General features: G+C 60.9%; 46 protein-coding genes (2 of these 46 cut by a window edge). 20 read left to right on the top strand and 26 right to left on the bottom strand.

All coding sequences use genetic code 11. The annotated features are described in order from the left end of the window. Nucleotides 1-266, top strand: the end of a protein-coding gene (locus tag J3P96_RS27650) for a DUF3142 domain-containing protein (RefSeq protein WP_434654482.1). It extends 928 nt beyond the left edge of the window; the window shows 266 of its 1,194 coding nt (coding positions 929-1,194); its start codon lies beyond the left edge, outside the window; the stop codon is at nt 264-266. Next, the gene (locus J3P96_RS27645; RefSeq protein WP_434654479.1) at nt 253-2,403 is read left to right on the top strand and encodes a hypothetical protein; all 2,151 of its coding nucleotides are present in this window, start codon (nt 253-255) and stop codon (nt 2,401-2,403) included. Before J3P96_RS27650 ends, J3P96_RS27645 begins: the two co-directional genes overlap by 14 nt. A gap of 65 nt (nt 2,404-2,468) precedes the next feature. Here J3P96_RS27645 and lpdA read toward each other — a convergent pair whose 3' ends face one another. Continuing rightward, nucleotides 2,469-3,869: a dihydrolipoyl dehydrogenase gene (gene lpdA / locus J3P96_RS27640; protein ID WP_434654477.1), complete on the bottom strand. Its 1,401-nt coding sequence runs from the start codon at nt 3,867-3,869 to the stop codon at nt 2,469-2,471. Between the two features lie 222 nt (nt 3,870-4,091). Between lpdA and hflK (J3P96_RS27635) the strand changes: the two genes are divergently transcribed. The 5 genes from hflK (J3P96_RS27635) to cfaB all read left to right on the top strand — a co-directional run bounded on the left by hflK (J3P96_RS27635) (nt 4,092) and on the right by cfaB (nt 11,421). Beyond that, on the top strand, nt 4,092-6,050 hold the full coding sequence (gene hflK, locus J3P96_RS27635; RefSeq protein ID WP_434654474.1) for a protease modulator HflK: 1,959 nt from the start codon (nt 4,092-4,094) through the stop codon (nt 6,048-6,050). Beyond that, nucleotides 6,047-7,084 (top strand): protease modulator HflC, encoded by a 1,038-nt coding sequence (gene hflC, locus J3P96_RS27630; RefSeq protein ID WP_434654472.1) that lies wholly within the window; start codon nt 6,047-6,049, stop codon nt 7,082-7,084. Before hflK (J3P96_RS27635) ends, hflC begins: the two co-directional genes overlap by 4 nt. Continuing rightward, entirely contained in the window at nt 7,081-8,133 is a 1,053-nt protein-coding gene (gene hflK / locus J3P96_RS27625; RefSeq protein ID WP_434654469.1) for a protease modulator HflK, read from the top strand. Before hflC ends, hflK (J3P96_RS27625) begins: the two co-directional genes overlap by 4 nt. Next, the gene (locus J3P96_RS27620; protein ID WP_434654466.1) at nt 8,130-10,040 is read left to right on the top strand and encodes a heavy metal translocating P-type ATPase; all 1,911 of its coding nucleotides are present in this window, start codon (nt 8,130-8,132) and stop codon (nt 10,038-10,040) included. Before hflK (J3P96_RS27625) ends, J3P96_RS27620 begins: the two co-directional genes overlap by 4 nt. A 193-nt stretch (nt 10,041-10,233) precedes the next feature. Beyond that, nucleotides 10,234-11,421 (top strand): C17 cyclopropane fatty acid synthase CfaB, encoded by a 1,188-nt coding sequence (cfaB, locus tag J3P96_RS27615; protein ID WP_434654464.1) that lies wholly within the window; start codon nt 10,234-10,236, stop codon nt 11,419-11,421. On the opposite strand, the gene cls is transcribed toward cfaB, so the two are convergent. Further along, nucleotides 11,418-12,857 (bottom strand): cardiolipin synthase, encoded by a 1,440-nt coding sequence (cls, locus tag J3P96_RS27610; protein WP_434654462.1) that lies wholly within the window; start codon nt 12,855-12,857, stop codon nt 11,418-11,420. The genes cfaB and cls overlap by 4 nt on opposite strands. Nucleotides 12,858-12,998: 141 nt before the next feature. Between cls and J3P96_RS27605 the strand changes: the two genes are divergently transcribed. Next, entirely contained in the window at nt 12,999-13,520 is a 522-nt protein-coding gene (locus J3P96_RS27605) for a DUF3617 domain-containing protein (RefSeq protein ID WP_434570647.1), read from the top strand. Between the two features lie 14 nt (nt 13,521-13,534). Here the strand turns inward: J3P96_RS27605 and J3P96_RS27600 are convergent, their stop codons facing one another. The 5 genes from J3P96_RS27600 to J3P96_RS27580 form a co-directional block, all read right to left on the bottom strand. Beyond that, nucleotides 13,535-14,410: a metal ABC transporter substrate-binding protein gene (locus J3P96_RS27600; protein WP_434654459.1), complete on the bottom strand. Its 876-nt coding sequence runs from the start codon at nt 14,408-14,410 to the stop codon at nt 13,535-13,537. A gap of 11 nt (nt 14,411-14,421) precedes the next feature. Next, nucleotides 14,422-15,288 (bottom strand): metal ABC transporter permease, encoded by an 867-nt coding sequence (locus J3P96_RS27595; RefSeq protein ID WP_434654456.1) that lies wholly within the window; start codon nt 15,286-15,288, stop codon nt 14,422-14,424. Next, entirely contained in the window at nt 15,288-15,956 is a 669-nt protein-coding gene (locus tag J3P96_RS27590) for a metal ABC transporter ATP-binding protein (protein ID WP_434654454.1), read from the bottom strand. The genes J3P96_RS27595 and J3P96_RS27590 overlap by 1 nt, the downstream gene beginning before the upstream one ends. Continuing rightward, nucleotides 15,953-16,849 carry a GTP cyclohydrolase FolE2 gene (folE2, locus tag J3P96_RS27585; protein ID WP_434654451.1) on the bottom strand — a complete coding sequence of 299 codons (897 nt, stop codon included), beginning with the start codon at nt 16,847-16,849 and terminating at the stop codon, nt 15,953-15,955. Before folE2 ends, J3P96_RS27590 begins: the two co-directional genes overlap by 4 nt. A 107-nt stretch (nt 16,850-16,956) precedes the next feature. After that, the gene (locus tag J3P96_RS27580; RefSeq protein WP_434654449.1) at nt 16,957-17,349 is read right to left on the bottom strand and encodes a glutamine synthetase; all 393 of its coding nucleotides are present in this window, start codon (nt 17,347-17,349) and stop codon (nt 16,957-16,959) included. A 135-nt stretch (nt 17,350-17,484) separates the two neighbouring features. Here J3P96_RS27580 and zigA point away from each other — a divergent pair, with 135 nt between their 5' ends. Continuing rightward, complete coding sequence (gene zigA, locus J3P96_RS27575; RefSeq protein ID WP_434654447.1) at nt 17,485-18,693, top strand: zinc metallochaperone GTPase ZigA; 1,209 nt, start codon at nt 17,485-17,487, stop codon at nt 18,691-18,693. Beyond that, nucleotides 18,693-19,334 (top strand): DUF1826 domain-containing protein, encoded by a 642-nt coding sequence (locus J3P96_RS27570; protein WP_434654445.1) that lies wholly within the window; start codon nt 18,693-18,695, stop codon nt 19,332-19,334. Before zigA ends, J3P96_RS27570 begins: the two co-directional genes overlap by 1 nt. On the opposite strand, the gene J3P96_RS27565 is transcribed toward J3P96_RS27570, so the two are convergent. Next, nucleotides 19,331-19,684, bottom strand: coding sequence for an NADH:ubiquinone oxidoreductase (locus tag J3P96_RS27565; protein WP_434654443.1), 354 nt, complete (start codon nt 19,682-19,684; stop codon nt 19,331-19,333). The genes J3P96_RS27570 and J3P96_RS27565 overlap by 4 nt on opposite strands. Before the next feature lie 27 nt (nt 19,685-19,711). Between J3P96_RS27565 and J3P96_RS27560 the strand changes: the two genes are divergently transcribed. Continuing rightward, nucleotides 19,712-20,692 carry a CobW family GTP-binding protein gene (locus tag J3P96_RS27560; protein ID WP_434654440.1) on the top strand — a complete coding sequence of 327 codons (981 nt, stop codon included), beginning with the start codon at nt 19,712-19,714 and terminating at the stop codon, nt 20,690-20,692. Between the two features lie 12 nt (nt 20,693-20,704). Here the strand turns inward: J3P96_RS27560 and J3P96_RS27555 are convergent, their stop codons facing one another. Beyond that, complete coding sequence (locus J3P96_RS27555; protein ID WP_434654437.1) at nt 20,705-21,127, bottom strand: DUF3301 domain-containing protein; 423 nt, start codon at nt 21,125-21,127, stop codon at nt 20,705-20,707. Nucleotides 21,128-21,246: 119 nt separating this feature from the next. On the opposite strand from J3P96_RS27555, the gene pdxY reads away from it, so the two are divergent. After that, a complete protein-coding gene (gene pdxY / locus J3P96_RS27550; RefSeq protein WP_434570629.1) occupies nt 21,247-22,119 on the top strand; it encodes a pyridoxal kinase PdxY in 873 nt (290 codons plus the stop codon). Nucleotides 22,120-22,370: 251 nt separating this feature from the next. On the opposite strand, the gene J3P96_RS27545 is transcribed toward pdxY, so the two are convergent. Then, on the bottom strand, nt 22,371-22,856 hold the full coding sequence (locus tag J3P96_RS27545; protein WP_305497705.1) for an acyl-CoA thioesterase: 486 nt from the start codon (nt 22,854-22,856) through the stop codon (nt 22,371-22,373). A 268-nt stretch (nt 22,857-23,124) separates the two neighbouring features. On the opposite strand from J3P96_RS27545, the gene J3P96_RS27540 reads away from it, so the two are divergent. Then, nucleotides 23,125-24,888, top strand: a complete 1,764-nt coding sequence (locus J3P96_RS27540; RefSeq protein WP_434654436.1) for a cation:proton antiporter — start codon at nt 23,125-23,127, stop codon at nt 24,886-24,888. Between the two features lie 21 nt (nt 24,889-24,909). On the opposite strand, the gene J3P96_RS27535 is transcribed toward J3P96_RS27540, so the two are convergent. The 3 genes from J3P96_RS27535 to uvrD all read right to left on the bottom strand — a co-directional run bounded on the left by J3P96_RS27535 (nt 24,910) and on the right by uvrD (nt 28,797). Further along, nucleotides 24,910-25,317, bottom strand: coding sequence for an SMI1/KNR4 family protein (locus J3P96_RS27535; RefSeq protein WP_003187120.1), 408 nt, complete (start codon nt 25,315-25,317; stop codon nt 24,910-24,912). A 138-nt stretch (nt 25,318-25,455) separates the two neighbouring features. Next, nucleotides 25,456-26,331, bottom strand: coding sequence for a Tim44 domain-containing protein (locus J3P96_RS27530; RefSeq protein ID WP_434570624.1), 876 nt, complete (start codon nt 26,329-26,331; stop codon nt 25,456-25,458). A gap of 285 nt (nt 26,332-26,616) precedes the next feature. Further along, complete coding sequence (gene uvrD / locus J3P96_RS27525; protein WP_434654433.1) at nt 26,617-28,797, bottom strand: DNA helicase II; 2,181 nt, start codon at nt 28,795-28,797, stop codon at nt 26,617-26,619. 261 nt (nt 28,798-29,058) lie between these two features. On the opposite strand from uvrD, the gene J3P96_RS27520 reads away from it, so the two are divergent. The 3 genes from J3P96_RS27520 to J3P96_RS27510 all read left to right on the top strand — a co-directional run bounded on the left by J3P96_RS27520 (nt 29,059) and on the right by J3P96_RS27510 (nt 33,332). Then, nucleotides 29,059-31,935, top strand: coding sequence for an EAL domain-containing protein (locus tag J3P96_RS27520; protein WP_434654430.1), 2,877 nt, complete (start codon nt 29,059-29,061; stop codon nt 31,933-31,935). A 182-nt stretch (nt 31,936-32,117) separates the two neighbouring features. Beyond that, on the top strand, nt 32,118-32,984 hold the full coding sequence (gene hexR, locus J3P96_RS27515) for a transcriptional regulator HexR (RefSeq protein WP_003187110.1): 867 nt from the start codon (nt 32,118-32,120) through the stop codon (nt 32,982-32,984). Between the two features lie 138 nt (nt 32,985-33,122). Then, nucleotides 33,123-33,332 (top strand): PA3496 family putative envelope integrity protein, encoded by a 210-nt coding sequence (locus tag J3P96_RS27510; RefSeq protein WP_305497700.1) that lies wholly within the window; start codon nt 33,123-33,125, stop codon nt 33,330-33,332. Here the strand turns inward: J3P96_RS27510 and J3P96_RS27505 are convergent. Further along, on the bottom strand, nt 33,274-34,236 hold the full coding sequence (locus J3P96_RS27505) for a LysR family transcriptional regulator (RefSeq protein WP_336072855.1): 963 nt from the start codon (nt 34,234-34,236) through the stop codon (nt 33,274-33,276). The genes J3P96_RS27510 and J3P96_RS27505 overlap by 59 nt on opposite strands. 188 nt (nt 34,237-34,424) lie before the next feature. Between J3P96_RS27505 and J3P96_RS27500 the strand changes: the two genes are divergently transcribed. After that, on the top strand, nt 34,425-35,840 hold the full coding sequence (locus tag J3P96_RS27500; RefSeq protein ID WP_003206982.1) for an acetyl-CoA carboxylase biotin carboxylase subunit: 1,416 nt from the start codon (nt 34,425-34,427) through the stop codon (nt 35,838-35,840). A 12-nt stretch (nt 35,841-35,852) separates the two neighbouring features. Next, on the top strand, nt 35,853-37,661 hold the full coding sequence (gene oadA / locus J3P96_RS27495) for a sodium-extruding oxaloacetate decarboxylase subunit alpha (protein WP_434570619.1): 1,809 nt from the start codon (nt 35,853-35,855) through the stop codon (nt 37,659-37,661). Between the two features lie 62 nt (nt 37,662-37,723). Here oadA and J3P96_RS27490 read toward each other — a convergent pair whose 3' ends face one another. The 3 genes from J3P96_RS27490 to J3P96_RS27480 all read right to left on the bottom strand — a co-directional run bounded on the left by J3P96_RS27490 (nt 37,724) and on the right by J3P96_RS27480 (nt 42,266). Beyond that, on the bottom strand, nt 37,724-39,925 hold the full coding sequence (locus J3P96_RS27490) for an autotransporter domain-containing protein (protein WP_434654426.1): 2,202 nt from the start codon (nt 39,923-39,925) through the stop codon (nt 37,724-37,726). A gap of 686 nt (nt 39,926-40,611) precedes the next feature. After that, nucleotides 40,612-41,448, bottom strand: coding sequence for an amino acid ABC transporter permease (locus tag J3P96_RS27485; protein WP_434654423.1), 837 nt, complete (start codon nt 41,446-41,448; stop codon nt 40,612-40,614). Beyond that, on the bottom strand, nt 41,445-42,266 hold the full coding sequence (locus J3P96_RS27480; protein ID WP_434654420.1) for an ABC transporter substrate-binding protein: 822 nt from the start codon (nt 42,264-42,266) through the stop codon (nt 41,445-41,447). Before J3P96_RS27480 ends, J3P96_RS27485 begins: the two co-directional genes overlap by 4 nt. A gap of 113 nt (nt 42,267-42,379) precedes the next feature. Here J3P96_RS27480 and J3P96_RS27475 point away from each other — a divergent pair, with 113 nt between their 5' ends. After that, nucleotides 42,380-43,279, top strand: a complete 900-nt coding sequence (locus J3P96_RS27475) for a homocysteine S-methyltransferase family protein (RefSeq protein WP_434654417.1) — start codon at nt 42,380-42,382, stop codon at nt 43,277-43,279. Nucleotides 43,280-43,351: 72 nt separating this feature from the next. Here J3P96_RS27475 and J3P96_RS27470 read toward each other — a convergent pair whose 3' ends face one another. From J3P96_RS27470 to J3P96_RS27460, 3 genes are read right to left on the bottom strand one after another with little or no spacing between them, the layout of a single operon-like run. Then, nucleotides 43,352-44,023, bottom strand: coding sequence for a GNAT family N-acetyltransferase (locus tag J3P96_RS27470; RefSeq protein ID WP_434654415.1), 672 nt, complete (start codon nt 44,021-44,023; stop codon nt 43,352-43,354). Nucleotides 44,024-44,033: 10 nt separating this feature from the next. Next, nucleotides 44,034-44,480, bottom strand: a complete 447-nt coding sequence (locus tag J3P96_RS27465; protein WP_434654412.1) for a GNAT family N-acetyltransferase — start codon at nt 44,478-44,480, stop codon at nt 44,034-44,036. 2 nt (nt 44,481-44,482) lie between these two features. Next, nucleotides 44,483-45,124: an FMN-binding negative transcriptional regulator gene (locus tag J3P96_RS27460; protein WP_434654409.1), complete on the bottom strand. Its 642-nt coding sequence runs from the start codon at nt 45,122-45,124 to the stop codon at nt 44,483-44,485. 101 nt (nt 45,125-45,225) lie between these two features. On the opposite strand from J3P96_RS27460, the gene J3P96_RS27455 reads away from it, so the two are divergent. Beyond that, nucleotides 45,226-46,776, top strand: coding sequence for a PLP-dependent aminotransferase family protein (locus J3P96_RS27455; RefSeq protein ID WP_434654406.1), 1,551 nt, complete (start codon nt 45,226-45,228; stop codon nt 46,774-46,776). Nucleotides 46,777-46,813: 37 nt separating this feature from the next. On the opposite strand, the gene J3P96_RS27450 is transcribed toward J3P96_RS27455, so the two are convergent. The 6 genes from J3P96_RS27450 to J3P96_RS27425 form a co-directional block, all read right to left on the bottom strand. Continuing rightward, nucleotides 46,814-51,421 (bottom strand): dermonecrotic toxin domain-containing protein, encoded by a 4,608-nt coding sequence (locus J3P96_RS27450; RefSeq protein ID WP_434654403.1) that lies wholly within the window; start codon nt 51,419-51,421, stop codon nt 46,814-46,816. A 149-nt stretch (nt 51,422-51,570) separates the two neighbouring features. After that, entirely contained in the window at nt 51,571-52,671 is a 1,101-nt protein-coding gene (locus J3P96_RS27445) for a polyamine ABC transporter substrate-binding protein (protein WP_434654401.1), read from the bottom strand. A gap of 11 nt (nt 52,672-52,682) precedes the next feature. Continuing rightward, entirely contained in the window at nt 52,683-53,714 is a 1,032-nt protein-coding gene (locus J3P96_RS27440; protein ID WP_434654399.1) for a histone deacetylase family protein, read from the bottom strand. Nucleotides 53,715-54,040: 326 nt separating this feature from the next. Beyond that, a complete protein-coding gene (locus J3P96_RS27435) occupies nt 54,041-55,033 on the bottom strand; it encodes an AraC family transcriptional regulator (RefSeq protein WP_434654396.1) in 993 nt (330 codons plus the stop codon). A 168-nt stretch (nt 55,034-55,201) separates the two neighbouring features. Then, complete coding sequence (locus J3P96_RS27430) at nt 55,202-56,206, bottom strand: asparaginase (protein ID WP_434654394.1); 1,005 nt, start codon at nt 56,204-56,206, stop codon at nt 55,202-55,204. A gap of 131 nt (nt 56,207-56,337) precedes the next feature. Continuing rightward, nucleotides 56,338-57,671 carry the 3' portion of an alanine/glycine:cation symporter family protein gene (locus J3P96_RS27425; RefSeq protein WP_434654391.1) on the bottom strand. The gene runs 118 nt beyond the window's last position, so only the last 1,334 of its 1,452 coding nucleotides appear in the window; its start codon lies off the right edge, out of view — the gene reads right to left on this strand; its stop codon occupies nt 56,338-56,340.

Below are 57,671 nucleotides of genomic sequence, written 5' to 3'. Positions count from 1 at the left end.
TGCGCCTGCAAGAGCAGGGCGGACTCTATGACATCCGGCTGGTGAACCAGGGCAATCTCGACAGCCCCTGGCCGCAGCGGCTGACACTCGCCGTGGGCGGGTGTGATGGCGTCGATGCCTTGGCCGGTTATACGTTGCAACAAACTCCCGGACTGCTTACCTTCACCCGCATCCAGGAAGGCCGCTTGGCTGCCGGTGCCCAACGGGCAATCGGCTGGGCTCGCTGTACAAAAATCGACCAAGGAGGAATGAATGTCTACCCGTAAGTGGCCTCGTCGCCTGCTGTGCCTGAGCCTCGGTTTACCGCTGTGCCAGGCATTGGCCTGCGGGCCGGATTTTCCGATGCGCCTGCTGGATAACCGGGCCCAATCGCTGGCAGAGCTGCCCGAGGGCAGCTTTCGCTTCGAGGTCAGTCGTCTCGGTCAGGCCATCGCCGGATTGAAGCCGGCTACGGAGGCGACACGCAACCCTGACTACAGCTACGACGATGTGTCTTCCTACGTGGACCAACGCAACAAGGCCGAACAGCTTGGCCTGACCCCACCGCAGCAAGCCGTTGTGGAGCGCTTGCGGGCAATCAGCGATATCGAGCAGGTCGCCGCCGAAGCGGCCAACCTGCCCGCCGAGCTGCGGCTCTACGCAATCGGCGCGGCAGCGTTCAACGCTGGCGATCATCCGCGCGCAGCCGAATCGTTCCAGCAACTGCTGGCGCTGCCGGCCGACGAGCGTCGGTTGCGCAGTACCTGGGCGGCGTACTCCCTGGGGCGGGCGCTGTTCGCCATGAGCACCGAGGCTGGCCGTGGCGAACCGGCTGCCTTGCGGGATCAGGCACGGCAGGCGTTCCGCCAGGCTCGGGAATTGACTATCGCCGGCTTCAGCGACCCCTTGGAGCTGGGCGTCGCCAGTCTGGGCGAAGAAGCCAGGGTGGCCTACACCGCCGATGACTGGGACAGCGCCATCGGACTGTATGCGACCCAGAATCTCCAAGGCTCCCCGGTTGGCTACAGTTCGCTGCTGCAGTTGGCGGGCGGCCTCAGCGTCGAGTCGGAGGAGCGCCTGGGCGAATTGCTCAAGGCCAAGGCCGTGCAGCGCCTGGTGACTGCTTATCTGCTCAGCCGCGTCGGCTGGTGGGACGGCGAAGAGCCCTCCGGCGAGAAAACCCTCCTCAAGCTGTTGCAAGCCCGCGCCCAGGGCAACCTCGATGATGCCGACCGCTTGGCGGCAGTGAGTTATCAACATGCTGACTACGACAGCGCGAAAGCATTTGCACAAAAGGCCGGCGACAGCGGACTGGCGTGGTGGGTAAGGGCCAAGCTCGCGCTGCGCGAAGGCGACAAATCCGCTGCGGCCGCCGCCTATGCCAAAGCCGCCCAGGCGTTTCCGAAGGACGAATCCTGGGGCGACCGCCGTACGCCGGATTGGGATTACGAGACGGTACAACCCAAGTGCCGGATCGAAGGCGAAAGTGCGATCCTGGCCTTGCAGAGAGGCGACTACCTGCAGGCTTTCGACCAGCTATATCGCGGCCAGAACAACTATTGGTACGACGCCGCAACGGTCGCCGAGCGTGTGCTGACCGTCGAGGAGCTCAAGCAGTACGTCGACGCCCAGGTCCCGGCACCGCCGCCGTTGAGCCAGGAAGATCGAGACAATTACGTACAGTTGTCGGTGGCGGCGAACCTGCGCAACCTGCTGGGGCGTCGTTTGCTGCGCGAAGGACGCTACGACGAGGCGCCGGCTTATTTCGACAACCCCGAGCTGCAGGACAAGGCCCGCACCTATGGGCAGTTGCGCCAGGATGCGGAGTCCAAATGGTGGCCGACCAGCCGGGCCGAGGCGTATTTCAAGGCGTCGGTGATCGCGCGCAGATCAGGAATGCAGTTGCTGGGCTACGAAATGGCGCCGGATTACGCCAGCCTGGACGGCAACTACAGTTTTGAGCCGGTGGAGCTGAAGGTCGGACCGCTGGTGGCCGACGGCGAGGTCCAGCGCCAGCAGGCCAGTGCCGCCCAACCGGACATGCGTTATCACTACCGTTTTGTCGCCACGGCGCTGGCCAGCCAGGCCGCCGATCATCTGCCGCACACCAGCCAGGCGTTTGCGGCGGTGCTGTGCAGGGCGGTGGGGTACAACTCAAGCCTCGAAGAACAAAGCGCGCTGTATCAGCGTTATGTGAAGGACGGCCCCTACGTGGAATGGGCCTGGGACTTCGGCCGTCAGTGCGAGGAACCGGCATTCGACCAGGCGGACAAGCGCTACGTCACTCAGGCCCTGACGCCGATTCGCTCGGCGCTGCGGCCGTTCAAGACATGGTTGGAAGTGGGTGGCGCGGTGCTGGTGGTGGCCGTGGTGCTGGCGCTGATCAGTCGGCGCAAGCGCAAGGCTCGCATGGCAGCGAGCTGACAACGGATCTGAATGTGGCGAGGGAGCTTGATCCCTCGCCACAGGTGTTCCATTCAGCCGGGTGACTACATCTGCGTCGCCATCCCCTCCACGTTCATCGCTGCTTGGCGCAACGCCTCCGAGCGAGTGGGGTGAGGGTGGCAGATCAGAGCGATGTCCTCGGCCGAGGCACCGAATTCCATCGCTACGCAGTACTCTCCGATCATCTCGCTGACGCTCGGGCCTACCAGGTGCACGCCGAGAATTTCGTCGGTGCGCTCGTCGGCCAATACCTTGGCGAACCCCTCGGTTTCATGATTGATCTTCGCCCGGCTGTTGGCGGTGAACGGAAATTTCCCGACCTTGTAGGCGCGGCCTTCGGCCTTGAGCTGCTCTTCGGTCCTGCCGACGCTGGCCAGTTCAGGACGGGTATAGATGACGTTGGGGATCAATTCGTAATTGACTTCGCCGGCCTTGCCAACAATCTGTTCGATGCAGGCCATGGCCTCGTCTTCGGCCTTGTGCGCAAGCATCGGCCCGGACGTCACGTCGCCGATCACCCAGAAGCCGGGCGCTTCGGTGCGGTGGCGCTGGTTGGCGAGCATGCCGCGTTGGTCGGTCGCCAATCCTGCATTTTCCAGCCCCAGGCCTTGGGTATAAGGCCGACGGCCGATGGCAACCAGTACGTAGTCGGCGTCCAGGGTTTGCGCCTCGCCTCCGGCCGCGGGTTCAATTTGCAGTTGCACGCCGCTCGCCGAGGAAACGGCGCGGGTCACCTTGGCGCTCAGCTTGAACTGGATGCCCTGCTTGGCCAGGGCCCGCTGCAGGGTCTTGCCGGCTTCGCCGTCGACGCCTGGACAAATGCGATCGAGGTATTCCACGACGGTGACTTCGGCACCCAGGCGCCGCCAGACTGAACCGAGTTCAAGGCCGATGACGCCAGCGCCGATCACCACCAGGTGCCGAGGCACTTCGCTCAGGGACAACGCACCGGTGGAATCGAGAATGCGCCGGTTATCGATGTCGACCCCCGCCAGTGGCGTCGGCTCGGAGCCGGTGGCGATGACGATGTCCTTGGCACTCAGTTCGGTCTTGCCACCGTCCTCACCGGTGACGGTGACTTTGCCGGGGCCGTCGATATGGCCCCAGCCCTTGATCCAGTCAACCTTGTTTTTGCGAAACAGAAACTCGATGCCCTTGGTCAGGCCCGCGACGCTTTCATCCTTTTGTTTCATCATTTGCGCGAGATCGAGGGTAGGGGTGACGTTGATGCCCAGCTGGGCGAACTCCGCGCCCTTGGCTACTGCGTACAGTTCGGAGGCGTGCAGCAACGCCTTGGAAGGCATGCAACCGACGTTCAGGCAAGTGCCGCCGAGGGTGGCACGGCCTTCCACGCAGGCCGCCTTCAACCCCAACTGTCCGGCCCGGATCGCTGCGTTATAACCGCCGGGGCCGCCGCCCAGAATGATCACGTCGTAATTGCTCATTACCGGTTTCCTCATGTCTGGCGAAAAATTATGACCGTAATATGAGGGTTTTCGCGGATAACGGTCAAGGCTTAAGTCAAGCGTTCGCCGCAGGGTTTGCCATGAAGAATTCAAAACGGAAATTTCACAGCGTTGGTTATAAGGTAACGACATGTAACGGAGCGATGCGGTGACGTAGGCCTCGCGTGTCCGGTTCTCGAATGCCACAAGCACTGGAGTGACATGCAAGTCGATCTGGAAATAGACGGGGCACACGTGGCCGACTGGCCGCGCTTCCAGCGCGCCGCATTCCAAGGGCTGCGCTTGAAGCGGACCGCGCTCGTACTGGGCGGCCTCGCGGGGCTGGGGCTGGTGTCGGCGTTTTTCATCGGGCTTTTTTCGCCACAATCGATATGGCCGGCGTTGCTGGTGAGCCAAGGCGCGGCTTTATCGGTGCTGGTGGCCGGATTGCAATCGGCCTGGTGGATCACGCAATGGCGCAGCAAGGCCCTGCTGCCGGTGGTGGATATCCTGCCGGTCGCAGACGAGCCTGTTGATAACTCGGGTTGGTACGAGCGCCTGCTTGAGCGAATCAGCGCGCGCTGGATCGGTCTGCTGCAGCAAATCGGCGGACCGCTTCTGTGGCTTGCCGGCTGGGCGCTGCTGTCGTTGCTGGTTCTGGAGCAAACCTGGGACTTGGCGTTGCCTGCCGCTTCGCTTGGCGTGGCGGCCAGCGTCGGCGCGGTGCTTTCGTTAGTGCTGGCGTTCGGGTTGCTGGTGTTCGAGCGCCAGCTGGCTCAACAGTCGCCGATCGAATGGCCCGAAGCGGCGCCGCTGGCGCAACTGACACGGGTGCCGATCATCGTGCTGGTACTGGCTGCCGTGTGTCTGCTCTTCGCCGGGGAGGCGTCCCTCTGGCCGGTACGCCTGGCGGTGTTGATCGGATTGTTGCCGGGTCTGGTGGCGGTGGAGTTGATGCTACGCGCGCTGCTGGCGTTATTCAGCCCGCGCCGGAACACCTTGGAACCGGCGCTTTTGGGACGCAGTGTGGTCGCCGATCTGCTGCGCTGGCCGCCGCGACCGCTGTTGGCCTTGCAGCATGAGTTGCACAATCGTTTTGGCATCGACCTGCGCCAGATCTGGGCGTTCAGCTACATGCGCCGGGCGTTTTTTCCGGTGCTGGCATTGGTAGCGCTGATGGGGTGGCTGCTGACCGGCGTGCATGAGGTGCCGCTGCAAGGGCGCGGCATCTATGAACGTTTCGGCAAGCCGGTACAGGTCTTTGGTCCGGGCCTCCACGCGGGTTTGCCATGGCCATGGGGCAGGGTATTGAGCGTCGAGAACGGTGTCGTCCACGAGTTGGCTACCAGCGGCGACGGCAAGACGGCCTCGGTCGCGGAACCGGCAGAGGGACCGGCTCCGGCTATCGCCAATCGGTTGTGGGATGCCAGCCACGTGAATGACAAATCCCAGGTTATCGCCAGCCGTCGCGCGGATCAGCAGAGCTTCCAGATCGTCAACATGGACGTACGCTTCGTCTATCGCATCGGCCTGACGGATGCAGCGGCGCTGGCGGCGACTTACCACAGTGCGGATGTGCCGACGCTGATTCGCAGCACGGCCAGCCGCGTCCTGGTGCATGAATTTGCCTCGCGCACGCTGGATGGCTTGCTGGGCGCGGACCGTGTCAGCCTGGCGGAGGAAATCGGTCGCGCTGTACAGGCCGATCTGCAATCGCTCGACAGTGGCGTAGAGATTCTTGCGACAGTGGTCGAGGCGATCCATCCGCCGGCCGGCGCAGCCAATGCCTACCACGGTGTGCAAGCGGCGCAGATCGGCGCCCAGGCGTTAATCGCCCGCGAGCGTGGCGCCGCTGCGCAGCAGGTCAACCAGGCGCAACTGCAAGCCAGCACCGCCAACGACCAGGCCCAAGCCACGGCGCGAGAAATCAACGCCACTGCCCAAGCCGCCGACCTGCGCTTTCGCGCCGAACGCCAAGCCTACGCGACGGCTGGTCATGCCTTCGTGCTGGAGCAATACCTCGGTCAACTGAGCCAGGGCCTCGGCAGCGCCAGCTTGCTGATCCTTGACCATCGCCTGGGCGGCAACGGCAACGCGCCGACCATTGACCTGCGCACTTTCACGCTGCCGGCGGATCCTGCATCGCCAAACCAACCTGTCCAGCCAGGAGCTGCCCATTGAGCCAGTCCTCTTCCCATGGTCATCACGACCATGCCGGTCACGATCACGGTCATGCCGGGCATCATCATGGACATCACCACCATCATGGCGATCCGCAGCACGCCGGCCCGTTTCCATGGCGGCGGATGTGCTGGGCCGCGCTGCTGGTGGCGTTTGCCGTTGCGGCCGCCAGCCTGGTACAGGTGCGTTCGGGGGAGGCCACTGTCATTACCCGTTTCGGCAACCCGGCGCGGGTACTTTTGCAACCCGGCCTGGGCTGGCGCTGGCCGGCACCTTTCGAGGCTGCGATCCCGGTAGACCTGAGGCTGCGCACCACCTCCAGCGGATTGCAGGACGTCGGTACGCGCGACGGTCTGCGGATCATCGTCCAGGCCTATGTGGCGTGGCAGGTCCAAGGTGACCCGGACCATGTGCAGCGCTTCATGCGCGCCGTGCAGAACCAGCCGGACGAAGCCGCGCGGCAGATTCGCACCTTCGTCGGCTCGGCGCTGGAAACAACGGCCGCCAGTTTTGATTTGGCAAACCTAGTCAATACCGACGCCAGTCAGGTGCATATCGCCGATTTCGAAGCCCAGTTGCGTCAGCAGATCGAGCAACAATTGCTCGCCACTTATGGCGTGCGGGTTTTGCAGGTGGGTATCGAACGCCTGACGCTGCCCTCGGTGACGCTCACCGCGACCGTGGATCGGATGCGGGCTGAGCGTGAAACCATCGCCACGGAGCGCACAGCCATCGGCAAACGCGAAGCGGCGCAGATTCGCTCGGCGGCCGAACGCGATGCGCGAATCATTCAGGCTGATGCCACGGTTAAAGCAGCCAGTATCGAAGCGCAGTCCCGCGTCGAAGCAGCTGAAATCTACGGTAAGGCCTATGCCGGTTCGCCGCAGCTTTATAATTTGCTGCGCTCGCTGGACACCTTGAACACCATTGTCGGCCCCGGCACCAAACTGATCTTGCGCACTGATGCGGCACCGTTTCGCGTTCTGGTGGATGGTCCACCCGCCCTGGAGCCTAAAGGTGGAACACAACCATGAGCTTGGTTCCACGTGGAACAAATGAGTTATCCAGCCCGTGGATTCAGGCCGGGCGTCTGGCGTTCCTCGCGCTCTATGCTGTGACTGTGCTGGCGGCGTTGGCCTGGGCATTTTCCAATGTGCGGCAAATTGATCCGCAGAGCCGGGCGGTGGTTTTGCACTTTGGTGCGTTGGACCGAATCCAGAAACCCGGTCTGTTATTGGCGTGGCCGCGTCCCGTGGAACAAGTGATTTTGCTGCCGGCGGCAGACCGGGTGCTGGAGCGCCGGGTGGAAAGTCTGCTGCGTTCAGATGCGGCCTTGCAGGCTGATCGCGTCGCCAGTTTCGCCACGCCGGTCAGCGACGAACTCGCGGGCTCCGGTTATCTGTTGACCGGCGATGCGGGCGTGGTGCAACTGGATGTGCGGCTCTTTTACAAGGTCATCGAGCCTTATGCGTTTGTCCTCCAAGGCGAACATGTATTGCCAGCGTTGGACCGGTTGGCGACGAGAAGTGCCGTGGCGCTTGCCGCGGCGCGAGACCTGGACACCATTCTGGTGGCCCGCCCCGAACTGATGGGTAGCGATACCCAGGCCGCGGAGCGCCGTGAACGCTTGCGTGGCGACCTGGTGCAGGGCATCAATCGGCGCCTGGCTGACCTGACCGCGACAGGGCAGGGCTTGGGGATCGAAGTGGTGCGGGTCGACGTGCAATCGAGCCTGCCGGGGCCGGCGGTGAGCGCATTCAATGCGGTGCTGACGGCCAGCCAGCAGGCCGACAAAGCGGTCGCCAACGCCCGAACCGAGGCGGAGAAACAGGCCCAGGCTGCCCGCGAGGAAGCCGACCGTGCGTTACAAGTCGCCCATGCCCAGGCCAGCGAACGACTTGCCAAGGCGTCGACCGACACAGCCTCGGTGTCGGGCCTGGCGAAAACCCAGGACAGCGATCCGCAGATGCTGCTGCGTCTGTACCGCGAACGCATGCCCGGGATTCTTGGTCGGGCTGGTTCCGTCACCACGGTCGACCCGAAAGACGATTCTCGTCTGATCATCCAGGGAGGCGGGCAATGACCGCGCAGAGTATCAACATGCCGATGCTGTCCACTGCCGAGCAACGCGCGGCCGCTCGGCAACTGACCCTGGCGATGCTCGCCCTCGGCTTGCTTGCCCTGGGCCTGGCCTGGCGCGTCTGGTTGCCGGAGCAGGGTACCGTCAGCCAACTGCTGTTGGGGTTTGCCTCGCTGTTGGTGGCGGTGCCGGTGATGCGCTCGGCCTGGTACAGCCTGCGTTATCCAAGCCTGCATGGGATTACCGATCAGTTGATCGCCCTGGCGATGCTGGGGGCCTGGGCTACCGGCGACCTGCTGACGGCGGCGCTGTTGCCGATCATCATGATTTTCGGCCATGTGCTGGAAGAGCGCAGCGTCATCGGGTCCCAGGAAGCGATCGATGCCCTTGGCCAATTGACGCGCAGCCAGGGCCGCAAAGTGCAGGCCGATGGCTCGGTCATCGAAGTGGATAACGCTACGTTGCGACCCGGCGATGTAGTGGAGGTCCGTGCCGGCGACCGGGTGCCCGCAGATGGTCGGGTGTTGTCCGGCCAAGCGAGCCTCGACACCGCGCCCATTACGGGTGAGTCGGTGCCATTGGAGGCGGTGGCGGGTGTTGAAGTCTTTGGCGGCGCGATCAACCTTGACGGTCTGTTGCGCCTGGAAGTGACCCGCACCGGCGATGAATCGACGCTGGGCAAAGTCATTGCGCTGATGCAGAACGCCGAGCGCTCGAAACCGCCAATCACTCGTTTGCTTGAACGCTACGCCGGAAGTTATCTGGTGCTGGTGTTGTTGCTGGCGGCGGTTACCTGGTTTGTCACCAATGACGCCCAGGCGATGTTGGCGGTACTGGTGGCGGCGTGTCCCTGTGCCTTGGTGCTGTCAGCCCCGGCGACAGCCATCGCCGGGATTGCGGTGGCGGCGCGCCACGGCATCCTGATTCGCAGCTCGGCTTTTCTCGAGGAGCTGGCGGACCTCACCTCGTTGGTCATCGACAAGACCGGGACCCTGACCTACGGCACCCTGCGCCTGCAATCGATCGAAAGTATCGCGGACGACCCTGCCGCATTGCTGCCATTGGCCGCGAGCCTCGGATCGGCCAGCAGTCATCCGGTCAGTCGTGCCTTGGCGGGGCTGGTGACAGCGCAAGATTATCTGCCGCTGACCGATATTCACGAACGCCAGGGCCTCGGTGTAGTTGCCATGACAGGACGGGGGGAGGCCGCCCTTGGCCGACCCGAATTGTTTGCCCGGTTGGGCATCGAGACACCGACGGTTCCCAGTCATGACGGCCCGATCGCCGGCCTGGCACTGGACGGGCAGTTCCGCGCCTGGCTGCTGCTGGCCGACAGCGTCAAGCCGGAAGCGCGGGTGGCCATGACCGAACTGCGGGCGCTGGGGTTGGGACGCCAGTTATTGCTCACGGGTGATCGCCAGAGTGTGGCCGCCGCCCTGGCGCACGATGTCGGTATCAGCGAGCTGCAGGCACAGGCGCTGCCGGAGGATAAGCTTGACCGGGTCATGGCCGAAATCGACCAGGGTTTCCGTCCGATGGTGGTGGGTGACGGGATCAACGATTCGCTTGCGCTGAAAGCCGGTGTGGTGGGCGTGGCGATGGGCGCGGGCGGTGCCGATATCGCCCTGGCGTCGGCGGATATCGTGCTGATCGGCAGTGATCTGCGACGTCTCGGAACTTGCGTGCGGTTGAGTCGCCAGTGCCGACGCACGTTGCAGGTCAACGTGATCATCGGCTTGGGCTGGACGCTGGCGATCGTCGCTTTCGCTGCGTTCGGCTGGCTCGGAGCCGCGGGGGCGATGATTGCCGCGTTGCTGCATAACCTGAGCACATTGCTGGTGCTGGGCAATGCGGGACGACTGCTGCGGTTTCACGAGCCCTTGGCGAAGATCCAGCCGGGTAGCCGCTGACGACCCCCGAGCGAACTGTCGCCCGCACCCGCAGTCTCTAGCGAGAGGGCCCACCAATCCAGGCAGTCACCGCTCGGCGGTAGATGGAAGACGATAGAAAAAGGCTATAAATTCGATAGCCTGCTATTTTTCCACGATGGTCTACCCTCATTTCAGACGTCTGAAACAATCTGAAACATGGGGAGGTTATTACATGCTGGCTCAACTTCCACCGGCCTTACAGAATTTGCACCTACCGCTTCGGTTGCGGCTCTGGGACGGCCATGAATTTACGCTGGGTGCCGATCCCAGCGTCACGATCGTGGTAAAGGACCCACAAATGGTCGCGCAATTCACCCACCCCAGCCTGGATGCCCTGGGAGCGGCGTTTGTCGAAGGCAAACTCGAACTGGAGGGCTCGATCAACGAAGTCATCCGGGTGTGTGACGAGCTGAGCCAGGCTCTGGTGGACGAAGACGAGAGCCATCTGCCGGTGCGTGCGGTGCACGACAAGGAAACCGACGCCAAGGCCATCTCCTATCATTACGATCTCTCCAACGCGTTTTATCAACTCTGGCTCGACAGCGACATGGTGTATTCCTGTGCGTATTTCGAGACCGGCAGTGAAACCCTCGAGCAAGCGCAACAAGCCAAATTCCGCCATCTGTGCCGCAAGCTACGCCTGCAACCCGGCGATTACCTGCTGGACGTCGGATGCGGCTGGGGTGGTCTTGCGCGCTTTGCCGCACGGGAATTCGGCGCCAAGGTCTTCGGCATTACCCTGAGCAAGGCGCAGCTTGCGTTGGCGCGGGAGCGGGTAAAGGCCGAAGGCCTTGAGGACCAGGTAGATCTGCAACTTCTGGACTACCGGGACCTGCCCCAGGATGGCCGATTCGACAAAGTGGTCAGCGTCGGCATGTTCGAACACGTCGGGCATGCCAACCTGGCGCAGTACTGCAAGACGCTGTACGGCGCGGTGCGTGAGGGTGGGTTGGTGATGAATCACGGGATTACCGCCAAGCACACCGACGGGCGTCCGGTAGGTCGCGGCGCGGGTGAGTTTATCGAAAAGTATGTATTCCCGAACGGTGAGTTGCCTCATCTGTCGATGATTTCCGCCGAGATCAGCGAAGCGGGGCTGGAAATTGTCGATGTGGAAAGCCTGCGCATGCATTACGCGCGCACTCTCGACCATTGGAGCGAGCGCCTTGAGGACAATCTCGAAGCCGCTTCCAGGGAAGTGCCGGAACAGGCGCTGCGGATCTGGCGTCTTTACCTGGCCGGCTGCGCCTATGCATTCGCCAAGGGCTGGATAAACCTGCATCAGATCCTCGCGGTGAAGGCCCACGCTGATGGTAGCCATGAGCTGCCCTGGACCCGCGACGACATCTACACGCCTTAAAGAATCGGCGAAATCAGCCGGGCGATCCGCATCCCGACCTTCTGCAGGCGGTGGGTTTCCCGGCTTTCCCGTTTGGCCACTTCGTGGGCCTGGGCGAAGTCCTTTTCGAGCATCTGCTCGACCTCGCTGGCAAAGGCCATGTCGACGGTCAGCAGCATGACTTCGAAATTCAGCCTGAACGAACGGTTGTCCAGGTTCGCGCTGCCGATGGCGCTGATTTCCCGGTCGATCAGCACCACTTTCTGGTGCAGGAAACCCGGCTCATAACGAAACACCCGCACGCCGGCGCGCACCGCTTCGAACGCATAGAGACTGGACGCAGCGTAGACGATCCGGTGATCCGGTCGCGACGGCAACAGGATGCGCACGTCCACGCCGCGCAGCACGGCCAGGCGCAAAGCCGCGAATACCGCTTCGTCGGGAATGAAATACGGCGTGGTTATCCAGATGCGTTCGCTTGCCGCGTGAATGGCTTCGACGAAGAACAGCGAGCAGGTTTCGTAGGCATCGGCCGGACCGCTGGCCAGCAGTTGGCAGAGCACTCCGTCGTCCGGATAAGCGTCTGGCAGGATCAGCGGCGGCAGGGAACGCGCCGCCCAGAACCAATCCTCGGCGAAGGACTCCTGCATGCTCGCTACCACTGGGCCGCGTACCTCTACATGAGTGTCGCGCCACGGTGCCAGGGGTGGTTTTTCCCCCAGGTATTCATCGCCCACGTTGTGCCCGCCGACGAACCCCAGCACGCCGTCCACGGCGACGATCTTGCGGTGGTTGCGAAAGTTGACCTGGAACCGGTTGAGCCAACCGCTGCGAGTGGCAAACGCTTTGACGTGAACGCCACCGTCGCGCAAGGCCTGGACATAACGATGGGGCAGGGAATGGCTACCGATACGGTCGTAAAGCAGATAGACCGCCACACCTTCAGCGGCTTTCTTCAGCAGCAACGCATGCAAGCGCTGACCGAGCCGGTCATCGTGGATGATGAAAAATTGCACCAGAACCGCTTCGCGAGCGCTCTCGATGGCCTGGAAAATCGCTTCGAACGTAGCTGGGCCATCAACCAGCAGACGCACCTGATTGTTTGCCAGACACGGCGTGCGTCCCAACTTCGGCATGGCTCGTAACGAGGCGTAGGCCTGGGAGGCGCGAGCGGCCAGCGCTTCTTCGACCCAGGGGCGCCAGTTGAGCTCGGAGATCGCCTTGCGCATTTCCTCGTTGGCTTGTCGACGTGCCTTGATGTAGCCGTCGAAGGTGCTGCGGCCGAAGACCAGGTAAGGAATCAAAGTCAGGTAGGGGATGAATACCAGCGACAGGGCCCAGGCAATCGAGCCCTGGGCGGTACGCACCGTCAGCACCGCATGGACGGCGGCGATGGAGCCGAGGGTATGGAGCAGCGCGATCAGGTAACCGAAAACATGCGGGCCAAAAAAATCCATGGGGCTGCCTTGCTCCTGAAACTTCAATGCTTAACAGACCATGTTCCACGGCGAATGTCGCTATTTAATTCACTCGGCGCGGGTCTGAACCGAAGCCTGAAGGCGGCGTCTAACGGCCACTTGTCCTCTGGAGTTTGTGCAATGAATGTTCGTCTGCTGGGTTTGGCCTTGGCCGTTGGCTTGTCGGTTCCTGTGGCGGCTCAGGCGCAGATGCTTCAACCAGGCTTGTGGGAATTGACGACCAGCAACATGAAAGTCGACAACCAGAACCTGCCGGACCTGCAATTGATCCTTGGTCAACTGCAGAACCAGATGACGCCTGAACAGCGGGCAATGCTCGAAAAGCAGGGCATCACCATGGGGGGCAAGGGGATTCGGGTGTGCCTGACGCCGGCACAGGTGCAGACCAATGACATCCCGCTGCAAGATCCGCAATCAGGCTGCAAGCAGCAGATCACCGAGCGTACCGGCAACCAGTGGAAATTCCGCTTCAGTTGCCCGAAAGCCCAGGGCAACGGTATCGCGACATTCCAGAGCGATCGTGAATTCACCACCAAGGTCAATGGCACGTTCAACGCCACGGGTATCCAGCAGAACGGCAGCCTGGATACCCGCGCCGTATGGCTGGGGCAGGATTGCGGGACGGTCAAGCCAAGGGCTTGATCAGCGGCCTGTTATCAGGGCCGCCCGAGTGCCTCGTAGAGTGTGTTGAGGTTGTATTCGAAGAGACCGGTAAAGGTGCTGGCCGGTCCGCTGGCGGCGAGGGCATCGGAGTACAGCGTGCCACCGATGTGCGCGCCGCTTTCGTCGGCGATCTGCTTGAGCAGGCGCGCGTCCTTGATGTTTTCCATGAACACGGCTTTGACTTTTGCCTGACGAATCTGGGTGATCAACGCAGCGACTTCCGCGGCTGACGGTTCACGCTCGGTAGACAACCCTTGCGGCGCCAAAAACTCGATACCATAAGCCTGGCCCAGGTAACCGAACGCATCGTGGGACGTGACGATCTTGCGATTGCCCGGTGGCAACGCAGCGAACTTCGCCTTGGCTTCGGCGAGTAGTGCATAAATCCTCTTCAGGTACGCCTGGCTGTTACGTTCGTAGTCGGCCTTGTTCGCCGGGTCGGCCGCCTCCAATGCCTTGGTGATGTTGCCGACATAAAGCACGGCGTTGGCGAGGTTATGCCAGGCGTGTGGGTCGGGAATGGTCTCGCCATCTTCTTCCAGCGAGCGTGGAATCACGCCACGGCTGGCACTGATGACCGGGGCACCGGTTTCGGTGCTGGTCACCAGGCGATCCAGCCACGGCTCGAAGCCCAACCCGTTCTTGATGATCAGTTTCGCCCCGAGCAATGCCTTGGCGTCGTCCGGCGTGGGTTCATAGGTATGTGCGTCAGCGTCCGGCCCCACCATGTTGGTGATCTGGACATGCTCGCCGCCGACTTGTCGGGTCATGTCGGCAAGGATGCTGAAGCTGGTCACCACCTTGAGTTTTTCAGCAGCAGGCAGGGACATGGACAGCATCAAGCTGAATATCAGGAGCAGGGCGCGCATCAGGTAACACCTCATTGGGATGTAAGCAGGGGCGGGCGGCGCAGCAAGCCGTGCACCGGACCGAATACCACGGACAACAGATATGACGCGCCCGCCACCAACACGATGGCCGGCCCGCTGGGCAGCGAAAAATAGAAGGACAACAGCAGGCCCAGCCACACCGAGAGACAACCGAGCAATGCAGCGACCAGCATCAACATCGGCAGGCGACGACTCCAGAATCGCGACGCGGCCGCCGGCAGCATCATCAGGCCGACCACCATCAACGCGCCGATGGCCTGGAAGCCGATGACCAGGTTCAGCACCACCAAGGTCAGGAATACGCCGTGGGCCAGTGGACCCAGACGGCTGACGGTTTGCAGAAACAGTGGGTCCAGGGTGTCAAGTAACAGCGGGCGGTAGATCAACGCCATCGCCACCAGACTGGCCGCCGAAACCCAGAGCATGCCGGTGAGTGTCGGGCCGTCCACGGCCAACGCCGAGCCGAATAACAGGTGCAGCAAGTCCAGGCGTTTACCGGCCATACCGAGGATCAACACCCCGGCGGCGAGGGAGATGGGGTAGATCGCCGCCAGGCTGGCATCTTCCCGCAGGCCGGTGCGGCGGGTGATCCACGCCGCCAGCCCGGCCATGCTCAAGCCGGCGCCCAGGCCACCCACCGTCAAGGCTGGCAGGCTCAGACCGGCGAACCAGAAACCCAGGGCCGCGCCCGGCAAGATGCCGTGAGCTACCGCATCGCCGATCAGACTCATGCGCCGCAAAATCAGAAACACGCCTAGCGGAGCCGTGCTGCATGCCAACACCAACCCGCCCAACAAGGCCCGGCGCATAAAGACAAATTCCTGGAAGGGCTGCCAGAAGTGGGTGGCGGTGAGCATCAAGCGACCTGTGTGTAAGGCGTCGGGGCGATCAATTCGGCGCTGCGACCCAATACGCAGCCGGACGGATTGATCAGCAAGGTATGGGGGATGTGTTGATGCACCGCGGCCAAATCGTGACAAACCACCACCAGGGTGCGCCCTTCGCGATGCCATCGGTGAATGTTGTCCCACAGCAGTGCCTGGCCTTTTTCATCAAGGGCTGCGTGGGGCTCGTCCAGCAACAGGAGTGGCGCTTCGGTCAGGCTCAGTCGCGCGAGAAGGGCCCGTTGCAACTCGCCACCCGATAACGCCATCAGCGGACGATGTTCCAGGCCGCTCAAGGCCCAGTCGTCGAGAACCGCCTTGAGTCGTTGGTTGCGTGCGGCAGGTTCCTGTCGATTACCCCAGGAACCTGCCGCCACCAATTCCTGCAGGCTGATGGGAAATTGCCGGTCCAGGTGCTGCTGTTGAGGCAGGAACGACACGCCGCCGCGCCGTTGAACGTTGAGCGAGACCTTCCCCGTCAGTGGCTTCTGTAACCCGGCGAGGACTTTCAGCAGGCTGCTTTTCCCTGATCCGTTGGCGCCAATGATTGCGGTCAGGCTGCCCTCCGGGCGCTCCATGTGCAGAGGTGGAGTGAGAGGGTGCCCGGGGATACCCCAACTCAATCCCTGGCAACGAATCATGAGTCCTCCCGTTGCCAATGGCTTTGGGCGACAGCATCGTGGGCGTGCAGGCTTTCCGCATGAACGACTCGTACGTCAAGGGAGGAAATCCAGGGCAGCGGCCTCAGCGCAATATTCAAGCGCCGCGCGGCATCTTCGCAGAACATAAGGTTCTGCCCATTGGCGAGCGCGAAGGCTTGCTCATCGACGCGTTTGACGGCGGTTTGAACAGCGGTGCCGAGCGCCGCCTCCGCCTCGTTGATCAGCGGTAACACCGGAAACTCATCGAGCTTGGCGTCCAAGCGCAGGTTCAGGATGGCGACGCTGCGCTGGCTATGAGGGGTGGCCACGATACCTTTCTGAGAACCTAGCCACGCGAGAACGTCAGCGTGCTCAAGGTTCGTATTCGCGAAATCGTCGAGGAATTTCTGCTGGATTAATTGCCGCGCCAGCGCTGCCGAACAAGGGCAAGTAGACGAATAAGGAATTCCGATTTGAAGTTCCACGTGGAACACTGAGTGTTTAAGGCTGGCTTCGATAACGATGGGATAACGCTTCCAGCCGGCTAGTGGGCTGATCAAAGCGGGGCGCTTGTACATCAGATCGGTGCGCAGGGTCAGTGATGCACTCCGGGACAGACCCTCATGACTATCCAGAAACTCTTGCAGGATCCGGCGTAACAGGTCCGGAGAAAGCGCGGTGTATTCAAGCTTTTCGAGTGCCATATACAAACGCGACATATGGATGCCACGCGCTTCGCCATCATCGAGACTGACGCCCGCATCGGCAGAGGCGCTCAAACGCTGGCCGTCCACCAGCACCGGCACGGCGATACCGCACATGCCCACCCAATCCAGCGGCATGGCTTGACGAGACGCCTGCGCCGCAATGTCCGGCAGAGTTAACGCGTTCATTTTCGAGGTCCATGAGAGGTTCGTTTTTAATGTTATATTATAACAACAAAAGCGACGAGACCTTTTTCATGAATAGAGTTTCATCTCAGATGGTTCCACGTGAAACGTCAGCGTGGAGACTCCTGACAACCGTTCATGCGTCCGCACATAAAACTGCCCCTGGTGCCGCCAGAACTGGAAAAACGGTTGATCGTCGTCCAGCCCACACGGCGGCTGTATCCAACCCAGGCTTCGCCATCGGAGGCCAGTCCAGTGAAGAAGGTCAGTTGGCCGTATCGGCTGTTTGCCTGGGCCCAGTAGCGGTGGCCAGCCACCTCATAGCCACGCAGATAAATTGTATTGCCAGCCGTAGCGACGCTGTAGGCATTGCCCTGTCCATCTACGCAGGCCAGCACGTTGGCGCTGCGGGTGCAGGTCCCCAACAAAGCGCCTTGCGCCGAAACGCCCGTCGCTATCAGCAGCAGTGGCGCTGCGACCAGGTATTTGAAGAGGTTGAGCATTTTGTAGGAGCCCAGAAGCAGAAAAGGGTTGGCTGTTATTGAGTGTAATACTATAACATTAAAATCTGCCCCCCTTTAGCCGAACCCAAACCTGATAGAGCCACAGAAGCGGCCGCCCCGATGAGGATAAACCTGATGCCCAACCGTCTCCCCGTTACTGTGCTGTCCGGATTTCTCGGGGCTGGTAAAAGCACCTTACTCAATCATGTGTTGCGTAATCGCGACAATTTGCGCGTTGCCGTCATCGTCAACGATATGAGCGAGATCAACATCGATGGCAGCGAAGTGCAGCGAGATGTCAGCCTCAATCGCGCCGAAGAACGGTTGGTCGAAATGAGTAACGGGTGTATCTGCTGCACGCTGCGCGAGGATCTTCTGGAGGAAGTGGGCAAGCTTGCCAGGGAAGGCCGCTTCGATTATCTGCTGATCGAATCCACGGGCATTTCGGAGCCGATGCCGGTCGCCGAAACCTTCACCTTTCGCGATGAAGAAGGGCGCAGCCTGGCGGACGTTGCGAGGCTCGACACGATGGTGACAGTGGTCGATGGCGTGAATTTCCTCAAGGATTACCAGGCCGCGGAAAACCTTTCCACCAGGGGCGAAACCCTCGGGGACGAAGATGAGCGCTCGATAACCGATTTGCTGATCGAGCAGATCGAGTTCGCCGACGTGATCCTGATCAGCAAGATTGATCTCATAAGCCGCTCCGAGCGGGAAGAGTTGAGCGCAATTCTGTCGCGCCTGAATGCCCAGGCGCAGGTTATTCCCATGGTCATGGGGCAGGTACCGTTGGGGCAGATCCTTGATACGGGCCGCTTCGATTTTGAACGCGCGGCGCAGGCGCCCGGTTGGCTGCGGGAGTTGCGCGGCGAGCATGTGCCCGAAACCTTGGAATACGGCATCGCATCGACTGCTTACCGCGCCCGTCGCCCGTTTCATCCCCAACGATTCTTCAACTTTATCGACCGCCCATGGACCAATGGCACGCTCCTGCGCTCCAAAGGTTTTTTCTGGCTCGCCAGCAAACATGAGGAAGCCGGCAGTTGGTCCCAGGCCGGCGGGTTGATGCGTCACGGGTTCGCCGGGCGCTGGTGGAGGTTCGTGCCGAAAAGCCATTGGCCGCAGGATGAGGAGAGCATCGCCGCGATCATGAAAAGCTGGCTGGAGGCCTCCGGTGATTGCCGCCAGGAGCTGGTATTCATTGGTCAGAATATAGACTTCGCGCTGCTCGCCACCGAACTGGACGCTTGCCTGCTAACCGACGCGGAAATGAGCCTGGGCATCGAGCGCTGGCGGCAGTTGCCAGACCCGTTCGGCCCCTGGCATGACGAGGTCGCGGCGTGATGCTGGCGCCTCGTCTGAAGCAGCTGCGGCAGGTCCAGGGAGACACGCCGCTCACCTTCGCGCAGATTCTGGATGACGACACCAACCTGGCTGTGTGGCAGCGTCACCTCCCGGCGCATATCGGCGATTTTGCGGCGATGCTGCTCTCGATGGGCCAACCCCTAGCCGAGTCGATGGTGCTTGAGCTACCGAGCGAGGATACGCAGCCGGCGTTGCATGGCCTTGCCACGGGTTTCGGCGATCTGCACGGATATGAAGGGTTCGTCGCGGATGTCGCCTGGCTGGTCAGTGCGTTTGCCTGCCTCCTCGGTGCCCGGCGCGTCGGTCTGCGCTTGCGAGCGTTGGATAACGCAATGTGCCCACGTTTTCACGTCGACCATGTGCCGGTGCGGCTGATCACCACCTATGCCGGCGTCGGCAGCCAATGGCTCATGGAAGGCGTCATGGACCGTCGACGATTGGCCCAGCCTGAAGCAGAGCCTGCCGACGCGAGTCTGATTCAGCAGATGCGCAGTGGTGATGTGGCGCTGCTCAAAGGTGAAAAGTGGCAGGGCAATGAAGGTCACGGACTGATCCATCGCTCACCGCAACTGGCGCCCGGCGAACGGCGTTTGATCCTTTCGTTGGATTGGCTGGCCTAAGGCTTGAGCCATTTTCCCTGGCTTTGGCTTTCGCAAAAGGGTCTCAGGTAAGCCGCATCGGTGGCTACGCCGTAATAGTGAATATCCTGGCGATAAGGCATATTGGCGACTTGGGCGTCGCTGCAAATGCCAAATGCCCCGCCAGGGCACTGATCGACATACTGCACAACGACCTTCTGCCCGGCCAGGCTGGGTTGGCAGAAGCCGTCGGCGAACAGTTTTTGCGGAATGTTGCGGTTTTGCTGGCAGATTCTGACATCGAGCCGTTCCGCCTGGCTGTGCACTACACACGCCTGGGCCAAGGCCTGGGTCGAGGTCAGCAGTAGTAACAGCCAACCGATCATTCGCATTTAAACCTCCGTCGAAAGCTATCGATCATGTTGCAGAACATACCCACCCATGTGATTGCCGGCCCTTTGGGAGCAGGCAAGACCAGCCTGATCAGGCAATTGCTGGCTCAGCGTCCGGCTGATGAGCGGTGGGCCGTGCTGATCAACGAGTTCGGCCAGATCGGCCTGGATGCCGCGCTGCTGACCCAGGCCGCCGATGGTATCGCATTGGGCGAAGTGGCCGGGGGCTGTTTGTGTTGCGTCAATGGAGCGCCGTTTCAGATCGGCCTTGGCCGTTTATTGCGCAAGGCGCGGCCGCACCGTCTGTTCATCGAACCCTCCGGGCTGGGTCATCCGGCGCAGCTCTTGCGACAGCTGAACGAAGCGCCCTGGCTTGGCGTGCTGACCATCCAGCCTTGTGTGCTGGTCCTGGATGCCCAGGCAATGGCGAACGGCAGGCCGTTGCCCGATGCGCAACGACAGGTCCTGGCTGACGCCGGGTTGCTGGTGCTGAACAAGTCCGAAGACCTTACCGACGCCGATCGCGTGGGCATTACTTCCCAATTGCCCGAGATTGCGCTGTATTGGACCCATCAGGCTGCGTTGCCGATTGATCGGCTGCCCGGCCTGGCGAATCGCGGCGACGGAGCTGTGGATAACTTGGCTGTCGATAACTTGAATGTGCCCAAGAGCCTGGGGCAGATGCCGGCCATCTGGAGTGACCCGACGTTGCCGATCTGCCTGCATCAGCAACAGGGCGAAAGCTGGAGCATCGGTTGGCGCTGGCATCCAGATCAACGATTCGACGTCGCGCGGCTGTCTCGATGGCTGCACGGCAAAGACTGGAAACGCGCGAAGATGGTTATCCACAGCGAGGGCGGTTGGGTTTCCGCCAATGCGTTGGACGCAGGGCCGCTGGAGTGGCAAGCGAGCGAATGGCGACAGGATTCGCGAATCGAACTGATCTTCGCCGAACCTCAAGACGTGGGAATCCTTCAAGCGAGCCTGGCGAGCTGCCGCCACCCTTGAGTCAGCCTCGTTTCAGGGCTTCCATTTATTGTGTTCCTGACGCCACTGGCTCAGCTCGATAACCTCGGCCCGCGGCCGGGTCTGGACCGGTTCGATGGGCGCCTGCGCGGTTTCTTCGAACGGCATCGGATAGGGTGCCAGTTCGATGTGTGCACTGTGGGCGCCGAATTGAGTGATGGTGCCGGTATGACGCGTCTCGCCCGTTACTGTGAATTCGAAGTTATAGACACGTGCCAGGCGCCGTCGCCCGCTGCCGTCTTTCATAAACCCGATCTTGCGCAGCGCTACGTTGCCATCCAGCAGCTCGATCTTGAGATTGGCGCAGTGTTGTATGACCCTCGCCAGAGCCCGTTCGCGCAAGCCATGGTTGTGCCACAGCCAGGCGCCACCGGTAGCCAGCAGCATCAGCACGAAAATGTTTCCAAGGGTCAGCATGAACGAAGTGCTCCAACAAGTTGCCGTCAGCTTAACTGCGTCGCCGGTCTGTCGTACAGGCTGCGTTTAGTCGCATACTGCGCCGCTTGAATTTCATTCGTTTTACGGAAGCTTCCTGCATGAAACGTACGCCTCATCTGCTTGCCATCCAGTCCCATGTGATATTTGGTCACGCCGGCAACAGTGCTGCCGTGTTTCCAATGCAGCGGGTCGGCGTCAATGTATGGCCGCTCAATACCGTGCAGTTTTCCAATCACACCCAATACGGGCAGTGGGCAGGAGAAGTGTTGGCGCCTGCTCAGATTCCACTTCTCGTTGAGGGGATCGCGGCCATTGGCGAGCTCGGCAATTGCGACGCAGTGCTGTCCGGTTATCTGGGTAGCGCGGCCCAGGGGCAGGCGATCCTGGCAGGCGTGGCGCGGATCAAGGCTTGCAACCCCAAAGCGCTGTATCTGTGTGACCCGGTCATGGGGCATCCGGAGAAGGGCTGCATCGTGGCGCCCGAGGTGAGCGAGTTTCTGCTGGAAGAGGCCGCTGCCGTGGCGGACATCATGTGTCCGAACCAGTTGGAACTGGACAGTTTTGCCGGGCGCAAGGCGCAATCATTGTTCGATTGCCTGGCCATGGCACGTGGGCTATTGGCTCGTGGACCGAAGGTGGTGCTGGTCAAACACCTGGCTTACCCCGGCAAGCCCGACGACAGCTTCGAGATGTTGCTGGTCACGGCTGACGGAGGCTGGCACTTGCGTCGTCCATTGCTGGCGTTTCCCCGTCAGCCGGTAGGGGTAGGCGACCTTACCTCGGGGTTGTTCCTGGCGCGGATACTGTTGGGCGACAGCCTGGTGGCAGCATTCGAATTCACCGCTTCGGCGGTACACGAAGTGCTGCTGGAAACCCAGGCGTGTGCCAGCTACGAGCTGCAACTGATCCGTGCCCAGGATCGTATTGCCCATCCACGCGTGCGCTTCGAGGCCACGCCGATCAGCCTTTGACGCATGCAAACTGAGGGGAGCGAGCCAGATTGGTGTCTGGTGCCCCTGTGGCGACGGAGCTTGCTCCCGCTCGGCCGGTCCGACGTCTCGGGCGCAGCAGTCGCGAAACCGGCTGATGCGGTCTGCCTGCAGGAATGCCAGGGCCTGCTACGCAGGCCAGCGGGAGCAAGCTCCCTCGCCACGGGATTTCGGTTGCCTGGGCTGATGCTATCGCGAGCAGGCTCGCTCCCACAGTTGGTTTTCGGTGGCCTTTACGGCCCGTCCGCCTTGATTTCCTGATAGCGCCGTTCCAGCTCCTGGCGGATCTGCCGACGCTGCTGGGCTTGTTCGTAGCGGCGCTTCTCCTCACTGTTCTGCGGGTGCAATGGCGGGACGGGCGCAGGTTTGCGTTGGTCATCCACGGCCACCATGGTGAAAAAGCAGCTGTTGGTATGGCGCACCGAGCGTTCACGAATGTTCTCGGTCACGACCTTGATGCCAACTTCCATCGACGTGTTGCCGGTGTAGTTCACCGACGCCAGGAACGTCACCAGCTCGCCGACGTGGATCGGCTCACGAAAGATGACCTGGTCGACCGAAAGCGTCACCACGTAGCGCCCGGCGTAACGGCTGGCGCAGGCATAGGCAACTTCATCGAGGTATTTGAGCAAGGTGCCGCCATGGACATTGCCAGAGAAGTTGGCCATATCGGGGGTCATCAACACCGTCATCGACAGCTGGGCGTTTCCGGGTTCCATAACGTTCTCACGGTTCAAGGCAGCAATTTCGGGGAGGCGCCTCTGCGGGCGTTGGGTTGTGGCCACTCGTTTTCCAGCCACCCATATCGGGACGCTGCGCCGTTGCTTGCCGTCACGCTTGGGTGGATCTGTTTCCATATATTGCACCGTCTTTTTGCAGGAAGTCGCGGTGTTAACCTGCAAAAGCCCGTCAACTTAGGCATTTCCTACAAAAGGACCGGAACCGCCCGACTCCGCGTCGAGGTAATTCACACAAGGAGCCCTCACTATGCATGCCATCAGCTTCATTCAGGACCTGGCGATCATCATGCTGGTGGCGGGGCTGGTAACGGTACTCTTTCATCGTTTCAAGCAGCCGGTAGTGCTGGGCTATATCGTCGCCGGCTTCATCATTGGCCCGCATACGCCACCGTTCGGTTTCATCCACGACGAAGAAACCATCAAGATCCTGGCCGAGCTCGGGGTGATCTTCCTCATGTTCTGCCTTGGGCTGGAATTCAGCCTGCGCAAACTGTTCAAGGTTGGCGCCACGGCGTTCATCGCAGCATTCCTCGAAATTGTCCTGATGATCTGGATCGGCTATGAAATCGGCCGCTGGTTCGACTGGAATACCATGGATTCGCTGTTTCTCGGCGCGATCCTGGCCATCTCCTCAACCACGATCATCGTCAAGGCGCTCAATGATCTGAAAATGAAAAACGAGCGCTTTGCGCAGCTGATTTTCGGGGTACTCATCGTCGAAGATATCCTCGGCATCGGCATCATCGCCTTGCTCTCGAGCATCGCCGTCAGCGGCACGGTGAGTTCCGGCGAGGTGTTCTCCACGGTCGGCAAGTTATCGTTGTTCATGATCGTGGCGTTGGTCATCGGTATCCTGTTGGTGCCCAGATTGCTGGCGTACGTGGCGAAATTCGACAGTAACGAGATGCTGCTGATCACGGTGTTGGGACTTTGCTTCGGCTTCTGCCTGCTGGTGGTGAAGCTTGAATACAGCATGGTGCTGGGGGCATTCCTGATCGGTGCGATCATGGCCGAGTCCCGGCAGTTGCTGAAAATCGAACGCTTGGTAGAGCCGGTGCGCGACTTGTTCAGCGCGATATTTTTCGTGGCGATCGGGCTCATGCTCGATCCGGCGATCTTGCTTCAATACGCCTGGCCGATTGCCGTGATCACCTGCGCAGTCGTGCTGGGCAAGATGCTCTCCTGTGGTCTTGGCGCCTTTATCGCTGGCAATGACGGACGCACCTCCCTGCGAGTCGGGATGGGACTTTCACAGATCGGCGAATTTTCGTTCATCATCGCTTCGCTGGGCATGACCTTGCAGGTCACTAGCGATTTTCTTTATCCGGTGGCGGTGGCTGTGTCGGTACTGACCACGCTGCTGACGCCTTACTTGATTCGGGCCGCGGATCCGCTGTCAGTCAGGCTGGCCTCGGCAATGCCGCAACGGCTGGCGCGCGTGCTGGGCATGTATGGCGAATGGTTGCGCAGTATTCAGCCACAGGGCGAGAGCGCCCTGGTGGCCGCCATGATCAGGCGAATCCTGCTGCAGGTCGGCATCAACCTGGCATTGGTCATCGCGATTTTTGTTTCGGGCGGCTATTTCGCCGAGCGGATGTCGGTTTACCTGCAAGCCTGGATCAGCGATCCGAGCTGGCAAAAAGCATTGATCTGGGGTGGGGCGCTGCTGTTGTCGCTACCGTTCCTGATCGCTGCGTACCGCAAGCTCAAGGCGCTTTCGATGCTGCTGGCGGAGTTGGGTGTCACGCCGGAGATGGCTGGCCGCCACACGCAGCGCGTGCGTCGGGTCATCGCCGAAGTGATCCCGATCCTGTCGCTGCTGGTGATTTTCCTGCTGCTGGCAGCCTTGTCGGCCAGTATCCTGCCGACCAACAAGTTGCTGGTATTGATTGCCGTGGTGGCGACTGCGGTGGCGGCGCTGCTCTGGCGCTGGTTCGTCCGCCTGCATACGCGGATGCAGGTGGCCTTGCTCGATACGCTGGACAATCACAAGGAGTCGTCCGGGCATTGACCGACGCCAGGCATGGGCGCGTCAGCTTTCCAGCCAGACATCCCGTGCCCAGTGCCAGACCGATTCCCAGGTTTCCTCGGCAATCAGCTCTTCCTCGGCCTGCCACAGCACCACCGTGCCGTCTTCTTCGACGCAATAATAATCGTCGCCGTCCTGGCAGATCGGGATCAGGCTGCGATCGACACCCGCATCCCAGGCATTGGCTGCCACGTCGGGCAAGTAGGTATGGGATTGCGGATCGGTAACGGTCACCGGCTCCAGGCTGCCATAGACGACGTCGCTGACAGTCAGCAAAAACTCCCTGAAGACGAACGGGATATCGATGAACAGTTGCTCCTCGATCTCTACCAGCAAGTCTTCGTCAGGCAACTCCAGTGGAACCGGTACAGGTTCGTTGGCTTCACGCAGTTGTTCGATGATTTCTTCCACGTCCGGGGATCCTCTTTCTCAATGGCGCGGTTTCATATGGGGCGGTTTATACAGTAGCTCGCTATAGATGCAACCGTGAAATAGAAAACCCCGGCCAAGGCCGGGGTTTTTATTTCAACATGCGAAACGCGCAAAGGTTCAACCGTTCTGGCGGATACCTGCAACCAGCCAAGGCTGGTTCTCGCCTTGGGCACGTTCCATGTTCCAGCTTTCGCTGAACGCTTCGCCCTGGTCGAAGCGAGAGTCCTTCGACACGCCGACAAAGGTCAGGGTGGCGATGGTCTTGTCTGCCCGATCGTCGACGCCGTCCAGCTGCACCTGCAGGTTGTCGATGTAGGTGGACTGGTAGCCGTCGCCCAGTTCGGCACGTTCACGCTTGAGGAACTCCAGCAATTGCGGGGTTACGAACTCGGCGATCTTGTCCATTTCGTTCGAGTCCCAATGCTGCTGCAAGGACATGAAGTGGCTGCGAGCGGCTTCGATGAAGCGCTGTTCGTTGAACCAGGCGGGTGCGTTGATCACCGGGCGGGCGGCCACTGGAGCGGCTGAGCCACCGAAGATCGAGCCGCTGGCAGGCTGCTGGTTGAACACTTCACGTTGCATTGGCGCGTGACCGGCCGGAGCGAGTTGCTCCTGCTGCTTGCGACGACGGGCGGCAATGAAGCGGAAGACTAGGAAGGCGATGACCGCCATGATCAGGATGTCGAAGATCTGCATGCCCTGGAAGCCGTCGCCCATGAACATGGAGGCGAGCAGGCCACCGGCGGCGATGCCGGCCAGTGGGCCGAGCCAGCGCGAAGCACCGCTGGCCTTGGTGGCAGCGCCAGCCGCACCGGCAGCGCCTGCGGTGGCAGCGGTTGAACCGGCGGCAGAGGACGGCGCCATCTGGCTGGTCTGGTGAGTCGGGGCGGCGCCCGAACTTTTACCACCGCCAAAACGCTTGGCGGCATTGGCGTCGATGGCCATCGTCAGGCCGATGCACAACGCCATGGCGATGCTAAGAAAACGTTTCATATTAAGGCATTCCCATTTGTGGATAGCACGCGCGCCATGTTGCACAGGTGAACTGTTGCTGGCTAGCGGCAGAGTGTTTCGGGCTTTTGCGTGACAGCTGAGGTTCAGCTTCAGATGCGCAAGAAGGCCTGTTCGCTTTGGGCTGTAGGAAAGGGGGACAAGTTCTATCGGAATGCTGAGTGGTTCCCTGTGGGAGGCGAGCCTGCTCGCGAAGGCGATGTATCAGTGACATCAATGTCAACTGATCCAACCCCTTCGCGAGCAGGCTCGCTCCCACAGGTTCTTTTAGATAGCTTCCAGCTTGGCATACCCCAGCATCAGCCATTTACTGCCTTCGCTGAAGTTCACCTGGACCCGGGCCTGGGCACCGGCGCCTTCGAAATTGAGGATCACGCCGTCGCCAAACACCGAATGCCGCACAGCCTGGCCGAGGCTGAAGCCGGTTTCTGGAATGTCGCTACCGCCAAACAGGCTGCTGGTGCCTTGCTGGTTGCCGCCAAACGGTCGGCTGACGCTGTTGGACAGGCGTACTTCCTGGATAAGACCTTTCGGCACTTCGCGTACGAAGCGTGACACTTTGTTGTAGGTCTCGCTGCCATACAGGCGACGGGTTTCAGCGTAGGTCAGCACCAGGTTCTGCATCGCGCGGGTGATGCCGACGTAGGCCAGGCGACGTTCCTCTTCGAGGCGTCCCGGCTCCTCCAGGCTCATCTTGTGGGGGAACAGGCCTTCCTCCATACCCACCAGAAACACATACGGAAACTCCAGACCCTTGGCGCTGTGCAGCGTCATCAGTTGAATGCTGTCTTCATGCTCGTCGGCCTGGGTATCGCCGGCTTCCAGGGAGGCATGACCGAGGAAAGCCGACAACGGGGACAGGTCTTGGTCTTCTTCGGTGTTTTCGAAGTTGCGCGCGGCGCTGACCAGTTCCTCGAGGTTTTCTACTCGCGCCTGGCCTTTCTCGCCTTTTTCCGCCTCGTGGTAGGCGATCAGGCCGGACTGCTCGATGACGGTCTGGGTCATCAGGTGCAGCGGCATCTCGGCGCATTTGGCGGCGAGGTCTTCGATGAGGTCGATGAACGCTTTCAGCGCACCGGCGGCGCGCCCGGTAACGCCTTTGTTGTCGACCAGCTGGCGCATGGCTTCCCACATTGACACGTGGCTATGGCGCGCATGGTCGCGAATCGCCTCGACGGTTTTCTCGCCGATGCCTCGGGTCGGCACGTTGATCACCCGCTCCAGGGCCGCGTCGTTGCCGCGTCCTTCGATCAGGCGAAGGTAGGCCATGGCGTTCTTGATTTCCGCGCGCTCGAAGAAGCGTTGGCCGCCATAGATTCGGTAAGGGATCCGTTCGCGCAGCAGCGCTTCTTCCAACACCCGCGATTGGGCGTTGGAGCGATAGAGAATGGCGATATCGCTGCGGGCCAGGCCGGTTTTCAACGCGCTCTCGATGGTCTCCACTACATAGCGGGCCTCATCGTGTTCATTGAAAGCGGCGTACAGATTGATCGCCTCGCCTTCGCCGCCGTCGGTCCACAATTCCTTGCCCAGGCGCCCGGTATTGTTTGCGATCAACGCGTTGGCGGCCTTGAGGATACCGGCGGTGGAGCGGTAGTTCTGCTCCAGGCGGATGACCTCGGCGTCGGGGAAATCCGCCGAGTACTGATGAATGTTTTCGATCTTGGCGCCGCGCCAGCCGTAGATCGACTGGTCGTCGTCACCTACCACCATCAGGCTGTCGCCACCCTTGGCCAGCAGGCGCAACCAGGCGTACTGAACAGCGTTGGTGTCCTGGAATTCGTCCACCAGCACATGCCGGAAGCGTTTCTGATAGTGCGCCAGCAGGCCTGGGTGGTCGCGCCACAGGTCCAGGGCTCGCAGCAGCAGCTCGGAAAAATCGATGACTCCGGCGCGTTGGCATGCCGCTTCATAGGCTTCGTAGATGCTGCGCATGGTCGCCAGGAACAGGTCACCACTGGCCTGGATGTGCTGCGGGCGCAAGCCTTCGTCTTTCTGGCCGTTGATGAACCATTGGGCCTGACGGGCGGGCCAGCGCTGTTCGTCCAGGCCCAGTTCACGGATGACCCGCTTGACCAGACGCTGCTGGTCATCGCTGTCGAGGATCTGGAAGGTCTGGCTCAGGCCGGCCTCCTGCCAATGGGCCCGCAACAGGCGGTGCGCCAGGCCGTGGAACGTGCCGACCCACATGCCGGCCGGGTTGAGGCCCATCAACTGCTCGATGCGATGGCGCATCTCGGCAGCGGCCTTGTTGGTGAAGGTCACCGACAGGATCGAATGGGGCGAGGCGTTCTCGACCTGGATTAACCAGGCGATACGGTGCACCAGCACTCGGGTCTTGCCGGAGCCGGCACCGGCCAGGACCAATTGACGACCGACGGAGGCAGCAACTGCCTGGCGTTGGGCGTCGTTCAGGGAATTCAGCAGAAGGGAGAGATCATCGCGCATCGAGGCATTCTAGGGTGCGGCGTCACCCCGGGCAAACCGAGCTTTGCATCAGCCGATAAAAAGCCTCCTGGGTGATGACCGGTTGGTCAGCGGCTACAAGCACGGGCGGGGCTCGCTTTCCAAGGTTATTACCCAATGGAATCGCGACTTTTTCGCTGTTTTTATGAGTAGGAGCAGTGTGGGATGGCCTTTGGCTTGTGTATGCTCGGTGCTCGTTTCGGGTGCAGCACGCGCCCCTGAATAAGAACAAGAACATCGCCTATGACCTCCAGTTCCGATCTGGCGGGGCCCTGCGTGGAGCCGCGCCTCATCTGCAAGCAGTACGCCACGGAAATGGCCGTCGAACGCACCAGGCTGTTATATCAGGGTTCGCTGCTGCCCACGCTGTTCATGCTGCTCAACGGGCTGGTGTGCGCGGCGCTCTTATGGACGCCGTCGCGCTACTTCCTGGTCAGCGTCTGGTTGGTCTGGTTGCTGTCGCTGGTGGCGTTGCGGGTGATTCAGGTGGCCGCGTTCGATTCGGCGATACCAAGCCGCCAGGCCCACCCGATCTGGTTGCGCATGTTCCTGCTGGGCTCGGCCATGACCGGCTTGACGTTGGCCGGTGCCGGTATCGCCCTGGTCCCGGCGGACAGCTTCCAGCAACAGGCCTGGGTATTCGGCCTGATCGGCGCGGCCACGCTGTCGGCGAGTGTCGCCTATGCCGTGAGCCTTGCGGCGTTCCTGTCCTTTACCTTGCCCTGCCTGTTGCCGGCCATCGGTTATCTTTTCTGGGGCGGCGACGAGCAGCAGCGTGGCTGGGGCTGGCTTGGGCTGGTGGTGCTGGTTTCGCTGAGTGTGGTGGCCTGGCAGGTCAATCGGCTGATACAGAACGGCATGCTGCGCCGGTTCCAGAACCAGGCACTGATCGAGCATCTGCAGCAAGCACAAGCCCGCGGCGCCCAGCTTAACGAGGCATTGGCCCGGGAGGTCGAACAACGGCGTTCTGCCGAAGCCCAGCTGCGTACGGCGCAAGTTGGCCTGGAGGCGCGGGTCGCACAGCGCAGCCTTGAACTGGAGGCGGCCAGCCAGGCGCTGAGTAAAAGCGAAGCACGCCTGGCACTGGCGCTCAAGGCCAGTGAGCTGGGGTTGTGGGACTGGAACCTGCAGACTGATGAAGTCCATCACACCCAACTCAAGGAGCTGTTTGGCCTGGAACCCGAGTACATAACGGCCATGCTCAGCCATCTCACCCCGCGCCTGCATCCGCAGGATTTACCCGCGCTGAAGCGTGCCTTGGTCGAGCACCTGAAAGGCCGCAGCGAGGATTACCAGATCGAATACCGCGTCCGTCATGGCGACGGCCATTGGGTCTGGATCGAAGACCGTGGCCGGGCGGTGGAACGCAGCGCCACTGGGCGGGTGCTGCGCATGGTCGGCACCCGGCGAGACATCAGCGCCAGCAAAGAGCTTGAACAACAGCGGCAACTGGCGGCCACGGTCTTTGAAGCGGCCAGCGAAGGCATTGTGATTTTCGACCCCAACTACGCGTTGCTGGCGGCCAACCAGGCGTTCGCGCGGGTTACCGGCTTCGATATCGCCGACATGCTGGGGCGCAGCGTGGTCGACCTGCCCTGCAGTCGCGATGCACGCCGGCACTATCCGATCATTCGCCAGGCCCTCAAGCAGCATGGCACCTGGCAAGGCGAGCTGGTGGAAGCGCGGGCCAACGGCGAACTCTACCCGCAGTGGTTGCAGTTGAATGTGGTGCGTGATCTGCGAGGAAAAGTCAGCCATGTAGTGGGCTTCTTCGCCGATCTCTCGGCCCGCCGCGAATCCGAGGAGCGGATGCGCTACCTCACTCATTACGACGAGCTGACCGGATTGGCCAACCGTTCGCTGTTCCGCGAACGCCTGCACGAGGCCCATCAACGGGTACGCCAGGGCGGGCGCCGCAGCCTGGCACTGCTGCACATCAACCTTGATCGCTTCAAGTTGCTCAACGACAGCCTCGGCCACGACATCGCCGACCAGTTGCTGCAGAAAATGGCTCGCCGCCTGATCAATGCGTTGCCGGAAGCCGACACCATTGGCAGGCTGTCCGGAGACGAGTTCGCCGTGTTGTTCGACGCCTATGGCAACCTTTCCAGCCTGGCGAGGGTAGCGACCCGGCTATCAGCCAAGCTGCGGCTGCCGCTGACGATCGAGGGACATGAGCTGGTGGTCAGCGCTTCGATCGGCATCAGCCTGTTGCCCGACAACGCTCGGGAAATCTCCACGTTGGTCAGCCAGGCGAACATGGCGATGCAACACGCCAAGCACCTGGGCGGCAATAGCTTCCAGTTTTATACCGACAGCCTTCAGGCCAGCACGCTGGAACGTCTGCAATTGGAGAACCAGTTGCGCAAGGCGCTTGAGGAACAGCAATTGAGCGTTTTCTACCAGCCCAAACTGTGCCTGGCGACCGGCCGCCTGAACGCAGCCGAGGCGCTGGTGCGCTGGGACCATCCGACCATGGGCCAGATTCCACCCGCTGACTTTATCGGCTTGGCCGAGGAGACCGGGCTGATCGGACCCATTGGCGAATTCGTGCTCCGCCAGGCCTGCTGGCAGGCGTGCGAATGGCAGCGCCAGGGGCTTGCGCCTATCAGGGTGTCAGTCAATCTCTCTGTGCATCAGTTGCGCCAGGGCAAACTGGTCAGTCTTGTACGCCAAGTGTTGGAGGAGACCGGCCTGGCCCCGCAATACCTGGAGCTGGAGCTGACCGAGAGCCAGTTGCTCGACAGCGTCGAACACATCATCGCTACGTTCCAGCAGCTGCGTGATCTTGGGGTCAAGCTGGCGATCGATGACTTTGGCACCGGCTATTCTTCGCTGAGCTATCTCAAGCGTATTCCGGTGGATTACGTGAAGATCGACCAGGCATTTGTTCGTGGCCTGGCGGAGGGCGGGGAGGACGCAGCCATCACCCGGGCAATCATCGCCATGGCTCATGGGCTGTCGCTCAAGGTAGTGGCCGAAGGTGTCGAGCGGCAGGAGCAGCTGGATTTCCTGAAAAACGAGCAATGCGACGAGGTTCAAGGCTATCTCATCAGCCGACCGGTGGGAGCCGAAGGCCTGGCCCGCCTGATGCTCGAGCAGAATAAGCCTGCTTTGTAGCAAAGGGCCCGAGGTCCTGCGATGGCTAGCCTTCGTAACGGCTACACGAAGCGTCCCCCGCCAAAACAAGGGGGAACAAGGCCAATTCAGTTACGTATTGGGCGGGCAGAAAGCCAATTCCTGTAGTATAACTACAAGCTTGCTACATCCCGGCACCCGCCCCATAACAAGAGTCCAGTCCTTTGAACCTGTTGCAACACATCGCCCAGTCGCGCCATCTGCTACGCAAGTCGGAACTGAAGGTCGCCGATCATGTACTGCTTGATCCTGCGGCTGTGATGCACAGTTCCATGGCCGACCTGGCCCATAGCGTCGGCATCAGCGAGCCGACCATCGTGCGCTTTTGCCGCGCGATTGGTTGTTCGGGTTTCCAGGACCTGAAACTCAAATTGGCGCAAAGCCTGGCGGCGGGTGCGAGTTTTGGCCAATTCGCGATTCATGAAGACGATTCGGTCGCCGATTACAGCTTGAAAATCTTCGACACGACCCTGCACACCCTGATGGAAGTTCGCGAGAAGCTCGATCCGGTGGCGTTGCAGAAAGCGGTTACGGCCATGTCCCAGGCCCAACGTGTCGAGTTCTATGGTTTTGGTGCTTCTGGCGCGGTCGCCGCCGATGCCCAGCACAAGTTCTTCCGTCTGTTGCTCACGGCGGCGGCCTATTCTGATCCACATATGCAGGCAATGTCGGCGGTGACGTTGAAGCCTACCGACGTGGCGATCTGTATTTCCCAGTCGGGTCGCTCCAAGGACTTGTTGATCACTGCGAACCTGGTACGTGAAAGCGGTGCCTCGCTGATCACCTTGTGCCCGAGCCAGACGCCATTGGCTGAATTGTCGACGGTGAACCTGGCGATCGACGTGCATGAAGACACGGAAATCTACACGCCATTGACCTCGCGCATCGCGCATCTGGTGGTCATTGATGTGTTGGCCATGGGCGTTGCCATGGCGCGCGGCCCGAGCCTGGTCAATCACCTCAAGAGTGTGAAGCGCAGCCTTCGCAGCTTGCGGTTGTCGCCCAAGTCGGTGAAGGCGCTGGATGACTGAGCGCTGTTCCTGGGGTTGAGGGGTTTCTGTGGCAGGGGAGCACCCCTGCGAATTCATCGTTCTGTAACGCTCGCGCCGCCAAATCGTCATCCCGCGCCGTCATCTTGAAACTCCCGTATACGTCTTGGGAGTCTCGACATGACCCAGTCCTACGAAGACCGCAGCGCCGCCAAAACCCGTCGCCAACAGGAAGACCAGCGCCGCATGGCGTTCCGCCGTGCAATCGAAGATCGCTATGAGCAACGGCAGCTTCTGGCAGAAATCAGCGAATTTCCTGACGCCGTAGAGTTCAATTACTGGCAGGCAGCGCCGGCGGCTTCCCGTCGAAACGCTCAACCAGGCCGATAATCTGGGCGCGCTCGCCGCGCACGAATGCCAGGAAGGCATGAGCCACCGGTGACAGACGCTTTGCCCTGGCCTGCACCAGGCACCAGCTGCGGTACAGCGGCAACTCCTCAACCGGCAACTCGATGAGTGCGCCGGAGCTTAGCTCGCGGCTTACGGCGTGGCGCGTCAACAGTGCCACGCCCAGCCCGGCCACCACGCACTCGCGCTGGGCCTCCGCCGACGCCACTTCCAGCGTCTGGGTGAAATGCACCCGCTTCTCCTTGAAATACTCCTCGCACGCCAGCCGCGTGCCCGAACCGGGCTCGCGCAACAGCAGCGTATAAGGTTCCAGGTCCTGCAGGCGCAGCGGGCCGATGTGGCAAAGCGGATGGTCGGGTGGCGCCACGGCAACGATCGGGTTGTTGAGAAATGGCAGGAATTCCAGGCCCATGTCCTGGGGCACCATCGACATGATCACCAGATCGTCACGGTTGTCCGAGAGGCGCCGGATCACCTGGCCGCGATTGACCACGGTGAGGTTCAGATTGACCTCGGGATGTTGGCGCTTGAACGCGGCGAACAGATGCGGGACGAAATATTTGGCACTGGACTCTACCGCCAGCTTCAATTGCCCCTGCAGCGAACCCTGCATGTCCGAAAGCTGCATGTCGAGGTTCTCCAGCCGCCCGAAGATATCCCGACTGGCGCGTTGCAGGGCTTCGGCCGCTTCGGTCATGTAGAGTTTTTTTCCGACGTACTCAAACAGCGGCTGGCCAATCAGCTCTTCAAGGGATCGAATCTGTAGGCTAACGGCCGGTTGTGTGAGAGACATTTCATCAGCCGCGCGGCTGTATGACCTTAGGTCGCACACCTCATTGAAAATCTGCAACTGACGCAACGTCATACGCATCAATGACTTACGCATATATCTGGCTCTCGGGGCGGGGGCGGGCAGGACGACTATAAGTCTTTGCTTATGCACGACCCAACAAATATTCATTTTTGTTAATCAACGACCGGGACTAGTGTGGAGCGGCGACCAATTGTTACATCTGGTCACGCATCGGCCTGGACCTCAGGCCGTGGGTATCACCGGCTCAAGGGAACCTCCAATTGATAACAAAGATCCTGATCGCCAACCGCGGTGAGATTGCCGTCCGAATCGTGCGCGCCTGCGCCGAAATGGGCATTCGCTCGGTCGCGGTCTATTCCGACGCCGACCGCCATGCCTTGCATGTCAAGCGTGCGGACGAGGCCCACAGCATCGGCGCCGATCCGCTGGCCGGCTACCTCAATCCGCGCAAACTGGTGAACCTGGCGGTGGAAACCGGCTGCGACGCGTTGCACCCCGGCTACGGCTTCCTCTCGGAAAACGCCGAACTGGCGGACATCTGCGCCGAGCGCGGGATCAAATTCATTGGCCCGTCGGCGGAAGTCATTCGCCGCATGGGCGACAAGACCGAAGCGCGCCGCAGCATGATCAAGGCCGGTGTGCCAGTGACCCCGGGTACCGAAGGCAACGTGTCGGGTATCGAAGAGGCCCTGACCGAAGGTGATCGGATCGGTTACCCGGTGATGCTCAAGGCTACGTCCGGCGGTGGTGGCCGTGGTATCCGTCGCTGCAACAGTCGCGAAGAGCTCGAGCAGGCCTTCCCGCGAGTCATCTCCGAAGCCACCAAGGCGTTCGGTTCGGCGGAAGTGTTCCTGGAAAAATGCATCGTCAATCCCAAGCACATTGAAGCGCAGATCCTCGGTGACAGTTTCGGCAACGTGGTGCATCTGTTCGAACGTGACTGCTCGATCCAGCGCCGTAACCAGAAGCTGATCGAAATCGCCCCGAGTCCGCAACTGACGCCTGAACAGCGCGCCTACATCGGCGACCTCTCGGTGCGCGCCGCCAAGGCCGTGGGCTACGAAAATGCCGGCACCGTGGAGTTCCTGCTCGCCGAGGGCGAGGTGTACTTCATGGAGATGAACACCCGGGTGCAGGTGGAACACACCATCACCGAAGAAATCACCGGTATCGACATCGTTCGCGAGCAGATCCGCATCGCCTCCGGGCTGCCATTGTCGGTCAAGCAGGAAGACATCCAGCACCGGGGCTTTGCGTTGCAGTTCCGCATCAACGCCGAAGACCCGAAAAACAACTTCCTGCCCAGCTTCGGCAAGATCACCCGCTATTACGCACCGGGTGGCCCGGGGGTGCGCACCGACACAGCAATCTATACCGGCTACACCATTCCGCCGTTCTACGATTCGATGTGCCTGAAACTGGTGGTCTGGGCGCTGACCTGGGAAGAAGCGATGGACCGTGGCCTGCGAGCCCTGGATGACATGCGCCTGCAGGGGGTCAAGACCACCGCCGCGTATTACCAGGAGATCCTGCGCAATCCGGAATTCCGAAGCGGCCAGTTCAACACCAGCTTTGTTGAAAGCCATCCCGAACTGACCAATTACTCGATCAAGCGCAAACCCGAAGAGCTGGCCCTGGCCATCGCCGCCGCCATCGCCGCCCACGCAGGCCTGTAAGGAATCATGACAATGTCCAAGAAGATCCACGTTACCGACACAATCCTGCGCGACGCCCACCAATCGCTGCTCGCCACCCGCATGCGTACCGAAGACATGCTGCCGATCTGCGACAAGCTCGACAAAGTCGGCTACTGGTCGCTGGAAGTCTGGGGCGGCGCCACCTTCGACGCCTGCGTGCGCTTCCTGAAAGAAGATCCGTGGGAGCGTCTGCGCCAACTGCGCGCAGCGCTGCCCAACACGCGCTTGCAGATGCTGCTGCGCGGCCAGAACCTGCTCGGCTATCGCCATTACAGCGATGATGTGGTCAAGGCGTTCGTCGCCAAGGCCGCGGTCAATGGTATCGACGTGTTCCGTATCTTCGATGCGATGAACGACGTGCGTAACCTGCGCGTCGCCATCGAAGCGGTGAAGGCTGCCGGCAAGCATGCCCAAGGCACCATCGCCTACACCACCAGCCCGGTGCACACCATCGAAGCCTTCGTGGCCCAGGCCAAGCAGATGGAGGCCATGGGGTGCGACTCGGTGGCGATCAAGGACATGGCCGGCCTGCTGACTCCCTATGCCACTGGCGAACTGGTCAAGGCGCTGAAGGCCGAGCAATCGTTGCCGGTATTCATCCACTCCCATGACACCGCCGGCCTCGCCGCGATGTGCCAGCTCAAGGCTGTCGAGAACGGCGCCGACCACATCGATACGGCGATTTCCAGCTTCGCCTGGGGCACCAGCCATCCGGGTACCGAATCGATGGTAGCCGCCCTCAAGGGCAGCGAGTTCGACACCGGCCTGGACCTGGAACTGCTGCAGGAAATCGGTCTGTATTTCTACGCCGTGCGCAAGAAGTACCACCAGTTCGAAAGCGAATTCACCGCGGTGGATACCCGAGTCCAGGTCAACCAGGTACCAGGCGGAATGATTTCCAACCTGGCCAACCAGTTGAAAGAGCAGGGCGCACTGAACCGCATGAACGAAGTACTGGCGGAAATCCCGCGGGTGCGCGAAGACCTCGGCTTCCCGCCGCTGGTAACCCCGACCTCGCAGATCGTCGGCACCCAGGCATTCTTCAACGTGTTGGCCGGTGAGCGCTACAAGACCATCACCAACGAGGTGAAGCTCTATCTGCAGGGCGGCTACGGCAAGGCGCCAGGTGCGGTGAACGAGAAGCTGCGCCGCCAGGCCATCGGCAGTGAAGACGTGATCGACGTCCGTCCCGCCGACCTGCTCAAGCCGGAGATGACCCGGCTGCGTGGCGAAATCGGCGCCTTGGCCAAATCCGAGGAAGACGTGCTGACCTATGCGATGTTCCCGGACATCGGTCGCAAGTTTCTCGAGGAACGCGAAGCCGGCACCTTGACCCCGGAAGTGCTGTTGCCTATCCCCGAAGCGGGCAGTGTGAGCTCTGCGGGCGGCGAGGGTGTGCCGACCGAGTTCGTCATTGATGTCCACGGCGAAACCTACCGCGTCGACATTACCGGCGTGGGCGTCAAGGCCGAGGGCAAGCGTCATTTCTATCTGTCCATCGACGGCATGCCGGAAGAGGTCGTGTTCGAACCGCTCAACGAATTTGTCGGCGGCGGCAGCAGCAAGCGCAAGCAAGCCACTGCGCCAGGCCACGTCAGCACCACCATGCCGGGCAACATCGTCGATGTGCTGGTCAAGGAGGGCGATGTGGTGAAAGCCGGCCAAGCCGTGTTGATTACCGAAGCCATGAAAATGGAGACCGAAGTCCAGGCGGCCATCCCGGGCAAGGTCACGGCCATTCATGTCGCCAAGGGCGACCGGGTCAATCCGGGCGAGATCCTGGTCGAAATCGAAGGCTGATCCAAACAGCCTCGATGCAACGTTTTACCTCGGGGGAGCAGGTGCTCCCCTTTTTTTGCCCGTCAGAACGTCATCCGCCACTGTCCCGCCAGCGCACCGTTGCGGTTGTCCTGCCCTGTTTCGCCGCTGTAGCTCAACCCCAGCGTATGACGTGGCGAAATCGCCAGGTCCAGCCCTGCCTGCAGAAGCAGGCTGTCGCGGTCCAGTTCGCCACCTTTGATGTGATAAGTGCTGCTTCCCCTGACCAGGCGCTGATGGGAGCTACCCTGGACGTCCCCATACAAGTGCTTCCAGCCGATGTCCAGACGCGGCGTCACGCGCATGCCGCGATCAAGCAGGAGGGGACGGGCGAGGCGCAGGCCCAGGTCGCTGCTGAAGTGTTCCTGGGCCTGGCCGTTGTACTGCAATGCCGCATCGCCGCCTTTCTCCGTGAAGGCGTCACGTTGATAACGTTGGTAACCCAGTTGGGCATAGGGCTCGAGTTCGAAACGACCGATATCCAGCTGGTAGCCAAGTTGCCCGAAGACCTGCTGTGTCGTCGCATCGTAGCGACCTTTCAGACGATCCCTGAACCCATTGAAGGCAACGTGGCGCTTGGTACTGCCGTCATGATTGCCATGGACAACGCCCAGGCGCAGCGCCAGCGGCCCGTCCTGGCGCAAGGCATACGCGCCCACTAGCCAACTGTCGAGAGCTCCGTCGAACTGATCGCCGTCGAGCCGCGTCCGGGTTGTGCTGCCGATAAGGCCCAGCCGCCAATCGGAGCTGACAGCCCAGTCGGTTCCCAGCATCAAACCTTGTGTCGAATGCTTCATGGCAACGCCGCCCGCTTGCTTGGCGAGGCTGCCACTGTTGCCGATGGCCTGGACCCAGACCTGGCCGTTGCCGTGCCCACTCGCCGGGTTTCGCCGGCCCATGGCCCAGAGCATGCCGCTGCTGACTGGCGCGACGCTGCTAAGGGTGGCGTTGCCAAGGTTTGCCGTGTCATGACCGCTCAGTTGGTCGATGGCGTCGGCGGCCGTGGCCATGTTGGTGCCAAGCAGGGCGTTGATGGCAGTGTTGGGTTTGGGGGCAGGTTTGACCAGTTCTGGCTTGGCTGCGGGCTTGGCCTCGGCGCTTACAACCGCGGGTGGTGCGGCGGGCTCTGACGTTGGATGACTGGGTTGCGGCTCGACGGCAGGCGAGTGCGCAACCGGTGCCGCGATGCCGGGTTCGGGCTGCGCAGGGCTGACCGGCTGCTGTTGAATGGCGTCCACGAATTCGAGCGCGTTGGCGGAGGAAGCTGCCTCTCCCAGTGGGACACCGTTGCGCTTGAAGGTAAGCCCTACCTGGTTTTCCAGCGTGTAGTCAGGTGTAGCCGTCAAAAAGGCGAGTTCATCGACGACCTTGCCGAATGTCCCTTCAATCTTCTGCGCCTCGATCACGATGCGTCTGTTTGTGTCGACGAACTCACCCGGTACGGAGGGGATCTTCAGAGTCGCATTGCCCAACGTAGCGGTGCCGCCAACCTTGATTGTGCTGCTGCCTTTCTCGGCGTCGATTGCGTAAACCAGCGTCGCGCTCTTGGAAAGCTTCAGGTCATTCGTCACCGAAGGGGCGCCCGCTGCGGGGCCGACTTCCAGGGTGCCCGCCACGTCCAGCGCATCGACCGTCCCGCTGCCGCTGAAGCGGGCCTTTTTTCCCACGAAGACAGGCCCGGTGACCGTGCCTTGGTTGGTGAGTTCGCCAAGAACGTGCACCGCGCCGTTGATGTGGCCGCTGTTCAGCAGTTTGGCCTTCGAGTCGACCAGGCTGTTTGCGTCGATACGACCGCCGTTCGACCACTCGCCTTGCTTCAAATACAGGTCCTGGAAACTGCGTATCTCGCCTAGTTCGCTTCCCTGGGTATCCAGCTGCAAGACGTTGGCTCCGCCGCCGCCGTCGGTGAGCCCGAAGAGTCTGCCTTGCTTGCTGACCATCACCAGATCGTTGCTGTCGTCCTTCAATAAGGCGTCTTCGCGAACGGTCGTCACGTTGTCGCGTTTCGTATCCGCTGTTGGTGCCATGAACGCCTTGAGACGAGCCTGCATCTCGGTTGTTGTTTCTAAGGGGCGGGTTTCCCCGGCAACTGACTGAGCTATCGAAGACTCGACACAACCCAGTGCCAAGGCAATCGCCAGTGCGAGATGTTGGGGCAGGAATAGATGTTTGGTAGGCATCGAATGCGATCTCTCATGAATGAGGTCGCACTTTAGAAATTCCCTCTGGATGGCGATGCCAGCCATGTTCTCGCCGCAGACAGGATTTGGCGGATGGAATCTGTAGGCTGTTCGTGCTGCGATCAGCGCGTCGTCCGGTTGGATTTCAGGATTCGCAGCTTTGCCCTACAGCGCTTATGGGCCTTCGGTAAGCTCGCGTTCCCCTGTGGGAGCGAGCCTGCTCGCGATGGCGCAGGGTCAGTCAGTGAAGATGTTGAATGTGCGGGCCCCTTCGCGAGCAGGCTCGCTCCCACAGGGATTCTATGTATGCCGTAAATCTGAGCCTGCCGAAGAACCAAGGTGGGAGCGAGCTTGCTCGCGATAGCGGTGGGTCAGTTACGCAGTGCTGGCATGCGCCCCGCTGTTGCTGTTGCTGTTGCTGTTGCTGTTGCTGTTGCTGTTGCTGTTGCTGTTGCTGTTGCTGTTGCTGTTGCTCTTGCTCTTGCTCTGCTTTTGATTTTGATCTCAGCGCCCCGTTAACCACGCTGGCCCATGGATGGCCCTTCGCGGCGGCCCACGGAGCAATGCCGGAGTGAGGGCACACCGAGCCTAGGCGAGGTGCCAAGTGGTGGGGCAGAAGCGCTTTGCTTACTTTCGCGCTCTTCGAAAGTGAGCCGCTGTAAAAGCGGAACCATAAGCCGCCGTTACCGCAGAAACGGATATGTACATGGCCCTAAGAGTACGCACCATCCCTGCAAACCCCCGACAACACCTCAGCGATTATGCAGATAAGCCTTCCCATAATGCCGCTCCATCCGCGCCTGAATCAGCTCCAACGCAATGGACATCAGCCAGTAAATAACCGCCGCCGTAGTCAGCATCTCGATATACCGATAGCTGGAACGACCATAGGACTGCGCCAGAAACATCACCTCCCAGACCCCCATCACCGAGATCAGCGAAGAGTCCTTGAGCATCGAGATGAACTGGTTGGTGGTCGGCGGGATGATGGTACGCATCGCCTGGGGCAGGGTAACGCGCCAGAAGATTACGGTTTCGCCCATGCCCAGGGCGAGGGAGGCTTCCCGTTGGCCGTGAGGCACGCCGAGAATCCCGGCACGGAAAATTTCGCTCAAGTAGGCGCCGTAGTTGAGTGACAGGGCGATGATTCCCGCAGCGATGGCGCCCGGGACCACGCCCAGTTGCGGCAGGCCCAGATAGATCAGCAGGATCTGGATCAACAGCGGCGTGCCACGAAAGAACGACGCGTAGAAGCTGGCGATGCCGAACGCCACCGCGCTGCTGGACAAGCGCGCCAGCGCGGTGATGAAACCCAGCAGTGACGAGGCGACGATGGAGCACAGGCACAGGAACAGTGTCAGCGCCGCGCCCTGCAGAAAGCCGTTGGGCGCCAGGTGCACGCCCAGCAGGTTCGGCAGTTTGTCGAGGATGATCGAGAACTTCAGGTCGAAACTCAGGAAGAAACTGGCGAACAGCACCAGCATCGCGGCCCAGGTTAGATACAGCCGTGTGCGAAAACCGAAGATTTTTTGCAGGCGCGACTCAGCCACCGGTGGAGGTGGCTGGATAGGGGGCGGAAAAGAACTCATTGGCTGATGTCGGCACCGATCCATTTTTGCGAGAGCTTGCTCAGGGTGCCGTCCTGCTTCAGTTGGGCAAAGACTTCACGCACCTTGCTGTTCCACTCGGCGTCGCCTTTCTCGATGGCAACCGAATTGGGCTCTGAATACAGTGGCTCGCCCGCCAGTTTGAAGCGCTTGTCTTCGGTCAGGCGTGGCTGCGCGGTCACCAGGTTGGTCAGCACCGCATCCAGCCGAACCCCGGCGCCGAGGCCCAGGTCCTGGAACGCCACGTTGTCGGTATCGTATGGCGCGATTTGCACGTCCTCGAACGGGTAGCTCAGCTGGGTATCCTCGGCGCCTTCGATCACCAGGTTCTTGTTCAGGTAGCTTTCGTAGCTGGAGGCGCTGGTGAGGCCGACTTTCTTGCCGCTCAGGTCCTTGGCGCCATGGATGCTTTCGTCCTTGGCGTTGACCACGATCACCGCTGGCGAGGCGTAGTACCGCACCGGAAAGTCGAACACTTCGGCGCGGGCCTTGCTCGGTGTCATCGAGCAGATGCAGATGTCGTAGCGGCCACTCCAGTGGCCGGCCGCGATCACATCCCACGAGGGCGTTTCCAAGCGCAGCTTGACCCCAAGCTTTTGCGCGACGGCCTTGGCGACGTCCACGTCGAAACCGTCGAGCTGGTTCTGGTCATTGAGAAAAGAGAAGGGCGGGTAGCTTTCCATCAACACGCCGACCAGTTCTTTTTTCTCCTCGATACGATCCAGCGTGGTGCCGGCAAAGATCGATGAGGAAGCGGCCAGCAGCGTCAAGCCCAGGGCAAGCGGTAAAGGTAATTTCACGATAGATCCCAGGCTGAAAAATAGGTTGTGATTGGCGGAGGAGTGCGCATTAAATAGTTATAAGAACGACTCCGATAGTGAGTATTTTTCATAAGCTTATGAGTGAATCGCATATGGCCGCAGCAAGGACAACTATTCTCGACGGCGGCATGGGCCGTGAGCTACAACGCCGTGGTGCGCCGTTTCGACAGCCCGAGTGGTCGGCCCTGGCCCTGAGCGAAGCGCCCCAGGCTGTGGAGGCGGTGCATGCGGCTTATATCGCCAGCGGCGCCGATGTGATTACCAGCAACAGCTACGCCGTGGTGCCCTTTCATATCGGCGAAGCGCGCTTTGCCGAGGAAGGCCAGGCGTTGGCGGCTTTGGCGGGGGAATTGGCCAGGCGGGCGGTGCAGGCTTCAGGCAAAGCGGTGCGGGTGGCTGGGTCGCTCCCTCCGTTGTTCGGTTCCTACCGTCCCGATTTGTTCGACGCCTCCCGAGCCAGCGAGCTGCTGGCGCCATTGGTTGCGGGCCTGACACCCCATGTCGACCTGTGGCTGGCCGAGACCCAGAGTTCAATCGTCGAGGCGCGAGCCATTCACGCCGGACTGCCGAAGGACGGCAAGCCGTTCTGGCTGTCGTTTACCTTGAAAGACGAAGACACCGATGAAGTGCCGCGCCTGCGCTCCGGCGAGCCGGTGGCGGACGCCGCGGCAGTGGCGGCGGAGCTGGGGGTCGAGACGCTGCTGTTCAATTGCAGCCAGCCCGAGGTGATTGGCGCAGCGATCGACGCGGCGCGCGAAACCTTCGAGCGCCTGGGCGTGAAAATCCACATCGGTGCCTACGCCAACGCCTTCCCACCGCAGCCCAAGGAAGCGACAGCCAATGACGGGTTGGACCCGCTGCGCGAAGACCTCGATCCGCCGGGCTATCTGCGGTGGGCGGCGGACTGGCGCAAGCGTGGGGCCAGTCACTTGGGCGGCTGTTGCGGCATCGGGCCGGAGCACATTGCGGTGTTGGCACAGCAACTGCGCTGACCCTGGTTGCAAGCCCCGTGGCGAGGAAGCAAGCGCCTCGCCACGCAGACGCCGGGCGGTTCGCGCCGAGGGTCAGGCTCGACACTGGGCGAGACTGCGCACCTGGCCATCCGCGCTCTGGTTTTCCTCACTCAGCCAGCGCTCGAAGGCTGCCCCGATCACCGGCCATTCCGAGTCCAGCATCGAATACCACGCAGTGTCGCGGTTCTGCCCCTTGACCACCATATGCTGGCGAAATACGCCTTCAAACGTGAACCCAAGCCGCTCGGCGGCATACCGGGAACGGGCGTTGGCGTTATTGCATTTCCATTCCAGGCGTCGATAGCCCAGGGCGAAACACTCTTTCGCCAGCAGGTACACCGCCTCGGTACTTTTCGGCGAGCGCTGCATCGGCGCGCCGAAGGTGACATGGCCAATCTCGATACGGCCCTGGGCCGGCACGATGGACATCAGGCTGAGGATGCCTTGCACTTCGCCACTGGCGCGGTCGATCACGCTGAAAAAATATGGATCGACGTTGGCCGCATGGTTGTTCAGCCAGGCATCGAACCCGCTGCGCTCCTTGAACGGGCCGTAGGGCAGATAATCCCAGAGTTTCGGATCGGCGCCGGGACCTTCGAGGGCTTGCCACAATCCGTCGGCGTGACGCGCCGGGTCGAGTTTTTCCAGGCGGATGAAGCGTCCTTCGAGCAAGCGCGTAAACGGCGCCGGGACACCTTTCCAATCAGCGAGCGAAGTCGACATGCTGCGTTCCTTAGAGGGCTTTGCGAAATTGAATGTAGCCAGGGCGTTCGGCGATGCGCTCGTAGAGCTGGATCGCGGTCGCGTTGGTCTCGTGGGTCAGCCAGTGCACTTTGCAACATCCGTCGGCCTTGGCGGTGGCGTAGACAAATTCGATGAGTTGGCGACCTGCGCCCTTGCCTCGGCAGTGTTCTGCCACCAGCAGATCCTGAAGATAGCAGGAGTTCTCGATGCTCCAGTTGGAACGGTGGTAGATGAAATGCACCAGGCCCATCGCCGTGTCGCCATCCCAGGCGAGCGCGCCATGGGTGGGCTCACGGTCGTCGAGCAAGCGTTGCCAGGTGCTCTGGCTCACCGCGTCTGGCAGTTCGGTGTTGTAGAACCGCAGGTAGGCCTGCCATAGCGGTAGCCAGGCAGCGTGGTCGGCGGCGGTGACAAGGCGGATTTCGAGCTGGCTCATGTTCACTCCTGAGGCGATTGTTCAGGCATCAGGCGTGCGAGTGCCTGGTCCTGCGGGTCGGGGCTCATGGCGAGCCCGTTGCGAACCCCGGCGGCATCCGCGGGGCTGCGGTTCTGGCTGAGCTTGCGCTTGCCTTCCAGACGCTGGATGGGCAGCGCGAAGCCGACGATGGCCTTGAGCATGCTGTCGATATATTCCGCCGGGGCGTCGTCGATTTTCCATGGCTGGGCCCGACCGCTTTCATGGCGGTGGGTGAGCTCGCCGACCAGGTTGCGCAGCCGTTGAGGATCGCCGAACACCTCGGCGTTGCCATAGGCGTGGACGGCGAGGTAATTCCAGGTGGGCACGACCTTGCCGTGCTCGGCCTTGCCCGGATAGAAACCCGGGCTGACGTAAGCGTCGACGCCTGCAAATACCACCAGCGCTTCGGCACCGGCTTCCAGGTCACGCCACTGCGGATTGGCGCGAGCCATGTGCCCATGGAGGGTTCCGTTCGGTCCCTGTCGTGTGTCCAGCAACAGCGGCAGGTGGCTGGCCTGCAAGCCGTGTTCGCCGTGGGTAACCAATACGGCGAGGCGACAGTCATCCATCATGCGATGCAAGTGAGGCAGGTCTTCCACAGCAAAGGCTTTTGGGTTGTACATGGAAATTTTTCCTTGGCGATTGGCTTCATCGTAGGCAGGCTATTGGTCTGTTGTAAGAGCCACTTTCGGCCAATTCGACAGGTCCATTTACAGGTGCAGTCATGCCCGATGCCGTACCGCCATTGTCTTTCAACCCCGCCGGCATCGAGCTGGACCGCCGCCATGGGCTCAGTCGCCAGCTCTATCAGGCCTTGCGTGGGCGAGTACTGGACGGACGCCTGGCCAGCGGCACACGATTGCCGGCCAGCCGCGACCTGGCGGCGGCGTTGTCGATTTCCCGCAACAGCGTGGTACGCGCCTACGACCAGCTGTATGCCGAAGGCTTCATAGAAGGGCGAGTGGGTGACGGCACCTACGTGGCGAAACTTTCACCGCTGGCAATGCCGTCGGGAAAATTATCCACAAAACCATCCACAGGGTTTTCAACAGGCTTACCCACAGCCTTATCCACAGTTCAGCTTGATTCCCCTGTGTTTTCATCCAGCAAAGTTATCCACAGCAACGCGCTCGAACGGGTCGAAAAGCACCATTTGGCCCAGCCCCCGAGCGGACCGCCAAGAGCATTTCGGGTCGGCGTTCCGGCGTTCGATCTGTTTCCTTTCGACGTGTGGGCCAAGCTGAACGCGGCGTTCTGGCGAAAACCGGACCTGCAGCAGTTGTGCTACGGCGATGCCCAAGGCGATGCGCGCCTGCGCGGCCTGGTCGCGGCCTACCTGCGTAGTTCACGGGGTTTGCACTGCTCGGCTGAGCAAATTGTGATCACCAGTGGCGCGCAACAGGCGATCAGCCTTTGTGCACAGTTGCTGGTGGACCCTGGCGACATCGTCGCGGTGGAAAATCCCGGCTATCGCGCCGCGGGGCATGCGTTTGCCGTGGCCGGTGGCGATGTGCGGGGCGTGCCGGTGGACAGCGACGGGCTCGATTGTGCAGCGCTGGCTGCACTGGACCACTGTCGGCTGGCTTACGTGACGCCATCCCATCAATATCCGACCGGAGTAGTCATGAGCCTGGCGCGGCGGCTGGAACTGCTGGCCTGGGCCGGGCGCAACGATGGCTGGATCGTCGAAGACGACTATGACGGCGAGTACCGCTACAGCGGCGCGCCGCTGGCGCCCTTGGCTGCGCTGGATCGCGGAGGCCGCGTCCTGTATGTCGGGACGTTCGGCAAGGTTGCGTTCCCGGCGTTGCGCCTGGGTTACCTGGTGCTGCCGCCCGGCCTGGTCGATGCCTTCGCCCGCCGTCGGGCGGTGGATGTGCGCCATTCTGAAGTCAGCACTCAAGCGGTGATGGCCGAGTTCATGGCCGCTGGACATTTCCAACGGCACATCAGGCGCATGCGTCGGGCCGCTCTGGCCCGCCGCGATGCGCTTCTGGCGGGCTGGCCGGAGGCTGTCGCAGGCGTTGGCGCGATGCCCACCGTGGTCGCCGGGCTGCATGTCACGGTTCCGGTGCAGGGCATCGAGCGCGAGCGTGAACTGATTGCCCAGGCCACTTGCGTCGGCGTCGAAATCAATGGCTTGAGCAGTTACTGGCTGCCCGCCACGGCGCCGTCGCAAATCTGTGCAGGCATGGTGCTGGGGTTCGCCGCCGTGCCGCCTGCGGCGATAGGCACTGCGTTGGCAAGTCTGGCAAAAGCCTGGGGAATCCGCTGATACGGAACCGGAGTGGAGGGCACCCCGGTTCTGGCTTTTAAGACCGGACCGCTGGAAAGAACACCGCCTTGGCCTGTTCCACGTCGATCTCACTACGGTAAAGATCGATCAATTGGCTTTGGCTAAGCCGTTGAGGAGGGACGACGGGTTTTCCCGACGCAACTTGTTCAGGGGTCTTCAAATGGCCGCTGAGAAACGCATGTTCAGGTGTCCAGTTTCTGGAGTAATGGAAATCTGCGAACCATAGGGTTTTCCTGTCGGCTCGGTCCCTGATTTCGTACCTGTCCAGATAGTGGGCACTCTTGATTCTCTGACGTTTCTTCTTTCCTGTAATGACAATCTGGTTTCGCTCTTTGAGCCAGAGGACATTACTCATGGTCGGTGGGCTTTGCTTGATGGCTTGCTGCTCGGTATCAAATCCCAGCGCATAAAGGGCCAGGGTTTCTTTTTCAAGTTCTACCCGCAGGGACTCAGCTGTTCGCCGTTGGTTTTTTTCCGCTGGAGAAATTTCGGTCGTTTCGTTTGTACCGGCGCTTTGCACTTGGTCTAGCACCGTTTTGATTGCGACGCTGATTGTATCCATCCTGCGAGCGTGTGCATTGATCACCATTCCGACACCCGCCGGAGTACGATCTGGCTGTTTTTTGCTTTCTTCCACTTGAGCCTTGAACGCAGGCAGTCCAGCGATAAGCGCTTGGCCCTTGGTAATGCAGGTGGTCAGCGTTGGGGTGGGTTTTGGCCGCGCGTCGGGATTGATGTGTTGTACCCATTCTCCGGTTTTTTTATGGTGGAACGTGACAATGATTTCATCCGAGAACGGTTTTTTCACGTCGGCCCAATCGGTTTCTTCATACAGCTCCGATAGGCGGGGTTCGACGCTCACAAGACCCCAGAACCGCGCCCTGATGAACTTCCTCCTGGGCCGCGGACGTTCCTGGTAGGGAGCAGGTGTACTGCGCCGGGTGCTTCTTTCGTCGAGGGCAAGCGCCAAATGGCGCAAGGCCCTTTTCTTCATGGCGCTGACCTGGTTTTTGAGTCGGTTGAGTTGGGCCAACCGGGCATGTTCCCGGTATTCATCAGCCACATACTTGACGTGGTCTTCAATGGCCGTGAATTGTTCGGTCAGGCTGCCGAGTGCATTGATTTGCTCATCCAGGCGGATCACGCTGCGCTCGTCAATTGCGTCGCGCAGGCTTTGGAACGCAACCGTGGAGTTATCAACCATCTGGTTAATATCCGCCCAGGCTTCAGGTACGGTGTTGACACTGTCGAGCGACAGGCAGAGGTGGCGATACATGTCCAACTGGTACAGCCGAAGATCGTCGCTCTTATAGACAGGCATCATTTTTCGGTGTTGCCGGACAAACTCGAATCCCTCTCTGCCCAGCTTCTTGAGCCTGGAAAAGCGAGTCTCCATGTAGTCCAGGCGTTCGATCATCTCGTTGCCGAGCTGGAGCAAGCTATAGGCTGTATTGGCATGCTGTTGCTCCAGGATCTTGACTCCGGAGGTAATCATTTCCGTGGCGGCTTGCATCACTGGGGTGAATTGTTCTCCCAGCGTGTCTATCTCCGCGAACGTGAAATTGATTTGCGCGTTGAGGTAACCGAGTCTGGTTCGGGTAGAGTCCGGCCTGGACTGAGAAATGGGCCAGTCAAGCAGCAACTGCAACGCTTCGTCATAGCTCTCACGCTGCGTCTTCAATGCGCTCAAATACACCTCACGGCTGGCGTCCCTGGACGGGCCCGAGGCTTCCTTCAGCCGCCTCGAATGCATTGCCAGCAATTTCTGGTTTTCCAGCCTGCGGTCTTCGAGCCGGTTTAGCTCTTCGTACGCTTTAACGTTGCGACGGCTCGCCTCGGCGTTTATCTTTCGTACGATGCTTGCCGATCCCGCTCCGCGTAGACGCAAGCGGGTATCAACGTTCCACTGGCCTTGCGTGTCACTCATCAGGAGAGGTCCCGCTCGGGTGTGGTCATTCCCATCGACGATGGCGACTTGTTCTTCATCCGCGAGTACCTGGAACCATTTACCTGCCAATTCCACATAAAGCTTCCCGCCTTGCTCGTAAAGCCCTTTGAGCGGGCCCTCGCTCTTGGGTTGCCCCGGGTTTTCCGGTTTTCCGACACTCAAGGGTTCCAGGAGCCTGGCGCTTTCTGGCGATAGGCTGATCAGGGCGCCGCTGGTTCGCAAAGTGTCATAGTGCTCGATGGCCGCGAGTTTTTGCTTCACCGGTGCGAGCTTTTCAATAATGAGTTCGGGTTTTGGTTTGGCCAGGCTCTCGAGTTCACGAACCAGTTCAGAAGCTTCTGTCGGATGTTCGCGCCCGGCTGTCCTGGCGCGGTCGAGGCTGAAAGTAGTAGTCGCCAGTGCGATATTGCACAGCAAGTCGGTAATGACTTGCCATCTGGCCTGGGCGCCAACCGTTTCGTCGCTCTGCGACAATGTCTCCAGGTCATCAAGGATTTGCCACAGCCAGAACGCATTGCCTACGGTAGTGCCCAAGTAGGGCAGTGCCAAGTTGAAAATCACCCAGCCTGCCTGCCTGAAGCTTTCCCAGCGGCTTTCGCTGTTGGAGACCGATTGGCGATCGGCAAGCTCCACCAGGGCCGTGGCGTTGGCTTTGTATAACAAGGGCAGGAAATCCGACCCCAAGGTCTCGTTGCTCAAGCTGATGGGGCCGCTGTTGGAGATCGCCGCCAAAGGGTTCGTCACGAACTCCACGATGCTCCAGGGTGAAGGCAGCGGCCCTGGGAAAATGTACCGGCTGTAGCTGTTATGCACTTCCTTGGGCAGCCAGGCGAGTACGGATTGACGCAGGGAGGCGGTTTGCCTGATGTCATATAGCAAGTTGCTGAATGACGGGTACTGGCACAGCTGTGGCTCAAGCAGGGGACGGTAGAGCAGGCAAGGCCCGGCATTTGAATCTTGCGGACCGATTACAAACATGTTGGCCACGATGTCCTGGGTATTGCCCAACTGCAGCTCGGGTACGAAAGCCAGTTGTCGCAGGACGATGGGCTGTCCGTCCACTTTGCGATCGGCCTCGTCGGGGTTCATCAGTGCCGCGACATAACTATAACCGCGTTCATCAATGCCGCCTTGTCCACGGAGTTGGCTTTCCAATGCAAGCATGGGGAGCTGTACCCGGAGTTGGGAAGTGTACAAATGTTCGCGGCGTTTGGATTCTAGCGGATCGTCAAGTAACTTGCTTTTGACCCACTGGGGGTAAGTGCGACCGATGTCGATTGTGGTGATCACATTCTCGATGAAAGCAACCGTCATCCAGTCAGGCAATTCTTTGCCATCGAGCGACCGGACGATTTTATCGCCCAAGGGAACGGCGATCAGATTTTGCAGTGCCAATTCGACGAGGCTGAATCGAGTGGTTTCGATCTTTCCGGGGACGACAAAACTACCCCAGACGACAACGTTGCTTATCTGGATTTCAATGGTTTCCAGATCCAGTGTCGAGGCGTCGGCGTGTTGTGATTGCATCTGTGTTTTCAGAGCACTCAATACGAAGCTCTTGATGGGGGGGATATCATCCAGGTAGGTCTTGCCAGCCTGCGAGCCATTCAGTTCCGAGAGTTTTTTCAGGTGTTCGGCAAACATATTCTGGTCGGATGCGGAAGCGGTCGTCAGCCAGTCGGGTAACTTGTTTTTGAACCACTCCAGATCAACGGAACGACTCCCGTCCGGCGATTCAGTTTCGTCAGGGGGCGACATTTTCGCTATACCCGGGTCGCCGATAATTTCGATCTGCGACGAAATTATTGCGCAGGCTGCATAAGCAAAAATGTTCTCGGAGGGCTCAAAGAAGCGCCACTGCATCTTATAGTCGGGCCTGGGGTAGGCATGGTCCGCAAGCGATTGTTCGAGTGCGGAGCGGGAGTCAAACTTTTCATAACCATTGAGCATTGAATGCGCAAGAATGACTTCTGCGCCGTCAATCGTGCCGGTCAGTACCACCAGTGCGTTTGCCCTGTGGCGTCCGGTTCCATAATCGGTTATCGCGTTGATATCGATCAGGTATGCCTGGGCCCCATAACGGCTGTTATTTTCGCGATCCTGCGAGGTGGGGTGAAGGAACAGTTCTCTGGCCATGTCGCATTCAGTCTCAGTCCAGCCGTTGACTTCTGTGACGTTCCAGATGTTTTGCAGGGTTTCGGACAAATAGTGCCAGCGCGGGCCGGAACTGTCGGATAACGCGTTCCAGAATTTCAACTGCTGTTCCTGGCCCGCCGCAAAGATGGCCGGTGTCAATTCATTGATAAGACACCCGATCTGCTCGATGCGGACCGGTAAATGCACATCGGGCCTGCTCAGCGGTAGTCGACTGAGGAAATGCAAGCCGTCGATCAGCAACACCGGATCGCTATTGATGACCTGCTCCGCCAACCTATCGCTGAGTGTTTCATAGCGTGTGGGAAGCTCCACGATTTCGCCATCGATGATGTCCCACGCCGGTTCGCCGATTACCGTTGTGTTCGGATCAAGGTCCAGCGTCGGGTATTGCTTTTTTAGAGCATCGCGTAGAAGGACGGCGGCTACCTCTATATAGGAGGGGCCCATGAGAAGTTGACTGAATACGGCTCTTTGAAGATCGATCTCAGAAGCGGGATTGCTGGATGGAGGTTGTGTCATCTGAATATTCCTGTCTTGTGCCCGATAAAGACCCCGAAGCTGGATGCTTCGGGATTTTCATCCTAGGAGGGCGCAAGGCAGGAAAGGTGGTAACTATGTATAGGTCTTTCAACAGATCCGAGACGACGTCTCGAGTTTTTGCAGCCGCGTTACTGGCCTGACTTTATCCTCGTCCAGGCCCTCGTCCGCGCCCGCTCTGCATCCCTCGGCAAGGGTTGCAAAGTGTAGAGCGTCGCCATTGCCGCCTCGGTCGGATACAGGTTTGGATTGTTGCGGATTGCCGGATCGACCATGTCGGTGGCGTCCTTGTTCGGGTTCGGGTAGCCGACAAAGTCACTGACGGGCGCGATCACCTTCGGCTGCAACAGATAGTCGATGAAGGCGTAGGCGTCGTCCGGGTTCTTCGCGCCCTTGGGAATGGCCAGCATGTCGAACCAGATCGGTGCGCCTTCCTTGGGCAGGCGCATGTCCACGGTCACGCCGTTCTTGGCCTCCTTGGCGCGATTGGCGGCCTGGGAGAAGCTGCCGGAGTAGCCGACCGCTACGCAGATGTCGCCGTTGGCGATGTCGGCCATGTATTTGGATGAGTGAAAATAGGTGATGTGCGGCCGGATCTTCATCAGCAGCGCTTCGGCCTTGGCATAGTCCGCCGGTTTCTTGCTGTTGGGATCCAGGCCCAGGTGCTGCAGGGCCAAGGGCAGGATTTCCGAAGGCGAATCGAGCAGGGCCACGCCGCACTGCTTGAGCTTGCTGATGTTTTCTTCCTTGAAGATCAGGTCCCAACTGTCCACCGGCGCATTGTCGCCCAGCGCGGCCTTGACCTTGGCCGGGTTGAAACCGATCAGGATGGTGCCGTACATGTAGGGCACCGCAAATTTGTTGCCCGGATCGTTGGCTTCGATCAGCTTCATCAGCTTGGGATCGAGGTGGTTCCAGTTCGGCAATTTGCTGCGGTCCAGCGGCTGAAATACGCCCGCCTCGATCTGCTTGGCCAGGAACACATTGGACGGCACCACCACGTCGTAACCGGCGTTACCGGTGAGCAGCTTGGCTTCCAGGGCTTCGTTGGTATCGAAGATGTCATAGACCAGTTTGACCTGGCTGTGCTGCGCCTTGAAATCTTCCAGGGCCTTGGGCGTGATGTAGTCGAACCAGTTGTAGACACGCAGGGTGCGCTCCTCGGCCTGGACCGCGCCGCACAGCAGCGTGGCGCAGAGGGCTGGAGCCATCAGACGCTTGAGTCTTTTCATGCTGATATTCCTCATTGGGCGCTTTGAAAACCTTCGAGAACGTTCACCGCGTTGATGCCGATTTCGGTCACCGCATAACCACCCTCCATCACGAACAGCGTCGGTTTGCCGAGCGCCGCGATGCGTTTGCCCATCGCCAGGTAATCCGGGCTGTCGAGCTTGAACTGAGAGATCGGGTCGTCCTTGAAGGTGTCCACGCCCAGGGAGACGACGATGACATCGGCGTCATAGTCCAGGACCTCGCCGCAGGCCTGTTCGAGGGCGGCGCTCCAGCTGTCCCAACCGGAACCGGCGGGCAGCGGGTAGTTGAAATTAAATCCCGTGCCGGCACCTTCGCCGCGCTCGTCGGCGTAGCCCAGGAAGAACGGAAATTCGGCTTCAGGATGGCCATGAATCGAGGCGAACAGGACATCGCTGCGTTGGTAGAAAATCGATTGGGTGCCGTTGCCATGGTGGTAGTCGACATCGAGGATCGCGACCTTCCGGTGGCCCTGGTCAAGGAAAGCCTGGGCGGCGATCGCCGCGTTGTTGAGGTAGCAATAACCGCCCATCAAGTCGCTGGCGGCGTGGTGCCCCGGTGGCCGACACAACGCGAAGGCACTGCGGGCTCCGCGCTGGATTTCGGCCTGGGCGGTGAGGGCGACCTGGGCTGCGCTGTAGGCGGCCTGCCAGGTGCCGGCGGTAATCGGGGCGCCGCCGTCGAAACTGTAATAGCCGAGTTGACCGTGCAGGCTCGTCGGGATAACGGTACGCAGGGTGCGCGCCGGCCAGGTATAGGGCAGCAGGTCGCCGTCGCGGTTGAATTCGCTCCAGCGGTCCCAGGCACCCTCGAAGAATTCAAGGTATTGCGCACTGTGGATGCGCTGGATCGGCCCCAGGCCGAAATCCCGTGGCGCCTCCACCGGCCCCAACGCCCTAGCCTTGACCCGCTCCAGCACATGATCGGCGCGGGAGGGCATTTCGAAGCAGGGCATCAGCTGCCCGTCCATCAACTCGCAACGTCCATGGTGCAGGTGGTGATCGTCGGAATAGATCGTCAGCATTCTTGTTCTCCGCAGGGGCTGATCCGGTATCCACAGTCTTGCGGCGCGCCGCGTTTGGGAGAACGGCAGGAGAGGCCAAAAGGGGATCGAAATGGCCAAAATAATTGACCGTAAATCGCCCCTTGTTGGCGCGGGCATGCGCCGGTTCGGGGCAACACCAATATCCAGGCCTCCCCTTATGTCCCGTGGCGAGGGAGCTTGCTCCCGCTGGGTGGCGAAGCCGGCCCAAAACGCTTGACGCATCTTCTACAGATAAACCGCGTTATCCGATTTACGACGGCTGCGCCGCCGAGCGGGAGCAAGCTCCCTCGCCACGGGGGCAGCGTTCATGGCCTGAACTGACTCGGCGCCACGCCGCTCCAGCGTACGAATGCGTGGCGGAAGCTGGCTGTTTCGCTGAAACCGAGCATTTCGGCGATCCGGTAGATCGGCAATTGATCTTCACCTAGCATCTGCTTTGCCCGTTCGAAGCGCAGTTCGTCGAGCAATTCCTGGTAGCTGCAGCCCACGTCCTTGAGATGCCGGCGCAGGGTGCGCGCCGAGCAGTTCATCTGTTCGGCCAAGCCTTCCAGGCCTGGCGGGGCATCCAGTTGTGCGGCGAGCGAGTGGCGGATGCGTCCCAGCCAGGCCTGCCTGCCAGTGAACTCGGTGTTCTGGCGGCGGCAGCGTTCGGCCATGGCGTGATGAGTGATGGGGTCAGCCAGTGGCAAGGGCTGCGCGAGCCAGTGACGATCGAAGGCGAACGCGTTGTCGATACTGTCAAAACGCACCGGGCACTCGAACAGCGCCTCATAACGTGCCTGATAATCCGGTGCCGAGTGTTCGAAACGTGTCGCCCGCAAGGGGAGCGCATGACCGAGCAGGTCGTTGCAGATGACCCTCAGCGAGACCATGCAGAACTCGGCATTGAACACCGCCAGGGCCGGGTTTTCCCGATAGTCGCTGGCGCTGAGCCAGATGTGCTCGCCGTCGTCTTCCAGTGTCAGCTCAAAGAGTGTTCCCAATAGCGCCGGGTAACGCAGCGCCAGGCGTAAAGCGTCACCTAAGGTGGCGCTGGTGAGCAGGGCATAGCCGAGCATGCCGTAGGACGAAACGTGCATGTTGCGGCCCAATTCCAGGCCTATGTCACGTTTGAGCGCCACGGCGTTGGCGCAGACCTGCATCTCCTGGTTGGTGGTGATGCGTGTGTCGGCCCGGCTCAGGTGCGCCATGCTGATGCCGCTGCCGGCCAATAGCGCGTCACTGGGCAAGCCTTCGTTCCTGAACGCGTTGAGCACCAGGGAGACCGCGTTGAGCGTGGTGAGGTGGGAATGCAGCATGGTCCGTTTCCAGCCGAGGGAGGCTGGAAGGGGAGCAAGTTGTATGCCGGTTGAAATCGGGAGTTCGACGCGAACCTGTGGGAGCGAGCTTGCTCGCGATTTCGGTGTGTCAGATAACACTGATGCGACTGATACACCGCGATCGCGAGCAAAGGGTTTTTCAGGGTGTCAGATCAGCTCCCCGCAAAGATCCAGCTCAACCAGCCGCCGAACCTCATCCACCGGCAAGCCCGCACCAATCAATGCCTGTAGCTTGCCGAATGCAGCCTCGCGGGTCATGCCGCCGCCGGACAGCACGCCGACGCCGCGCAAGCGACTGCCGGCTTCGTAGATGTCCAGCTCGACGCCGCCTTCATGGCATTGAGTGACCGCCACGACCACCACGCCGTTGTCCCGCGCCCGTTCCAGGCTGGCGAGGAAGGCCGGGTTGTCGCTCGGACCGGTGCCGCTGCCATAGCACTCCAGCACCAGGCCCTGGATGCCGCTGCCCAGCAAGCCATCGATAACCTCGGCGCCAATGCCAGGGAACAATGGCAGCACCACGACGTTTGCCAACTGTTTCGGCTGGTTGTAATTCAACTGCGCCGGCAGCGACGTGGCCTTGATGCCGCCGCCCTGGCGCTCCAGGCGCTTGAACGGATGACGACCAAAGCTGCGCACCTTGGCGCAGCGGGTCGGCGCCAGCAGTTCACCGTGGAAATACAGGTGCACGCCCGGCGCCAGGCCCTGGCCGAGGGCGACCAGCGCGCCGCTGAGGTTTTCCCAGGCGTCGCTGTCGGTCACGCCGGCCGGCAGCATCGAACCGGTGAAGCAAACCCGCGCGTGCAAGCCGAGCAACTGGAAGCTCATGGCGGCGGCGCTGTAGGCCAGTGTGTCGGTACCGTGCAGGATCAGGACACTGTCGCAGCCTTGCACATCGACGGCATCAACCACCGCTTCGCGCAGTTGCTGCCAGTAGCCCGGGGTCATGTTGGCGCTGTCGATCAGCGGCGACATTTCCCGGAAACGCCATTGCGGGATAACCAGTTCGGGCTGGCTGTGCAGGTAGTCGCGCATCCGCGCTTCGAAACCGGATGCCGGGGCCAGGCCGTTGGCGCTGGCCTGCATGCCGATGGTGCCGCCGGTGTAGAGCACCATGACGTGCTGGGCGGCGGGATAGGTCGAGGCATTCATGGGTGTTCTCCGAGGACGAAAACAGCAGCTTCATTTGCTGCTGCAACATAAGGCCGAGCATGACGCCGACCTTGTGTTGTGTCACGCCGGGCGCAGGGGATGCGCCCGGTTTATTTCAAACAACCTGCTGATCAGCGTTGCGCTGCGGCCAGGCTCGCGGAGGCGTTGCCGGATTCAGCGGCGGGGGTCGACGGGTTCGCTGGCCAGGCCTTGCGGTCCAGGTCCAGGTCGGGGAATTTGCTGGAATCGAAGACCGGAACCTTGATACCAGCCGAACGCTGGTCGTCATAGTCGCGCAGGATGCGCATGCCGACCTTGAACAGCAGGAACAGCGCGATCAGGTTCACGAACGCCAGCAGCGTCATGGTGATATCGGCGAACGCGAACACGGTGCCGAGGTTCTCGATGGCGCCCCAGAAAATCAGTCCCAGGACCAAGGCGCGATAGGCCATCAGCGCCTTGCGGTTTTCACCCAGCATGAAGCGCAGGTTGTTTTCGCCCAGGTAATAGTTGTAGAGGATCGAGGTGAACACGAACAACGACAGGGCCACGGAGATGAATATCCGGCCCCAGTCGCCGACCACGGCCGCCAGGGAGTTCTGGGTCAGGGCAATGCCGTCGCCTTCGAAGCCTGGGGTGTAGAAACCCGACAGCAGGATCAGCAGCGCGGTGCAGGTGCAGATCACGAACGTGTCGAGGAAAACGCTGAACGCCTGGACCACGCCTTGCGCGACCGGGTGCTCCACCGACGCCACGGCGGCCACGTTAGGCGCACTGCCCAGGCCGGCTTCGTTGGCGAACACGCCACGCTTGACGCCCATGACGATGGCGCTGCCGATCAGGCCGCCAAAGGCCTGGTCCAGACCGAAGGCGCTCCTGACGATCGTCGCCAGCATGCCTGGTACATGTTCGAATTGCAGCACGATCACGTAGAGCGTCACGGCGATGTATGCCAGGGTCTTGACCGGTACCAGCAGGTCCGCAACCTTGGCGATTCGCTTGATCCCGCCGATGAATACCAGGCCCAGCAGCACCGCCAGGCCGAGGCCGGTGTAGGTGGTATCGAGGCCGAAGGCGTTATTCAGGGAGTGAGTGACGGCGTGGGCTTGCAGGCCGTTGAAGGCGAAGCCGAAGGTGATCAGCAGCAGGAACGCCATGATCATGCCCAGCCAGCGTTTCTGCAGGCCGTGCTGGATGTAGTAGGACGGACCACCACGGAACTGGCCTTCGGAATCGCAGCGCTTGTAGAGCTGGCCGAGGGAGCACTCGAAGAAGCTGCTGGACATGCCGACCAGCGCGGTCACCCACATCCAGAACACCGCACCGGGCCCGCCGAGGGTCACGGCGATGCCGACACCGGCGATGTTGCCCGCGCCGACACGGCCGGCAAGACTGAGCATCAGGGCCTGGAAGGAGCTGAGCTGGTCAGTGCTGCTTTTCAGGCTGTCCCGGAACACCGAGAACA

It is taken from the genome of Pseudomonas sp. R3-56, assembly GCF_051132075.1.
GTDB lineage: Bacteria > Pseudomonadota > Gammaproteobacteria > Pseudomonadales > Pseudomonadaceae > Aquipseudomonas.
The sequence above is the reverse complement of the archived record's forward strand: the minus strand, read 5'-3'. Positions and strand labels throughout refer to the sequence as shown.

Bases quoted from the DNA above. Each gene is read 5' to 3' on its own strand.
- J3P96_RS27645 (WP_434654479.1), top strand. From the start codon at position 253: ATGTCTACCCGTAAGTGGCCTCGTCGCCTGCTGTGCCTGAGCCTCGGT.
- lpdA (WP_434654477.1), bottom strand. From the start codon at position 3,869: ATGAGCAATTACGACGTGATCATTCTGGGCGGCGGCCCCGGCGGTTAT.
- hflK (WP_434654474.1), top strand. From the start codon at position 4,092: ATGCAAGTCGATCTGGAAATAGACGGGGCACACGTGGCCGACTGGCCG.
- hflK (WP_434654469.1), top strand. From the start codon at position 7,081: ATGAGCTTGGTTCCACGTGGAACAAATGAGTTATCCAGCCCGTGGATT.
- J3P96_RS27620 (WP_434654466.1), top strand. From the start codon at position 8,130: ATGACCGCGCAGAGTATCAACATGCCGATGCTGTCCACTGCCGAGCAA.
- cfaB (WP_434654464.1), top strand. From the start codon at position 10,234: ATGCTGGCTCAACTTCCACCGGCCTTACAGAATTTGCACCTACCGCTT.
- cls (WP_434654462.1), bottom strand. From the start codon at position 12,857: ATGGATTTTTTTGGCCCGCATGTTTTCGGTTACCTGATCGCGCTGCTC.
- J3P96_RS27605 (WP_434570647.1), top strand. From the start codon at position 12,999: ATGAATGTTCGTCTGCTGGGTTTGGCCTTGGCCGTTGGCTTGTCGGTT.
- J3P96_RS27600 (WP_434654459.1), bottom strand. From the start codon at position 14,410: ATGCGCGCCCTGCTCCTGATATTCAGCTTGATGCTGTCCATGTCCCTG.
- J3P96_RS27595 (WP_434654456.1), bottom strand. From the start codon at position 15,288: ATGCTCACCGCCACCCACTTCTGGCAGCCCTTCCAGGAATTTGTCTTT.
- J3P96_RS27590 (WP_434654454.1), bottom strand. From the start codon at position 15,956: ATGATTCGTTGCCAGGGATTGAGTTGGGGTATCCCCGGGCACCCTCTC.
- folE2 (WP_434654451.1), bottom strand. From the start codon at position 16,849: ATGAACGCGTTAACTCTGCCGGACATTGCGGCGCAGGCGTCTCGTCAA.
- J3P96_RS27580 (WP_434654449.1), bottom strand. From the start codon at position 17,349: ATGCTCAACCTCTTCAAATACCTGGTCGCAGCGCCACTGCTGCTGATA.
- zigA (WP_434654447.1), top strand. From the start codon at position 17,485: ATGCCCAACCGTCTCCCCGTTACTGTGCTGTCCGGATTTCTCGGGGCT.
- J3P96_RS27570 (WP_434654445.1), top strand. From the start codon at position 18,693: ATGCTGGCGCCTCGTCTGAAGCAGCTGCGGCAGGTCCAGGGAGACACG.
- J3P96_RS27565 (WP_434654443.1), bottom strand. From the start codon at position 19,684: ATGCGAATGATCGGTTGGCTGTTACTACTGCTGACCTCGACCCAGGCC.
- J3P96_RS27560 (WP_434654440.1), top strand. From the start codon at position 19,712: ATGTTGCAGAACATACCCACCCATGTGATTGCCGGCCCTTTGGGAGCA.
- J3P96_RS27555 (WP_434654437.1), bottom strand. From the start codon at position 21,127: ATGCTGACCCTTGGAAACATTTTCGTGCTGATGCTGCTGGCTACCGGT.
- pdxY (WP_434570629.1), top strand. From the start codon at position 21,247: ATGAAACGTACGCCTCATCTGCTTGCCATCCAGTCCCATGTGATATTT.
- J3P96_RS27545 (WP_305497705.1), bottom strand. From the start codon at position 22,856: ATGGAACCCGGAAACGCCCAGCTGTCGATGACGGTGTTGATGACCCCC.
- J3P96_RS27540 (WP_434654436.1), top strand. From the start codon at position 23,125: ATGCATGCCATCAGCTTCATTCAGGACCTGGCGATCATCATGCTGGTG.
- J3P96_RS27530 (WP_434570624.1), bottom strand. From the start codon at position 26,331: ATGAAACGTTTTCTTAGCATCGCCATGGCGTTGTGCATCGGCCTGACG.
- uvrD (WP_434654433.1), bottom strand. From the start codon at position 28,797: ATGCGCGATGATCTCTCCCTTCTGCTGAATTCCCTGAACGACGCCCAA.
- J3P96_RS27520 (WP_434654430.1), top strand. From the start codon at position 29,059: ATGACCTCCAGTTCCGATCTGGCGGGGCCCTGCGTGGAGCCGCGCCTC.
- J3P96_RS27510 (WP_305497700.1), top strand. From the start codon at position 33,123: ATGACCCAGTCCTACGAAGACCGCAGCGCCGCCAAAACCCGTCGCCAA.
- J3P96_RS27505 (WP_336072855.1), bottom strand. From the start codon at position 34,236: ATGCGTAAGTCATTGATGCGTATGACGTTGCGTCAGTTGCAGATTTTC.
- oadA (WP_434570619.1), top strand. From the start codon at position 35,853: ATGTCCAAGAAGATCCACGTTACCGACACAATCCTGCGCGACGCCCAC.
- J3P96_RS27490 (WP_434654426.1), bottom strand. From the start codon at position 39,925: ATGGCTGGCATCGCCATCCAGAGGGAATTTCTAAAGTGCGACCTCATT.
- J3P96_RS27485 (WP_434654423.1), bottom strand. From the start codon at position 41,448: ATGAGTTCTTTTCCGCCCCCTATCCAGCCACCTCCACCGGTGGCTGAG.
- J3P96_RS27475 (WP_434654417.1), top strand. From the start codon at position 42,380: ATGGCCGCAGCAAGGACAACTATTCTCGACGGCGGCATGGGCCGTGAG.
- J3P96_RS27470 (WP_434654415.1), bottom strand. From the start codon at position 44,023: ATGTCGACTTCGCTCGCTGATTGGAAAGGTGTCCCGGCGCCGTTTACG.
- J3P96_RS27465 (WP_434654412.1), bottom strand. From the start codon at position 44,480: ATGAGCCAGCTCGAAATCCGCCTTGTCACCGCCGCCGACCACGCTGCC.
- J3P96_RS27460 (WP_434654409.1), bottom strand. From the start codon at position 45,124: ATGTACAACCCAAAAGCCTTTGCTGTGGAAGACCTGCCTCACTTGCAT.
- J3P96_RS27455 (WP_434654406.1), top strand. From the start codon at position 45,226: ATGCCCGATGCCGTACCGCCATTGTCTTTCAACCCCGCCGGCATCGAG.
- J3P96_RS27450 (WP_434654403.1), bottom strand. From the start codon at position 51,421: ATGACACAACCTCCATCCAGCAATCCCGCTTCTGAGATCGATCTTCAA.
- J3P96_RS27445 (WP_434654401.1), bottom strand. From the start codon at position 52,671: ATGAAAAGACTCAAGCGTCTGATGGCTCCAGCCCTCTGCGCCACGCTG.
- J3P96_RS27440 (WP_434654399.1), bottom strand. From the start codon at position 53,714: ATGCTGACGATCTATTCCGACGATCACCACCTGCACCATGGACGTTGC.
- J3P96_RS27435 (WP_434654396.1), bottom strand. From the start codon at position 55,033: ATGCTGCATTCCCACCTCACCACGCTCAACGCGGTCTCCCTGGTGCTC.
- J3P96_RS27430 (WP_434654394.1), bottom strand. From the start codon at position 56,206: ATGAATGCCTCGACCTATCCCGCCGCCCAGCACGTCATGGTGCTCTAC.